This is a genomic window from Thiohalophilus sp. (genome assembly GCF_046483665.1).
In the GTDB taxonomy this organism is placed as follows: Bacteria; Pseudomonadota; Gammaproteobacteria; order UBA6429; family Thiohalophilaceae; genus Thiohalophilus.
On sequence record NZ_JAWOCR010000004.1, the window covers coordinates 1 to 57,671 of the forward strand.

The window sequence follows — 57,671 nt, forward strand, 5'->3', positions numbered from 1 at the left end:
CGATCGACAAGAGATTGCTGGTAGGCGGCATCCACTGCTTCACGCTCATCCGGATGAACAAGCTCAAGAAACGTCCCATAATCGGGAGAGTAATGTGCTTTATCAAGTTCAAAAATAGCGTATATCGTGTCTGACCAGATTAGTCGACCAGTGCGCAGGTCAAGCTCCCAGTTACCGATCTTCGCGATCTCCTGGGCCTGGGACAGGCGTTTTTCACTTTCCCGCAGTGCATTTTCTGCCTCCACACGGTCAGTAATATCCGTAATGACGGCAATCAGGCCGGTTAGCTCGCCCCGCAAGTCATACCTGTAGTCCCAATCGACACTGACCGTGATTAAACTGCCGCTCCGAGTAATGTTTTGACTTACAAACGGTTCGGGTTGCAGCCTCAACTCAATCAGCCTGTGCAGGTATTCCTGGAAACCTTGCTGTTGCGAAGGAACCAGGAACTCCCAGATCTTACGTCCCACGAGAGTCCCGGATTCGTAACCGAGCATGTTTGCATGTGCCGGGTTGGAGTAGATAATGGTTCCGGAAAGGTCCGTCTCCTGGATACCGTGCGGAATGGTTTCCAGTAAAATATTAAGATGTTCTTTTTGTTCGAATTGTTGTTGTTCGAGCAGTCTTCGCTCGGTGACGTCCTGACCAATCGCCAGCAGTGAAACAAGATCACCCTGTTCATCACGAATCGCCTGATCATACCATTCGACTTCGATCTCGGCACCGTCACGTCGCAGTATCGGATTAATATTGCCCCGTGTCGGTTCATCATGCGTTGCCGTCTGGAACAGCGAGCGAATCTGCGCACGGTTTCGCTCGGGCACAAACCGGGAAAACCACTCTTTACCTTTTATTTCATCAAGCGAGTAACCGGTAAGATTTTCGAACCACGGGTTAACATAGGTTATGTAACCTGCCTCATCCAGCATTAATATGATAATCGGCGCTGTATTGAGAACGTTATTGGAATAGTCACGCTGTTGCTGCAAGGTACGGGTCAGTTTGGCCAGATGCGCAGTCAATACACCCAGTTCATCCAGTGAATGCGGTTCAAGTTGAGCGGGCTGGTCTATATCCCGGCTTTCACCTTCAACATAATGGTTCAGTGGAGACAGGCCCTGGTGAATGCTCCGCCAGGCCAGCCAGGTGCCACCGATAGCCAGCAAAACCAGTGAAACCCACACGACCAGAGTTTCAAGCTCAAAATAACCCGTGCGGTTATAAAAGTAGCCGATCAGCAGGCTGTCAATCAGTAAGGGAGTGACAATCCCCAGCATCAACAATTTTACCCACAACGGGGTGGCGTTGACATAAATACCGCGTGGACCAAGGTACAGTCCCAGGCGGTCAATGAAATAAAAAAATATCGGGAACGAGGAAAGCAACGCCACCGGCACTACCCCGAACTGATGGATGAGGTAATCACGCAATACATAATCTGCATACCCCATTCTCTCCAGCGACCAGTCCGCGCTCAACACGCCGAACATGGAATACACCGTGACTGTCAATAGCAGGTACCAGGGCAACCGGGAAAAGATTCGTCTTGTCTCCTCAATGGCCCTGTGTGGTGGCAAATGCGGCAAACGGGTCAGCGTGCGGTAGAACCGAGGGATTAATAACAGGATGCCAGCGAGGACTGTAGCGACATAAATGCTGCTGATGTTGGTGAAGATTAAATAGAACTCCGGCAGGGGATAGAATCCGGCAAATGCCATCAGGCTGCCGCCGATGAAAGGCGGTAAAAAGACAACCAGCATCGCTGTGATATACAGTGTTCGACGCAACTGCTGCTCGCTCAAGCCCTGACATTCTCTCTGCGGCATCATTTTTTATCCTGGCCTTCAGCAGCGTCGGCCAGTATATGGTCAAGCGCATTATTGAACTGGACAATATCCAGTGGTTTGGTCAGATAATAGGCAAATCCGGCCTGTTTACCGTACTCAATGTCGCGTGGCATCGCATTGGCGGTGATCGCGATGACCGGGATATTCCGGGTTCTGGACTCGCTCTGCAGAACATTCAGCACTTCATAACCGTCCATGCCCGGCAAGTTGATATCCAGCAAGATCAGTTCAGGTTGTCGTGCCATGGCCAGTTCGATTCCCAGATCTGGGGTATGCGCGGTCAGTAAATCGACATGTTTACGCCGACGAAGTAAACGGGACACCAGCTTGAGGTTGGCGGGGTTATCCTCGATATATAAAATGGTATTCTGATTCTCCGGCTGGTCAGTGCTTGCCGGGTTTGCAATTTCATTGTTTGTATCGTCATTAACCGGGTTAAAAGTATCACCCGGCAAAGTTACAACAGGGAGTTCGATGCAGAAGGTACTGCCGACACCCTCTTTACTCTGCACATCCACCCTGCCCCCCATCATCTCGACCAGCCGGCGAGTCAGCGCCAGACCGATACCGGTTCCTTCGATGTTACTATTTTCCGCATCAAGTCGGCTGAAAGGCTGAAATAGCTGTTCCAGTTTGTTCCGGGCGATACCCCATCCCGTATCAGTAATGGCAATACGAAGATAATCCTTATCCGTTGACTGTATCTCGATCCGGACAGTTCCCGCTTCGCGATTGTATTTTATAGCATTGGATAAAAGATTGAGCAGCGCCTGTTTCAGGCGGGTACGATCTGCTCTTACGAGGATTCCGGCCAGTCCCCGGTGGGTGATATTTATTTGCTTTTGATCCGCCAGGGTACTGATCAGCGTCACACACTCCTCGACAACAGGGCAAACTTCCACGGCTTCGAGCGATAAATCGATTTTCCCGGATTCGACTTTGGCCAGATCCAGAACCTCGTTGATCAGTTCAAGCAGATGCTCGCCGGCCTTGAGAATTTCACTGACATTTTCTTTTTGATCCGCCCTCAACTCGTCGTCATAGTCGAGCAACTGGCTGAAACCGATAATGGCATTCATCGGGGTTCGCAACTCGTGGCTCATGCTGGAGAGAAAATCCGATTTGGCCTTGTTTGCCCTTTCCGCTTCCTCGGTCGCGGCGATCAGAGACTCTCTGATCTGGACTTCACTGGTAATATCCTGAACAGTGCCGGTCAGTCGTACCAGCTTGCCGTTATCATCGGTTTCAGCCTGGGCCAGTTCGTGCACATGTCGAACGGAACCGTCCTTGCGAATAATGCGGTGAACCACATCATGATGGCCGGTCTCTGTGGCCTGTTTTTCACTGGCATGAACCTTGTCGAGGTCATCGGGATGTACGAAAGAATGAAAAGCCTCAACGCTGGGGACGAAGCTGCCCGGCTCGTAACCGAAGATGCGATAGATTTCATCGGACCATATTAAATCACCCGTCACCAGATCCGCGCTCCAGTTGCCCAGCGATGCCAGAGCTTGTGCTTCCACCAGCTGGTGTTCCCGTTCGGCCAGAACCATTTCGGCGCGCTTGCGATCGTCGATGTCCTGCACCACGCCGATCATCTGCAGCGGCTTGCCCTCGGCATCGCGCACCACCGCGCCGCGTTCCAGTAGCCAGCGTTCTGTGCCGTCGGGCCAGATCACGCGGTGTTCGATGTCGTAGGGTTTGTCGTACTCAATACAGGCGCTGACCGCCCCGGTCACTGCCTGACGATCGTCCGGATGTACGGCAGCCAGGAAATTATCGTAGGACGTTTCCAGATCCCCCTCGGGGTAACCGAACAGCGGCGCGATGCGCTCGGTCCAGAACAGATCGCCGGTGACAATATTCCACTCCCAGGTGCCGATATTGGCGTAGATCTGACCACGGCGCAGGCGTTCCCTGGCCGAGTCCGCGGCCTGCTCGGCCAGCTTGCGCTCGGTGATATTGACGTGACTTATCACAACGCCACCGCCGCCCGACAATGGCATTACCGTCATTTCGAACCAGCGGGGCTTGTCCGGGGAGGGACAGGGATATTCGTGCCGGAAACTGGGGACCTGTCCGCTCATAACTGCATTGATACCGGTCGTCGCCACATCCTCAACGTCGTGGCTATCCGACGCGGCAGGCTGGCGGCAGACGGCCAGATAATTGGTGCCGATATCGGTGTTCGGGACCGGAGCGCCGGCCTGTTCGGCGTTCTGAATCGCAAAGCGTCGCCAGGGTTCATTAACCGCCACGATAATGCCGTCGCGGTTCAGTACCGCGATGTTTGCGGATACCGAATCCAGCACGTCCTGCGTGAAGCGGTGCTGTCGTTGAACTTCTCGCTCGCTCGCTGCACGCAGCAGTGCGCTGCCCATCTGGCCGGCCAGCAGACGCAGCAGATCGAGTGCCGGGGCGTCCCAGTCACGGGCCATGCTGACCTGATCGAAGCCGATAAAGCCCTGGGTTACGTCGCCCCGCCGGATGGGGAAGCCACACAGGGCGCGGATGTCCAGAGACTGGAACATTGTCTTCTCCGCCGCGGCTTCGGATGGCAGCGCGGCCACGTCGGAAACGATGACCGGCTGGTTGCCGAGAATCTGCGCCCACCACCAGGGGGCAGACTCCACGGGAATATCCTGCAAAATGTCTTTCTGCGGGGCGATGCCGGGGGCGGACCATTCGTGGCTGTTGCTCATGCGTGTGGCGTTGTCGTTGAGCAGGAACAGGTAGGCGCGGTCGACGCCCAGATGCTCGCCCGCCTGGCGCAGGGCCTGTTCGATGGCGGCGTCCATGGTTTCAGCATCCGCTGCCAGCAATCCGGCTGCAGCCTTACCCACCACGCCTCGCATGGCATTTTGCGCGCGCTGCAGGGCTTCGGCGGCCTTGACGTGAGTAATATCAGTACGTATGGAGACGTACTGATAAGGTTTGCCCCTTTCATCCAGAAAAGGGGTAATGGTCGAGGCTACCCAGTACAGCTTGCCGTCCTTGCGTCGGTTACAGATATCGCCCTGCCATACCTCGCCCCGGGCAATCGTGCGCCACAGGTCACGATAGAACTCAGGCGGATGTTCGTCGGACTTCACAACGTGATGGTTTTGCCCGAGCAGTTCCTCGGGGCGGTAGCCACTGATCGCGCAAAACTGGTCATTGACCCGAATAATCTCCCCTTTGGCGTTGGTTACACTGACGATGGCGTGGTGGTCCAGGGCACGGTGTTCGCGTTCGCGTTCATAGAGGGAAATTTCCAGGCGCCGCTGGATAGCCCGGTTTTGCCGGGCACGCCGGGCGCGGGAACTGACGGCCGAAACAAAGTGTTCGGGATCAATCGGTTTGACCAGAAAATCATCCCCGCCCAGGCTCAACGCCCGCAACTGGCGACTCAGATCCTTCTCCGAGGAGAGAAACAAAATGGGGGTCTGCAGCAGTGCATCACGTTCGCGAATGACCGCGGCCAGTTCCGGTCCCGAGGCATGGGGCATGTAGACATCCAGGACAATCACATCAGGCACAAAGTCATTCAGGACATCCAGGACCTGCAGGGGATTGGACAGTGAACGCACGTCCATTCCGGCACTGGTCAGGACCCCGGTTTCGGCCTCCAGCATGATCTCGTCATCATCGACCATTAAGACACGGAATTTTTCCGATGGCTGACGGCCTGTGACCGCATCCAGGATATCAATCAGAGCCGACATATCGTAAGGTTTGGACAGGTAACGACAGGCCCCGGCGCGAAAGGCTTCCAGCCGCGCCTCCAGATCGTCACGCACCGAGGCCACGATCACCGGTAGCCGGGATTCAGATGTCACACCCAGTTCGGCGATGAGTTCCGTGCCGCCATCCTTGTTGTCGGGAAAGATAAGATCCATCACCACCGCGGCCGGCGGTTCATCCGCATCGTCTTTGGGCCGATCGCGAAACGCCCGGGGCGAGCTGAACCGTTCAGTGCGAAAGCCTTCTTCCCGCAGTCGTTCTTCAAGCTGCCTGGCCTGTTCCGGGTCATCCTCGACAATGTGGATAAGGGGAACGGAATTATTGCGTGTCGGGTAAGTCGGGGCACGCAGAATATCGCCCCCGGATTTTTTCACGATCGCCACCAGATCCGACAGACGCTCGATTGCAGTGTCAATGCTCGTCCATTGCTGTTCAGTGGGCGTGGTGTGCTGAAAATCGGCCAGTTGCGCCTCCAGGCTCTGCGCGGCATGAGCGAGAGACATCAGACCATACGTCCCGGCAGCCCCGTGGAGGTTGTGGACGAGTATATGCAGTTCGGCGCATCCCGGGGATGCGTCCGGGTCAGTTTTCAATGTTTGTGCCAGATCGCGAATCGCCTGGATGCGCTGATCCAGTTTGGCCAAAAAAGCCAGCTGCATTTTTTCGCGTTTCTTTTTACGTTTGTCACTCAGCGCCATAATGTCAGCCTTTCAGTACAGCATTATCCTGATTTCATAATGACCTGGTTACGGCCAGTCTGTTTGGCCTCATACAGAGCCTCGTCAGCCGCGGCGATCAACGCATCGGCATCGTGGCGGGCTTCAAGTCCGGCAATGCCTCCGCTAAGGGCGACATGGAACGAGGCCTCGTCATGCGTAAACACGATCCCGGAAAATTGATCGCGGATATTGTCTATCAGGTCCCGGGCATCCGTTATGCTCGTATCAGGCAGGATCACCGCGAACTCCTCTCCGCCGTAGCGGGCGATAATATCTGTGTTGCGCAAACGCTGTTTAAGTAACCAGGCGATAGTCTTGATGACCCGGTCACCAGTGGGGTGACCGAAACGATCATTAATTTGCTTGAAGTGATCGATATCGATCATGACAACCGTCAGTTGACTGTGGCGGCGCGTGGCGAGTGAAACTTCCCGCTCCAGCGCCAGCTTGAAATTAATGTGATTCAACAGGCCGGTCATGCCGTCCCGGACCATCAGGTTCTTCAGTGTTCGAAAGCGCGCGGCACGGATGGAGACGGCCTCGACGAGGTGAGCATCACTGATCGGTTTTTGCAAAAATTCATCACCGCCCAGACGCAGAGCATCAAGCTGTTGCTTTACCCCGGTTTCGGTGGAAAGAAAAATAATAGGCAGTCCCTGGTAGATGGGCTGCTGGCGAATAATCTGGGCCGCTTCAATACCGGTGCACCCGGGCATGTACAGGTCCATCAATATAATATCCGGCTTTTCCTCGGGCAACACCTCGAGCAACTGTGCCGGATCATTGAGTTCGAATGTCTCCATATCCGCTTCCCGTAACACCGTGGCGTAATGGCCGGCAAGCAAGGGATCGTCGTCGACGATTAGAATCCGGTAAGGATCATAGTGTTGCCTTTCCAGTAACTGTTCGAGTGTTTCAACCAGCTGGGTCAGATCAAGTGGTTTGGTGAAGTAGGCGTCGGCGCCGGCACGCAGCGCGGCCAGGCGAGCCTGCCAGTCAGCGCGCCGTGAAATAAAAATCAGCGGCGCATGGACAGCCCCGGCTGACTGAAGTCGGGGTGCGATTTCGGTTCCATGCAAGTCACCCTCTGGCAGGACGATATCGATGATCAGGGCATCGGCGGGCTGATGTTGATGCGCCGCCAGAATGGCCTCGTCGCTGTCGAAGGGACAGGCCTGGTAACCGAACAAGGCAAGCTGGTTGCTCAGCTCGCTGGCCAGTTCGGTATCATCTTCCAGTATATACACCAGGGGCTGATCCCCGGCCTTCCCGGTGGACATATACCCGGGTATGCGATTCGAGGAATAGTCTGAATCGGCGCCCCGGGCGGCCAGGTTACGGAGTTCCTCCAGGGCGGTGCTAATCTGTTCGATGAAACGATCATCCGGATGGTGCCCTTCGGTAAACTCCAGCAATATCTGTTCGATCTCACGCGCGCATACCCCCAGCCCCGTATAGCCGAAAGTGCCGGCGGCGCCGGCCAGGCTGTGCACCTGGCGATAGAAGGGGTGCTCGAGGCCGAGTGAGCCGGGCCGGTGGGACACCGCCTGCCAGCTCAGGTCGATTTCCTCGACCCGCTCTGTCAGTTTCGCGGAAAATTTTTCCTGCAGGGCGCGGCGTTTGGCCTGTTTGGCGGCCTGTTTATCAGTCATTGGCGCTCTCAAGCAATTCACGAATCTGGTCGGGCAACTCCATGGCATCGAAAGGTTTTTTAATTACCCCGATAGCCCCCATTGCTTTGTATTTCTCTACTTCAGTTTGCTGGACTTTCGCTGTCATGAAAATTACCGGCACATCCGCCAGGTGCGGCATCTCACGCAGCTTTTGCGCCGTACTCACGCCGTCCATGCCCGGCATCATCACATCCAGAAGTATCAGATCAGGATGGACACCCGCCGCTTTTTCAAGCGCATCCTGACCCGAAACACACTGAATCAGCTCAAACCCTTCATCTTCGAGCGCAAACTCGGTCATTTCACGAATATCATCTTCATCTTCGACATAAAGAACGGTCACAGTATCATTCATGGGTTATGCCTTTTGAGGTGGGTTTGAATAGTCGAAAGCAGGATATCATTGCTGACCAGACTTTTGGTCAATGCAGTGTTGACTCGCTGGCTGAGCTCGCTGGAGGGCATCGAAGCGGAAAAGATCAGCACAGGACAACAGCGCTTGATTTGATCGAGCAGTTCCACTCCGGAACCATCGCCCAGCCCGAGATCAAGGATAACCAGATCATAGTCACGCTCGACCAGTCGCTGACGGGCTTCCTGGATACTGGTGGCATAGCTGTAATCGGCTATCTCCTCGGTCAACTGCTGTACCAGCGCAATGATGTCCCTGTCGTCTTCGACATGCAGGATATGCGGACGCGCCTTTTGATTTAGCATTTTATGAATAGCCCGTTTAAGACGCGTCGGATCGACCGGCTTTTGTATCCAGTCGACAATGGTCGCCACATCGCCGCTAAACGACTTCTCGCCGTCGTCGGCTCGTCCGGACACCACTAACACGGGTAATTGCTCAGTGGCCGGATCGGTGCGCAGCTCCTCAAGAAAGGCCATCCCATCCCCATCGGGCAGGGTCAGATCCAGCAGCATCAGGCGATAGCGATGACTTGCCAGCAGGGATCGGGCCTGCGCGATAGTCCCGGCAATATCGCAACTCACGTCTTCGCCACGTAACATTTCCCGGAGAATTTCGGCCACGTCGGGATTGTCTTCACAAATCAGCGCGTGTGTCGCTGTTGGTACTTCCGCGGGCAGTGTGTGAGGGGCGGCCGCCATCGGGAGGTCAAAATAGAATTGCGTGCCTTTATTCGCCTCGCTTGTATAAGCTATAAGACCGCCGTGGCGTTCGATGATGGCCTGGCTGATACTCAGACCCAGCCCGGTCCCGCCTTTTTCGCGCGTATCCGAGCTGTCTGCCTGGGCAAATCGCTGGAATATGCGGGCGCGAAATTCATCAGGTACCCCCTGTCCCTCATCCGTAACCGCCACCCGGTAGTCGTTTGCCTGCACTTCGACGGTAATTTTTACCGGTGCGCCGGTCGGTGAATATTTCACGGCATTGGAAATCAGGTTGGCGAAAACCTGCAGCAGCCGGTGTTCGTCGCCCTGAACCCGGGCATCGCTGAGCGGGGTTGCCAGTGATAAACTGACAGCATGCTCACGGGCATAACCTTCATTATCTTCGATGGCTCGCCGGGCCAGCTGAACCAGATCAATAAGTCTGAAATTGAATTCCATCCGGCCAGACTCGATCTTTTCCAGGTCGAGAATATCGTTAATCAGGAGCGTCAGGCGCTCACTGTTACGCTCGGCCATCTCCAGCATGCGTTTGGGTTTACCCTCGAGTAAGTCGGCGGACTTGCCGAGTACCAGGTTCAGGGCCCCGCGGATCGACGTGAGCGGGGTGCGCAACTCATGCGAGACCGTCGAGATAAATTCATTCTTCATCCGTTCCAGACGTTTGCGTTCGGTAATATCGCGCACGATGCCCACATACATGGGATGTCCCTGATAGGAGAGCTGCGATACGGCCAGATCCATGGGGAACAGACTGCCATCCTTGCGCCGGCCTTCGACTTCCCGTCCGATTCCGATAATGCGGGCCTGCCGTGTCTTCCTGTAATTTTGTAAATATCCATCATGCGCATCATGATAGGGATTGGGCATTAACATATTGACATTCTGGCCCACAACCTCATCAAGCGTATAACCGAAAATCGCTTCAGCGGCGGGATTAAAAGACTCGATCGCCCCGTATTCATTAATGGTGATCATTCCATCCATTATGTTTTCAAAAATGGCCGTGGTGCGTTCGGCCTGACCTCTGAGCTCGGCCTGTATTCGCCGCCGCTCAGTGATATCGCGCACGATGGCGACGAAACGCGCGGTCTCGTTTTCCGGCGCCACGTATTGCATGAATATCTCCACCGGAATTCGCTGGCCCTGCTTGTGCTGGTGGACGGTCTCGAAGGTCAGCGATGCCTGTTCGCCAGATAATAGTGGCGCGATCAGTTCACGGAATTGTAACTCGTTAATCTCCGGCTTGATGTCATAGGAATGCATGCGCAGAATTTCATCCTGCGAATAACCAACCTGTCGTAACGCACCTTCATTAACATAAGTAAAGTTCAGATCGTCGGCCTTGAATATAAAGACACAATCCAGAGTTTGATCCAGCGTGCTTTTGAATTGCTGCAACTCCATCGCGGCCTGTTTGGCCGTAGTTATATCTGTTTCGATTGCAATAAACCCCTGCAATTCTCCCTTCTCGTCATACAACGGGTTGGAATGGATATGTACCCAGTAAGATTTCCCCTGTTTGGTATAGTTAACAATGTCGACATCAAAGCCCCGCAAACGTTGCAGCTCGCCTGCAATCTTTTTAACCGTAGCCGGGTCGGTTTTCGGACCCTGGAGCAGGTCACCGGGTTTTTGACCCAGCATATCCGCCAGAGTGTACCCGCTGATACGAGTGAAGCCTTCATTAATCCACTCCACGCGTCCTGATGTATCCGTTATTATTACCCCGTTGGTCGTTTCACTCGCCACACCGGACAGTCGCGTCAGGGGCCGCGATAGCCAATTACTGAGCAATCGCGAAACCAGAATACCGAAACCGACCAGAATCGTTAAAAAGACAAACAGCGTTGCAATTTCTTTTTCCACTTTGGCGACAAGGTGGGCAGCCGGATATTCCACGACCAGTGCATCGACAGCGCCCTTATCAATTTCAGCCTCAACCCGGTAGCGCCCTGCTTTCCAGCGCTGCATAGCGGCCATGCGCCCATTCGGTGACCAGTGTATAAGCCCGTCATCAAGTCTATGCATTTCGCCCGGAGCTTCTTGTTGTTCAATCACTTTTCCCTGGCTGGCAATAACCTCATCGGCGCCCAGTAATGCCATACTGATGTTCGGGCCGGATTCAGCTTTTTCCAGAATATCCTGCCATTGTTCTGTATTTGCCCGGGTATTTCTTTCAATCACGGCCGACAGGCCAGTCATTTCCCTGTGCAGCCTTTGTGCCAGGAATGTTTCCTGGATGTCACGAAAGTGATATCCCTGATAGATAACCGGAACAGACCCGGCAAGAAGAATGACGGCCAGGACAACGTTGAACAATAGCGACCTGGCTTGAAACGGACTCATATACTGCCAGGATGGCGCGTCACGCCAGAATTTAAAGCCGATTAACAGCAAGCTGGCGACCAGGGCGTTAAAAAGTCCGTTGATCGGTTGCTTGAGCGCAATAAGAATAGAGGCATCCCAGGACATACCGATAAAGCCACGATAGAAAATCAATACCAGCGGCGCGCCCAGGACCAGCCAGTAGAGCAAATCGCCCAGGACCAGGTTGCGTAATCCTCGCTGATATAACAGGGCCACGACCAGACCTTCGAGCGTGAATATCACCATCGCATAGGGATGATTCCAGAGTACCAGCGTATATAGCCCGCCAATGAATGCCACTACAGTTGCCGGCAATGTGCCCAGCAAGGATACCGCCAGTATGACTGCAACCGATCCAAAGATAAAATCCACGCCATAGAATAAAGGCATATGGATCATGTTACCCAGTAGCGCCAGGCTAGCCAGGATTACGGTGGCAACCAGTTTGTTGCGCAGGCCGGCAATAACTATTGCCGGGCTGTCGGCAGCGGAGGACGGACTCATAACTCCGTCACCTTGCATACAGGCAACTCAAAAAAGAAAACACTTCCGTTATCCTTGATCGACTCGAAACCTATCTTCCCTTCCATGTGTTCTATCAGTTCCTTGCTGATGGCCAGCCCCAGACCACTGCCTCCCTTCTGGCGCGTATCGGACGCATCGGCCTGCATAAATTTCTGGAATACTTTTTCCTGAAATTCTTCGGACATGCCGCTACCCTGATCGCGCACTTCAACACGCACTTTACTGTCAGTTACCCGGGATGAAACTTCAACAGTACCACCAGCCGGAGAGAACTTTGCCGCATTGGAGAGCAGGTTAGCCAGCACCTGTAAAAGACGCTGCGAATCTGCCATGACATTTATATCGGTCGAATACCTGCGGGTAAAGGTAACTCCATACTTGTCCGCGTAGGCCTGGTTGTCGGCAAGCGCCTGTTCGATGATCTCCCGGATTGAACAAGCCTGCAGATCAAAATGCATTTTGCCCGCGATCAATTTGTCCATATCAAGCAAATCATTAATAATATGACTTAGTCGCTCACTGTTACGCTCGGCTATTTCAAGCATCCGTCGGGGTTTTGGCTCCAGGGTATCCGCTGACTTTCCCCGGATCAGATTCAGTGCGCCGCGTATCGAGGTTAACGGAGTACGCAGTTCGTGACTGACTGTGGAGACAAACTCGTCCTTCATGCGCTCGATGCGCTTGCGCTCTGAAATATCCTCGACGATGGACCAGATCAGTTTGCGTCCGCTGTTGTCATACACCACCATGCCATTGAGCAGCACCGGATAACGGTTGCCGTCCTTGCGGATGTATTCCTTCTCGTAGGGACCATAGCGGCCGGTTTTCTTCATGCTTTCCAGTTGTTGCGCTTCCTGTGGCTCGTACTCCCGGGGAGTCAGGTCCCAGTAGCTCAGGGCAAGAAATTCCTCGCGACGATAACCGGTCGGCTCCAGCAGAGACTGATTGAGATCGACGAAAGCGCCGGTCTCGTAGTCGTTAAGGGCAATACCGAGGGGTGACAGCTCGAACAGGCCGCGCAGGCGCGCTTCGCTGCCTTGCAGCGCAATCTCGGCCTGTTTCTGCTCGGTGATGTCGGCGTGCGTGCCGCTCATCAACAGGGGGGCACCTTCGGCGGTTCTGCTTACCAGTCGACCACGATCATGCACCCACACCCAGTGCCCCGCTTTGTGACGCATGCGGGCCATGCAATCATAGAACTCGATCTCGCCGGCGAAATGCTGCTCCAGTAATTCGCCGGATCGTTGCAGGTCTTCCGGATGAACGAGGTCCATCCAGGTCTGGATACTGATCGGCGCCAGTTCATCGAGACTGTAACCAACGATCTCGGCCCAGCGTTCGTTGAACAGCGTTTCCCCGCTCTGCACGTTCCATTCCCAGGTACCGATATTGGTGCCCTCGATAACCGAGGCCAGACGCCGTTCACTGGCACGTACCCGATCCGCGTCATCCCGTTCTTGTGTCACGTCGGACTCGATGGCCATGAATCCCTGCAGCTTACCGGTCTCGTCGTGTAACGGGCTGCACTGGATACGGACCCAGTAAGGTCTGCCATTTTGGGTGTAATTAACCAGGTCCGCCGCGAAACCTTCGCCGCGGCTCAGTGCCGAGCGTATCTGCGCCACCGTGGCCGGGTCGGTATCCGGTCCTTGTAAAAGCTCGCCGGGTTTGCGCCCCTGTATTTCATCTGCGGTATAACCTGTGATACGGGTAAAGCCTTCGTTGACCCACTCAATCCGGCCCTCTATATCCGTGATGATTACGCCATTGGTCGTCTGGCTGGCCACGCGTGACAAACGCATTAATTCCAGCTGATCTTTCTGGTGCCGCTGCTGCAATTGTGCCGCCACAATCAGTTGACCAATGGTGACCCGCAGCGGCGAGAGAAAATCAATCAACCCGGTGTCGTAGCCCGCGGGGCGATTGGCGATACCCAGCATGGCGACCAGCTCGTCGCTGTGATAGATAGGAATACCGAGAAAGGCGTTCAGAGGCGGGTGGCCCTCGGGCAGACCGGCGCGGCGCGGATCCTGGCAGGGATCATTGGCGATCACCGGCTCGCCACTGATCAGTGCCGCGCCAAACAGGCTTTTGAGATTATAGAATTCCATGCCCTGTGGGGCGTTGGTCGCGTAGAAGTCGCGAGTCTCGTCGTTCCAGGCGATATTGGTGATAGCATAGGTCTTGAGGTAGGGTGTCCCCTCGCTCGTGTGCAGCACCTCGCCGATAAACCCGTATTCACTGTCGGTCAGGCTGAGAATGTCTGACAGCAATCCATCAAAAGCCTCGCGGCGATCGGTTTTTTCGATAAATTGGGCCTGGGCCGCGGCAATAATCCTGCTCAGTTGCTGTTGAGATTTCAGGTTCTGATCCAGTTGCCAGCGTTGCAGTGTGGAGGAAACCCACTGCCCCAGTAGTTCAACAAACTCGATTTCAGCCTGATCGAAATACCGGGCGGCATGCTCGTCCGGGGAAGAGAAATTCAGGGTTCCATAGCGCTCGCCTTGCACCACAATGGAAACACCCACGTAACTCTCCAGTCCGAAAGACTGGTAACAGGGATGCCCTGAATATTGACTTTGCGCCATATGCGCAATGGATAATACCGTGTCATGTTCCAGGGCCAGGCTACAGTAGGTCTCACCCAGCGGAAAGTGCTGATGGTCATGCAAGGTATCCGGCGGCGATACCTGGAGCTGGACACAGTAATCCTCGTCCTCAATCCGGCTAATGATGCCAAATGGCATCCCCAGGTATTCGCAGCCCAGCGCCAATGCCTGTCGCAGAGCGCTTTCAGGGTCGATGTCCGACTGTGAAGTAATCTGCGTCAGGGTGCCGAGCGCATCTGCCCGACGTTGTTGATGCTGCGTTTCGATCTCGCTTTGTACCGCATCGGCAAGATCGCGTAACCGGGTTAGTTCCCGTTCATTGAGTTGTCGTGGCGTCTCATCAATCAGACACAATGTGCCGATGCGATAACCCGCTGCCGTAGCGAGTGGGGCCCCGGCGTAAAACCGGATATGGGGCGGACCGGTAACCAGGGGGTTATCGGCGAAACGCGGATCGGTGGCCGCGTCGGTCACCTGGAAAATCTCCGTATTCAAAATCGCGTGACCGCAAAAAGAAATATCCCGACCGGTTTCACAGGCCTCCAGTCCCTGGCGGGACTTGAACCACTGGCGCTCGGCATCCACCAGTGACACAAGGACGATACTGACGTCAAACAGCTCTTTTGCCAGCCGGGTCAGCCGATCGAAGCGTTCATCATCGGGAGTATCCAGAATCCGGCATTCCAGCAAAGACTGCAGACGGGCGGACTCGTTCTCGGGTATTGCAGGTGGCTGCATGATTTAACTTTTAATCCGAATAACGGGCACGAATCTCCAGAATAGCGGGCAGCTGTTCCAGGAATACATCAACAAGCTGTGGATCGAAATGTTTGCCGCGATTTTCCTTGATCAGACTGACGGCATCCTCGACGCTCCAGGCTTTTTTATACGGGCGCTCTGATGTCAGCGCATCGAACACATCCGCCAGGGCGGCAATGCGCCCGGCCTGGGGAATATCCTCTCCGGCCAGACCATTGGGGTAACCGCTGCCATCCCATTTTTCGTGATGTGACAGGGCTATCTCCCGTGCCATGCGCAGTAAATCGGAATCATCCCCATCCAGCAATTTTGCCCCGATTGCGGCATGCGTCTTCATAGTCTCCCATTCTTCCGGATCCAGCTTGCCGGGCTTGAGAAGAATCCCGTCAGGTATCCCGATTTTGCCTATATCGTGCATCGGACTGGCATTGAGTATCAGGTCGCACTGCTCTTCACTCCAGCCAACGGCTTTTGCCAGCAGCAAACATGAATGACTCATGCGTAAAATATGATTACCGGTCTCCTCATCCCGGTATTCGGCTGCCTTGCCAAGTCGTTGCACTACCTGCAATCGGGTTTCATGCAACTGCCGGGTTCGGGCCTCTACCATCTCTTCCAGTACGGACTTTTGATCGTGAACCATTTTATGCGCCTGCTGGGCATCCAGCAGGTTACGTACCCGCATCAGTAATTCGTTGCGATCGAAAGGCTTGGTGATGAAATCACGCGCACCCAGTGCCAGGGCTTTTAAAAGATGCTCCTTGCTATGTTGTGCGGTCAAAACGACGACAGGCGGCATCAGGGGATCCTGCAAGCCATTGAGCTGTTCCATGACCTGGTAGCCGTCCAGGTGCGGCATGTTGATGTCCAGCAGGATAAGATCGGGCCTTTGCGCCTGACAGGAATCGACAACCTCACGCGGATCGCTGATTTGAGTCAGCTTTGTATACCCCTGGCTTCGCAACATTTTCTCTATCAGCAAGAGATTTGCGGGCTCATCATCAACTATAAATATATTTTCTTCGTCTCTCATAATTCAGTTTCAATAAATGTCTTGTGATTTAACTGTTCAGTACAGCCCTGCCTGATCAGCGGTTTTGTTGATTATCGACAATAAAGTCGGGCTCACAATAATCAGTCGAAATTTACCCTCGATCTATTCCTTTATTCGCTCGCAAGTTTTCTAAAGATTAATGAGTTCTTTCATCCCTGCGGCATCACTTCTGTGTCTGACATTGAAATAGCCTGGCCATTATCCGTATCAGGTTCTATCAAGCAGGGATGACTTTAACAGGTCGTATTTTTCAGTCGTTTTTGACAATCACCCGCTGGCGGGCAAGATGGTACTTCTCCTGTCTGGCAACTTTCCTCATACAGGGGGCTACCCTTCTATAAGCACATATTTAGTGTGCGTTTTGTGTCAAAAATAACTTCATTATATTTCGGTTATAGAGTCGCGAACTTTAATTATGGGTTCAGTTCTCAGGCCTGTGTAAAATACAGGTTGGGATGGACAGGACGACTCTTTTATTGATCATCTATTGATCATCATTGGGATTGATGATCACCGGACTGTATAAGAATTAACCGAAGACAATTGGCGATCAGCGTGACGGTTTCCGCCGCCAGCTATCCCTGTTTAGAAACCCGGCAACCGTCACACGCAGGCCCGGGGATCTGGCGATCAGCGTCTTGTCGGGGTCCCACTCCACACGATTTGTATTAATAGATTGTGACAATGACGGGGCCAAAACGTTGGGAACGATTATTTTGTCAGAGATGGCGTTGGGACGGGATAGAAAAAGAAAATGGAGGCTGGGCCCGGAGTCGAACCGAGGTACACGGATTTGCAATCCGCTGCATAGCCACTCTGCCACCCAGCCGTATTCGCTATTTTACCGGACCTGGTCCGGGTTTACACAAAAAAACCTCGGGAGGGGCCGAGGTTTTCAGGGAATCTGGAGCGGGAAACGAGACTCGAACTCGCGACCCCAACCTTGGCAAGGTTGTGCTCTACCAACTGAGCTATTCCCGCTTGAGAGAGGCGTATTTTAGCGATACGACGCGATCTGTCAAGGTTTCGTGTCACTCCGGTTACGTCTCCCGGGTCAGACTCGGCCAGGCGGCGCGCAGGTAGAGGAACATGGACCAGAGGGTCAGGCCGGCCGAGGTATAGAGCAGCAGGTAACCGATCAGCATGGTGGGAAAACGACCTATTGGCTCCTCGAAGAGCAAAAAGACGATGGCCAGCATCTGGGCTGCGGTCTTGAACTTGCCGATGATGGAAACGGCTACTTTGGTCTGCTCGCCCACGTTGGCCATCCATTCACGCAGGGCCGAGATGGTGATTTCACGGCCAATGATCACGGCGGCCGGGATCGCCAGCAGGAACCCCGGATGCTTGCTGACCAGCAGGATCAGCGCCACGCCGACCAGCAGCTTGTCCGCGACCGGATCGAGAAAGGCGCCAAAATCCGACTCCTGTTCCCATTTGCGGGCCAGGTAACCGTCGAACCAGTCCGTGATGGCCGCCAGGATGTATATCGCGGTAAGTAAATAATGGTTGATCCCGAATAACGGCAGATAGAACACCACGATGAAAAACGGAATAATCCCGATGCGGAGGAAGGTCAGTTTGGTCGGCAGGTTCATTGCCATGGTTCAATATCCATCCTGGTGAAAGGTATCGTATATCTGCTGCGCCAGTTTGCGGCTGATGCCATTGACCGCGGCCAGGTCCTCGACCCCGGCCCGGGCGATCTCCTGCAGGCCGCCGAAGCGGTGCAGCAATTGTTGCCGGCGCCGGGGCCCCAGGCCGGGAATCTGCTCCAGCGTGGAGGTGTTACGCGTTTTCTGGCGACGTTGCCGATGGCCGGTGATCGCGAAACGGTGAGCTTCATCCCGAATCTGCTGTATGAGATGCAGCGCTTTCGAATCGGCCGGCAATATAGTTTCTTCTCCTCCGTCTGACAAGTAAAGGGTTTCAAGGCCCGGTTTGCGGCCCGGTCCCTTGGCAATCCCCATCAGTCTCACGCCGGGGATCTGCAATTCTTCCAGCACGCCACGGGCAATTTCCACCTGGCCCTTGCCACCATCGATAAACAGGATATCGGGCAGCTTGCCCTCCCCTTCACGCAGGCGTTTGTAACGCCGGGTAAGGGCCTGTTGCATGGCGGCATAATCGTCGCCCGGGGTGATGCCTTCAATATTGAAGCGCCGGTAATCCGACTTGAGCGGACCGTTGATATCAAAGACCACGCAGGAGGCCACGGTCGACTCGCCCATGGTATGGCTGATATCGAAACACTCCAGGCGCTGCGGCATTTCGTCGAGTTGCAGGGCTTCCTGCAACGCTTCGAAACGCTGCAGCTGGGTTGCCTGGCTGTTGAGCCGCAGGCTCAGGGTCTGGCGGGCATTTTGTTCGGCCATTTCAAGCCAGCGTGCCCGGGTACCGCGCACCTTGTGATGAATACTGACCCGCCGTCCGGCGGCTTCGCCCAGCGCCGTTTCGATCAGGCCCTGCTCGAGCGGGGGATGGCTGACGATCAGCTGGGCCGGAATATCGTCCTGACGGGCCAGGTAGTGCTGGGTCAGAAAGCTGCCGATCAGCGCGCTTTCGAGCTGCTCCGGTTCCAGGCCATCCAGATGCTTGGGGAAATAACTGCGGTTGCCCAGGTTGCGGCCCTGGCGAATGCTGAAAACCTGGATGCAGCCGATCCCGTCCCGGGCCGACGCGGCGATGACATCGAGGTTGCCGCTGGTGTCGCTGTCCATGTACTGCTTGTCCTGGATATGTCGCAGGCTGGCAATCTGATCGCGATAGCGGGCCGCGACCTCGTAATCCAGTTCTTCGGCCGCCCGCGCCATGCGTTCGGCCAGCGCATCGATCACCGCACTGCTTTTGCCCTCCAGGAACAACATGGCATGACGGACATCCTCGGCGTATTCTTCTTCGCTGATCAGCCCGACGCACGGCGCGGTGCAGCGCTTGATCTGGTATTGCAGGCAGGGGCGCGAGCGATTGTTATAAAAGGAGTCCCGGCACTGGCGCACGGGAAACAGTTTTTGCAGCAGGCTCAGAGTCTCGCGCACCGAGGGGGCGCTGGGGTACGGGCCGAAATAGCGCCCCTTGCCCCGCCTGGCGCCGCGATGGAACGTCAGGCGCGGGAACGGGTGTTCGGTGGACAGGTAGATATAGGGATAGCTCTTGTCATCGCGAAACAGGACGTTGTAACGCGGGCGCAGTTCCTTGATCTGGGTGTTTTCCAGAATCAGGGCCTCGCTTTCGTTCTGGGTCACGGTGACCTCGATCGCGGCAATCTGCGCCACCATCACCCGGGTCTTGGGGCTGTCCAGGTTGATCCGAAAATAACTGCTGACCCGTTTTTTCAGATCCACCGCCTTGCCGACATAGATCACCGTGCCGTTGGCATCGAGCATGCGATACACGCCAGGCCGGTTGGGCAGGCCCTTGATGAAAGCTTTGGCGTCAAAATCGGGGGTATCAGCGCTCATAAGACTATTTTAACCCCAGCGGGAACAACGGTCATCGGGGAATCCAATGCAGTCCGCCAATGAACGCAAATCAACGCCAATTATTTTATTTGCGTTCCTTAGCGTTTTTCGCAGACGGTTTTTCATATTGTCAGTTTTCATTTATGTTCGGAATAAGGGTGCGTAACACGCACCCTGCACGGCAAAATCAGGGAAAATCTGAGGGTCCCGGAGAAACCATAAAAGTCCGCCAATGAATGCGAAACACGCGAATATTGTATTTTATTTGCGTTAATTTGCGTGTTTTGCGGATAACCTGTTCACCTGAGCAACGCTATTTTTGCTCCGTCAATTTTGCGATCAGCCGGAACACGTCATGAAACATCTTTTCGGTCAGGCGGCCGGTCTGGGTGTTGTAGCGACTGCAGTGATAGGAGTCGACCAGCCAGCGCCCGTCGGGTAGCTGATAACGGGCCGCATGGCCGAATTTGTACTGCGACTGCTTCAGATCCTGCGCCTTGAGCACGGCCTTGTGGGCGATGCCACCCAGCGCCAGAATCACGCTGTTGCGCGGCAGACTCAATAGCTCCTGTTGCAGATAGCGGTTGCAGGTATTCATCTCCTCGGTGGTCGGCTTGTTCTCCGGCGGCAGGCATTTGACGGCGTTCGTAATCCGGCACTGCTTGAGTTTGAGTCCATCGTTGAGGGAAATCGACTCGGGCCGGTTGCTGTAGCCGAATTTATGCAGGGTCTGATAGAGCAAAATACCGGCGAAATCGCCGGTAAACGGTCGCCCGGTGGCATTGGCGCCATGCATCCCGGGGGCAAGACCCACGATAAGCAGTTTTGGTCTGGCACTGCCACAGGCGGCGACCGGCCGGGCATGGTAGTCGGGATAGTCGTGCCGGACCTGTTTTAAAAAATCTCTCAGGCGGGGACAACGGCGACATTCGGGATCGAATTGTTCAGAGTTCGGGCGGGAGGACATGCGTAATTCAACCTGGGACGACGGGTAACAACCGGGCTATTGTAGCGTGTTTTGCCCCACCTCGTTACTGGATCTGGCTGGATTCGATCACCCCGTGCAGCATGGCCAGTCGGGCCAGCTCGATATCACTGTGTACGTCCAGCTTGGTATAGAGCCGCTGGCGATAGGTACTGACGGTTTTGGGACTGAGACAGAGCTTGTCGGAAATGACGGAGACTTTGTGACCATTCATCAGCATCATCAGCACCTGCAGCTCGCGTTCGGAAAGATTGTCGAATGGGGAACCGGACTCGTGTTCGGGAAACTGGGAAAGCGCCAGCTGTTGCGCAATCTCGGGGGTAATATAATGTCGTCCCTCCATCGTTTCATGAATCGCGTGGCTGATTTCATCCACCCGGGCACCCTTGGTCAGATAACCCGCCGCGCCGGCTTTGAGCAAACGTTGAGCAAACATATCATCCTGATGCATGGTCACGATGATAATACGCAGGCCCGGTTTGTTGCCGAGCATTTTCCGCGTGGCTTCGAGTCCGCCGATGCCGGGCATATTAATGTCCATTAACACGACATCGGGATTGAGAGTGGCCGTCATCTGAATCGCTTCTTCGCCGTTAGTGGCCTCACCGAGAATCTCGAACTCAGCGATATCTTCAAGCAACCGGCGAACGCCGGTACGAACCAGTTCATGATCGTCCACCAGGAGGATTTTTATCATGTGATATGCCCCCACCCTGCTTCTGGAAATTATTATTATTGAACCGGAATGTAACTCAAACACCGGAAAATGAGTAGCCCTTTTCGGGCAAGTGGTGCAGCGCCGGGATAATTATCCCATGTCAAAAATATGGTCTATGGGCGTATTCCAGATACATAAGATGACAACAGCTCGAGGAACTACCGGCTCATCAGCCCGGTATCAGGACTTACTCCGCTTTGCGTTCAGCCAGAGCCCGATACAACAGGGGCTCGGGGGTCCGATCAGGTCATTCCGATTCTGGCCATCCTCCCTCGATTGTTGTTATAAAATACAGGCAACGCGAAAAACTGAAACCACACACTATAACAATGCCGAATTGCACAGGCATTACGTTATATCAATGCCCGCATTGAAAATGATGAGCTATACTGCGAGCAGTTTTACCCGAATACCAACAGGAGTGACTATCATGAATACGACCTCTGAGTTTGAGAGGGCTATCAAGGACCCCACCCTGGTTTATCGACGCCCCGCGGACGTTCTGGGCGATCCTCACCTCAGTGACGAACAGCGCCTGCAGATACTCAAACGCTGGGATCAGGACCAGCGTGAACTTCAGGTGGCCCAGGAAGAAGGTATGTCTGGTGGTGAAGAGAATATTCTCAAAGAGATTCTGGATGCCATGGAGAAACTCGACGTTCATCCCGATACACGGGAAGCTCCGACCAAGCACGGTGGTTCTATCGACTGAACCGTCACTTATCCACTCTCTTTATATATCAAAGTGATCCAGTTGCTGCAGACTAACCGATGTCCACCCCGGCGCGTATTCTAGAACCCGGGCGGAACTGCTGGCGGGTTTGTCGTGCCGAGCGCATCGCATTTTTGATCGACGGTGCGGATTATTTTCATGCCCTGCATTCGGTATTGCCGCAAGCCAGACAGCAGATACTCATCTCATCCTGGGATATTTACAGCGAGATCCGACCCGGTGCCTTGCAGGGAGACAAACGCAGCCTGGCCGAGATACTGGACAGACAACTGCATAAGCACCGGCATCTGCATGTTTACATGCTGAACTGGGATTTCTTCCGCCTGCTGAACATGCAACGCGAATGGTTGCCGAGTTATAAATTCGGCTGGAATACCCATCCGCGTCTGACATTCAAACTCGACAGCCAGCATCCACCGGGAGCCTCTCACCATCAGAAATTCGTGGTGCTGGACGAGCGTCTGACTTTCGTGGGAGGGCTGGATATTACCCGTGGTCGCTGGGATACCCCGGCCCATCATCCGCACGATGCCCGGCGCAAGCAGGTCGATGGCACGCTCGGACGTCCTTATCATGATGTGCAAATTGCTCTTGAGGGGGAAGTTGCTTCAGCGCTGGCGGACCTGTTCCGCGAACGCTGGCGCCGGGCCACCGATCAGGAATTCAAACCCCTGGATGAAGCGGCCTCATCCCTGTGGCCCCCGGCACTGAAGCCGGACATGCAACAGGTTGACGTGGCCATCAGCCGGACACAACCGGCCTATGACAATTATCCCCAAGTCCGGGAAGTCGAGCAATTGTATCTTGATGCAATCACCGCTGCGCAGGATTTTATCTATATCGAGAATCAGTTTTATACCTGCCCCCGAATTAATCAGGCCCTGATCCAGCGACTGCTGGAAGAGGATGGACCACAAATAATTCTCAACCTGCCTCTGGAGACCGAAGGCTGGATATCGCAGAACTCCCTGGATATTATACGCGTCCGGCTGCTACAGGATTTGCGCCAGGCTGATCAACATGGTCGCCTGGCGATTTACTATCCCTGGAAAAAAGAGCTGGAGACCATTCCGCTTAACCTGCATGCCAAGGTCATGGTAGTCGATGACCGCTTTGTCCGCATCGGCTCTTCCAACCTTAATAATCGCTCTATGGGACTGGACACCGAGTGCGATATCTCGGTGGAGGTCAATCATGACGATATTAAATCAGGACACGCGATACGCCGTTTTCGCCAGAGATTGCTGAGCGAGCATCTGGACACCTCTCTTGATGAGGTCGAAAAGAGTGAACAGCAACAAACCGATCTGCTCACCTCGATTGAAATATTACGTAAACAGAGTACCGATCGGTGCCTGATGCCTCTGGAGCCGGTTTTACCCGAGTACGAGCAAGGCGTATTGACAGACATCGAACTCGTCGATCCCGAACAACCCATCAATCCGGAAAGTCTGCTCTATCACTATATACAGGGCAAAAGATCCTTGTTGCCCGGCAAACGGATATTAACCTGGCTGGCAGCAATTCTACTGTTTTCCACTCTGGCTGCTGTGTGGAATTTCACTCCGATGGAACAATGGATGGAGGTGGAGCGCGCCACGAGCATCATAGAAACATTACGTAAATACCCTTTCTCTATTATTTTTATAATAGCCGGGTTTGTCATTGCATCCATGCTGATGGTGCCGGTCACACTGTTGATCGTCGCCTGTATTATTGTGTTTGGCGCTTTGTGGGGTGCCGTCTATGCGCTGACCGGAGCTTTTTTCAGTGCCGTACTGACATACCTGCTGGGCAGCCTGATGGGGAAGGACGCACTCAGGGGGCTGGCGGGTGGACGGGTCAATCGCGTCAGTCAGCGCCTGGCTCGCCACGGTGTCATAGCCATCATGTTCGTCCGTATTGTGCCGGTTGCCCCCTTCACAGTCATTAATCTGGTGGCCGGGGCATCACATATCCGTCTGCGGGAGTACATGCTTGGCACGGTATTCGGCATGGCGCCCGGGATCACGGCGATTGCCCTGCTGACCGACCGCATCCGGGCGACTATCACCGAACCGGAGATTTCGACTCTCCTGTTACTGCTACTGGTAATAGTGGCTATGCTGGGCATGGGCTACCTGTTGAACCGGCTTATGCGGCGACATCATATAGAAGAGTGAGTCCGGCTTCTTCGATGCGCAAAGCCGGTTACAACATTCCGTCCTGCATTGGTGACGATGGTTGTCATCGAGCAGAGTGTCGCCATCAGGTGCTGCAACAGCTGCTTTCTCCGGTGACTGGCTCGCGGGTGATCGAAAGCGGGGCTGCACATCACGGGCTTCTGGGGCCCCTATCGAGTACTCCAGGTCTTTTCTTTCCCGGACCCGGGACCCTGTTCCGTGTTTTTCCCGACAAGTGGTTACCATAAACCGGAAAAGGGACACGCTCACCCGGCTAAATAGGTATTCCGAATACCAGTACAGAGAGATTGCTTCGTCACGTTGTTCCTCGCAATGATCTCTCTATTTTTGGTCATTGCGAGCGAAGCGAGGCAATCTTTTGAACAAAATGATCTGGTATTCGGAACACCTATTTTGCACACAGGACATACAAATAAACAACTTGAACTCCAGGTCCCGAGGTTAACAAACGTATGATTGAAACCCTGTTAAGAGACCTGCTCTCCGATGGCCGATTGTTGTCGATCTGGCTTGTTATTGTAGTTGTATCACTGCTGTTTCTGCTCCGGGACTTCAAAAAATATAATGATCATATTGACTCATTAATGAAGGTTGTCTGGTTTTTGACCGTCACCTACTCCGGACCCATTGGATTGTGGCTCTACTTTACCACTGGCCGCAAACAGATCCGACGTGACTCGGTGTGGCGACAGGGTGTTCGCTCTCTCGCTCATTGCTATTCGGGCTGCGGTGCCGGTGAAGTTACCGGGATTGTCATCGCCGCGGGGTTGTTAACCCTGGGCAACAATGCCGTAGCCCTGATTACTTTTGCGTTCGCCTATATTTTTGGTTATGGATTGACCTTCGGCCCCCTGGTGCAGGCTGGCATACCCATCAAGCGCGCCTTGATAGACACCTTTTATTCCGACACCCTGACCATTGCCGTCATGGAAGTGACGGCGATTTCGCTGGATATCTGGCTGGCTGCTGACGCTACCATGGGGGAACCGTTGTTCTGGGGATCGTTGATATTTTCACTCAGTATCGGACTTGTTGCGGCCTACCCGGTCAACGTCTTGCTGGTTCACTTTGGTGTCAAAGGTGGCATGGGCGATCCTCGCGATACACAATCCAGCCATGCACATCATCATTGAGCCGAAGTTACTCCCGGGACAGTTGTTCCAGTGTTTCAAGATCGCAGGTGAATAGTGACTCGGAATTATTTTCGATCGGATCGAGGACCGACTCGCGCTTGAATTCGGCAATCACGCGGCTGACACTTTCAGCCGTCACCCCCAGAATCTCCGCCATTTCGTCGGTGGTCAGTAACTCGACAACATGCGGTCCTGTTTCGGATTCAAAATCCGCCAGAAAGCGCAACAGGCGAGCTACCCTTCCCTTGACGCTACCGGTGGAAAACTCGGTAATCCAGGTGTCGGCATAATTCAGATACTCATGCCAGTGCTCGAGTAACCGATTATATAAACGTGGCTCGTCTTCTTTCCATTGCTGGAAGATGTGATGCGGTATTTTATAGATAGCGACCTCATCAATGGCAATCGCCGTGTGTTCGTGCTCATCACCCATTAATCCTTCCATACCGATCAGCGAGCCGCGTTTATGCAATCGCACTATCCGACTGCGGCCATTGGGCAGATGGCTAATCAGCTTGAGTCTTCCCTGGCGCACGAGAAATAACAGATGGCTTCCCTCGCCGCCATGATAAATCACTTCCCCCGACTGATAGGTGACCTGGCTGATCGATTCCAGTAGACGGGGTTGGTCGGCCAGTATCTCGCCATCCAGAAACCCCAGCTTGCTCAATTCTGTTTGCAGCTGGCCCTGCTCATTCAGCGGTGATTCCGGATCCCTTTCTTCAGTTTTCAGCACGTTGATAAATTCCTTCAGTAATTTAAGTCTCAGATATAAGCGGATAAAAAAATCATCCTTCCCGGCGGGTTTTTCAACCATAAAAACTTTATTGAGAATTTTCAATGCAAATAAATCCTGTAAGTGTAAGTTTATAAATCAAGACAGAGCGAAAAATACCGCGGATCAAAAAGTAATACCTAAAGGAGGTTTTATGAGCTGGAAGCAAATAGAAGGTAAATGGCGTGAATTCGTCGGGTCAGCGAAACAGCGCTGGGCCAAACTGAGCGACAGCGACCTGGCCGAATGTGAAGGCAACCGTGACAAGCTGGTCGGCAAACTGCAGGAGCTCTATGGCCTCAGCGCGGACCAGGCTGGCGAGGAAATCGCCCACATCGAACAGCACCTGCGCGAAGGTCAGGAAGGCGGCAAACGCATGTATGGTGGGCAATAATAAACAGGGGCCAGGGACCAGGTGCTCGCCTGGTTACTAGCCCCTGGTACCTGGAAACTAAAAAGGCCCCAACGGGGCCTTTTTTAATATGGTGGAGAGGTAGGGATTGTCTCGTGGCCTTCCCTGGCCCCTCGCCCTTCGGGCGCCGTCGCTATCGCTCCGGCGACCAAATTTGCTGTCCTGCAAATTTGTCGAACCTCGGGGTTCTCATCAAAGCGTCCTTCATCACCAAAATAAAAAAAGGAGGCACAAGGCCTCCTTTTTTTATTTGGCGGAGAGGGAGGGATTCGAACCCCCGGACCGTCGCCGGTCAACGGTTTTCAAGACCGCCGCTTTCGACCACTCAGCCACCTCTCCAAAACACAGTTACGAGGTACGAGGTTTTACTCGTCACTCGGCCCTCCGGCCCTCGTCCCTTTATTCGAGGGGGCGAAGAATACCCTATGAAAGGCCAAGTTTCCAGAGGGGCGGGGACCTGAAATCGGGGACAATAGCTTGATATCGGGAACTAATCAGGTATCCTGTAGTCTATTAGTCAGGTTTGAATTCTACATTTAAGGATGGGTTAAAATGTATCAAGAACGCACTGCTACCCGACCGCTTGAGTCGGCGTTTGAGACCAACAAGGTATTACGCAATACCTACGCCCTGCTGTCCATGACCTTGCTCTTCAGTGCTCTGATGGCAGCGATCAGTGTGGTCTCGCAGGTTTCTTATGGTATCGGGCTGATCGCGACGATTGCCGCGATTGTGATGCTCTGGTTCGTCCTGCCACGTACCGCCAATTCGGCCACCGGGATTCCGGTCATTTTCGCCATCACGGGGCTGCTGGGCTTCGGGCTGGGGCCGGTTGTGGGCTATTACCTGGCCGCCAACCCGACGATTGTGATGACCGCGCTGGGTGGTACCGCCGTGATCTTCCTTGGCCTGTCCGCCTATGCGCTGACCACGCGCAAGGACTTCAGCTTCCTGGCGGGTTTCCTGTTTGTCGGCTTTTTCGTGGTCCTGGCCGCGGCGCTGGCGAATATCTTCCTTGAGATTCCGGCCCTGTTTCTGGCCGTGAACGCCGCCATCGTCCTGATCATGAGCGGTTTTATCCTGTTCCAGACCTCCTCCATTATTCATGGCGGTGAAACCAACTACATCATGGCCACGGCAGGGATTTTCCTGTCACTGCTGAACATGTTCCAGGCGCTTCTGCACCTGCTGGGCGCGTTCGGCGGCAACGACTGAGTCGCTTGCCCGAGCTGTGCTAAAAGCCCCGAAATATCGGGGCTTTTTTTGGTCTGAAACAGGCCCCGGACGGTGAGAAAATAACCGTTCCAGGCGGATTAACAAGGAGGCTTCAAATGGGCTGGGAAAAAATCGGCACCGCAATTTTGCTCGGTGCCATGCTGATTTTCATCTTTCCGCGCATGCGTCATGCGCTCAACAACGCCCCCAAGGGGACCGCCGAGGACTGGAAGGGCTTTCTGTTGCCCATCGCCCTGGTCGTGGGCTTCGTGGTGCTGCTGATTCTCCTGGTTAAAGGTTAATCATCATCTATCCCAGTTGCTGCAGCCCGCCCATATAGGGTTGCAGTGCTGCCGGGACGGCGACCCGGCCGCCCGCGTCCTGATAGTTTTCCAGAATCGCCACCAGCGTGCGCCCGACCGCCAGGCCGGAGCCATTAAGGGTGTGTACCAGCTCGGGCTTGTTCGTCCCGGGGTTGCGCCAGCGGGCCCTGAGCCGGCGGGCCTGGAAGTCTTCGAAGTTGCTGCAGGAGGAGATCTCGCGATATTTGCCCTGCCCCGGCAGCCAGACCTCCAGATCGTATGTCCGCGAGGCGGAAAAGCCGATATCCCCCGTACACAGATCGACCACCCGGTACGGCAGTTCCAGTCGCTGTAACACCGCTTCGGCATGGCCGGTAAGCTCCTCATGGGCGGCCAGCGACTCCGCCGGGCGCACAACCTGCACCAGCTCCACCTTCTCGAACTGATGCTGGCGAATCATGCCCCGGGTATCCTTGCCGTAGGAGCCGGCCTCACTGCGAAAACAGGGCGTATGCGCCACGTATTTGCGCGGCATGAATTCGTCTTCAATGATGACATCGCGCACGATGTTGGTCACCGGCACCTCGGCGGTGGGAATCAGGTAAAAGTCCTGCTCATGATCCAGCTTGAACAGATCTGCCTCGAATTTGGGTAACTGGCCGGTGCCGCGCAGACTTTCCGCGTTGACGATATACGGCACGTAGGTTTCGGTATAACCGTGTTCGCGGGTGTGCAAATCGAGCATGAACTGGATCAATGCCCGGTGCAGCCGGGCGATACCGCCGCTCATGACGGCAAAGCGGGAACCGGTCAACCTGGCGGCGGTATCAAAGTCGAGCCCGCCGATCTGCTCGCCCAGATCCACATGATCTTTTGGATCAAAACCGAATTCGCGCGGCTTGCCCCAGCGGCGGAGCTCCAGATTATCGTTTTCATTCCTGCCGTCGGGAACATCGGCCTGCGGGATATTCGGGATGCCGAGCAGAATCGTATCCAGTTGCTGCTGGATCTCCTGTAGCTGCGTTTCGGCCGCCTTCAGCCTGTCACCCAGATCGGCCACAGCTTCCAGGATCGGCGCGGCATCCTCGCCTTTGGCCTTGGCCTGGCCGATGGCTTTGGAGCGGGTATTACGTTCGGCCTGCAGCTCCTGGGTCTTTACCTGCAGTTGCTTGCGCTGCTCTTCCAGCGACTCGATCGTTTCGGTCTCCAGTTGATAACCACGGCGAGCCAGTTGCGTGGCACAGCCTTGCAAATCATTCCGTAAGCGTTTGGGATCCAGCATAGAAAACCTTTTGTTTATTGAGCATTGACCCGGGCATCCCAGGTGACGATATGGCCGGGTTTAATAAATTCATTGAGATGTTCCACGATCAGCCCGGCTTTCTCCGGTGTATCGAAAAACTCGACGACGATGGGCGAATTGAGTGACAAATCGAGCAAACCGGAGTGATGTATCTCGCCGGATTCCCCGAATCCGGAAATCCCGCGAAACACGGTTACGCCACTGGCTTTTTCCCAGTCATGCAGACGCCGCACCAGGGTGTCGAGCTGGGCCTCGCCTTCGGTCAGATAGATTCTGACCATGGTGACCGCTGTGTGATTCATACCTGACGTCCTCCCAACATTCCCAGCCACGCGGCAAACAGGCAGAGCGTAACACTGAGCAGGATATTCAGCCCCGCCCTGAGCAAAGCGCCGTTTTCAATCAGATTCAGTGTTTCCAGTGAAAAGGTCGAAAACGTGGTAAAGGCTCCCAGCAAACCAACCAGTAACAGCGCCCGCCATTCAGGCCCCAGGCTGGCCCGCTCAAGCAATATAATATAAACAAAGCCCATCAACAGCGAGCCCAGCACATTGACGCTCAGCGTGCCGTAGGGAAAATCGCGCCCCAACAGTTGATGGACGCCACCGGAGAGCGTAAACCGCAGCACCGAACCAATGGCACCGCCCACGGCAATGGCCAGAATCTGCAACACCCAGGAATCTCCGGAATGAAAAGGCGCATGATAATCAAAATCCGACAGCCCGGCAAAACCGCTATCGTGGTCCCAGGCCGAGGGTCACGCTTGCTGTGTCACCACAGGGCGCACCGAAGTCACTGAATACTCCGGAAACACCTGAACAGGGGTTCCGTATACAAGCCCGGAGAGATTACTTCGTCACTTTTTCCTCGCAATGACCTCTCTATTTTTAGTCATTGCCAGTGAAGCGAAGCAATCTTTCGAACAAAGTGATCAGCTATTCTCAGCCCTTGATTCAAACGCTACAGACTGGCCTTGCGATGTTGCCAGTGCCTTCGGTGTGTTCGGTGATCACTCTGGCACTGAACTATTACGTCCCACTCAATCCGATCCACGCGCTTTTTTGTCCAGCTCGCGCAAATGGGCCAGCTTCTCGGCGATCTTGATCTCCAGACCACGATCCACCGGGTAATAATAGCGCCGTTCACCGAAGCTCTCGGGGAAATAGGTCTCACCCGCCGCGTAGGCTTCGGGTTCATCATGGGCGTAACGATAGGCCTTGCCGTAGCCCAGCTCTTTCATCAAACGGGTCGGCGCATTACGCAGATGAATGGGAACCTCGTCCGAACCGCCCTGCTGGACATCTGCCCGGGCCTGATTGAAAGCGGTATAGACCGCATTGCTCTTGGGCGCGCAGGCCATAAAAATCACCGCCTGGGCGATGGTCAGCTCTCCTTCGGGGCTGCCCAGTCGATCCTGCACATCCCAGGCATGCAGCGCCATCGTCAGCGCGCGCGGATCGGCGTTGCCGATATCCTCACTCGCCATGCGCACCACCCGCCGGGCGATATACAAGGGATCGCAGCCCCCGTCGATCATGCGCACGAACCAGTACAGGGCGGCATCCGGATCAGAACCGCGCACGGATTTATGCAAGGCGGAGATTTGATCGTAAAAGGCTTCGCCCTGCTTGTCGAAACGACGCATCCCGCTGCCCAGCACTTCCGCCAGGGTCTGCTGCGTAATCCGGGCACGACCATCGACTTCCTCGGCCAGCTCGGACGCAATCTCGAGTAAATTGAGCGCACGCCGGGCATCGCCATCGGCCGCCTCGGCCAGTCGCTGCAGCAGTTCGGGGGCAATTTCCAGGTGCCACTGCGCCAGCCCGCGTTGCCCATCAGCCAGTGCCCGTTGAACCACCTGCAGAATGTCGTCACTGTCCAGTGCCTTGAGCACATAGACCCGGGCCCGCGATAACAGGGCATTGTTCAGTTCAAAGGAAGGGTTTTCGGTAGTGGCGCCGATGAAAGTGACGGTGCCGTTTTCCACATAGGGCAAAAACGCATCCTGCTGGGATTTGTTAAAACGATGTACCTCGTCGACAAACAGCACACTGGGCCGGTTCTGTTGTTGCTGTACCTCCCGGGCCCGGGCTATAGCGGCACGGATCTCCTTGACGCCGGAGAGTACCGCCGAAATGCTGAGAAACTGTGCATCGCAATAACGGGCGATCATCCGCGCCAGCGTGGTTTTACCCGTGCCGGGCGGACCCCAGAAAATCATCGAATGCAACTTGCCCGATTCGATGGCCTGACGCAGGGGTTTGTTTTGTGCCAGTAAATGGCCCTGCCCGGCGATCTCCTCCAGTGACTGCGGCCGCATGCGATCCGCCAGCGGCCGCCAGGCCAGTTCAGTGCCGGACTGATCGCTCTGGCTGTCGGAATGGAACATATCGGGGGTGTCGGGCATCGTCAATCAGATCGTTGTGGAGCCATTACGACTTATTAGCCGCGTTAAGATCATTCAATCACCGAAACAGTTAAATAAACAATTTATTTGCTGATAATCGATATCTTTAGTGCTTTCGGTGTATTCATTGTCAGCAGTGCTTATGTTAGTGAATCAGTCCCGTTGCACTAACTTATTGTTCGATGATATCCACGCCAGGCGGTGGTGTAAAACGGAAGGTCTCGGCCGAAAAGGTGGGGTTGCGGCGGATGTCATCGAATTCCAGTCGGGTAACTCGACCAAAACCGTCTTTCAGTTCCATAATACGAATTTGCTCGTCGTCGAAGCCCAGCTGGATCTCTTCGAACTGGTTTTCGGGACTTCGGGGAACCAGACGAAACCAGCTCAGTTCGCCTTCATCGGTGTACTCCTGGATCCGATACTGACGTTGCAGATCCCCGGGGCTACTGAGGATCATAGCCGGCGAATCGCGTAGCAAATCGTTTTGCTGTTTGACGATAATCTGTTCCAGATCGACATCATAAGACCACAGTTTTTCCCCATCGGCAATATAGAGCTGCTCATACGGTCGGGTATATTCAAGATAAAACCGATCCGGACGTTTAATCTTGATAATGCCGTGACTTTCCTCTTCAAGCTCCTGCTCGGGACTGAACAGTCGCTGGACAAAACTGGCTTCGAAACTGTCCAGATTGCTGAAATAATCCTCGATGGACGGCGCGGCCTGAGTCGCTGCGCTGAATATCATGCTGGCTATTACGCTGATCACAATTCGTTTTAACATAATGGACTATTTCTCTTGTTCGTTTTTCAGCACAGCGGACGCTGAGGAATAATTAAGCTATCGGGTTCGCTACACTCTGTGACCCGATCTGTCCCGGGTGGTTCAAACTGTCTTTATTCCTTGGGCGGCGGGGGCGCCAGAACGTCGCGGTTGCCATTGGACTCCAGCGGGCCGACGACGCCGGCCTGTTCCATCGCCTCGACCAGCCGTGCCGCGCGGTTGTAACCGATCCGCAATCGGCGCTGCACACCGGAGATGGAGGCGCGGCGAGTTTCAGTGACGATCTGGACTGCTTCGTCGTACAGGGGATCCGCTTCGGCGTCGCCGCCGCCCTCGCCGCGGTAACCGGACTCGGTTTCGGCCGGGCCATTGGTTACTTCATCGAGGTACTGGGGCTGACCGCTTTGTTTCAGGTTCTCGACCACGTTTTGCACTTCATGATCATCAACAAAGGCGCCGTGAATCCGCACCGGCATGCCGGTTCCCGGTGGCAGATACAACATGTCACCATGGCCCAGCAACTGCTCGGCACCCATCTGATCGAGGATCGTGCGCGAGTCGACCCGCGAGGAAACCTGGAAAGCAATTCGTGTCGGAATATTCGATTTGATCAACCCGGTAAGCACATCAACCGACGGCCGCTGAGTGGCCAGAATCAGGTGAATCCCCGAGGCGCGCGCTTTCTGGGCCAGACGGGCGATCAACTCCTCGACCTTTTTCCCGACCACCATCATCATATCCGCCAGCTCGTCGACCACCACCACGATGTAGGGCATGGGTTGCAGTTCCTGGGCTTCCAGCTCGGAGTCGGCCGGATGCAGTGGATCGAGAATCGGTTGCCCCGCCTCTTTGGCCTCGCGCACCTTGCGATTGAAGCCGGCGATGTTGCGCACCTTGAGCGACGACATCAGCCGATACCGTTGATCCATTTCCACCACGCACCAGCGCAACGCGTTGGCGGCATCTTTCATATCGGTGACCACAGGCGCCAGCAGATGGGGAATGCCGTCGTAGATCGACAGCTCCAGCATCTTCGGGTCAATCAGAATCAGTCGCACATCACGGGGGCTGGCGTTATACAGCAGGCTCAGGATCATAGCGTTGAGGGCGACCGATTTACCGGCACCGGTGGTCCCGGCCACCAGCAGATGCGGCATGCGCGCCAGATCGGCAACCGTGGGATTGCCGCTGATGTCCTTGCCCAGCACCAGTGTCAGAGGGGACCGGGAATCGGCAAACTCAGGCGCCTTGAAGGTATCGCTGAGGCGCACCACCTCGCGCTGCTGGTTGGGAATTTCCAGGCCAACGGTGGTTTTGCCCGGGATGACTTCCACGACTCGCACACTGACTGCTGACAGGGCCCGGGCCAGATCCTTGGCCAGGTTGGTGATCTGATTGACCTTGACCCCGGCCGCCGGTTGCAGTTCAAAACGCGTAATCACCGGGCCAGGATGGACGGCAACCACTTCTCCCTCAATGCCAAAATCCTGCAGCTTCAACTCGACCTGGCGGCCCATGGCCTGCAGCGCTTCTTCGGAAATTTCGTTGCGGTCGCCGGGCTGGGTGTCATCCAGCAATGACAGCGGCGGCAACGCGCCCGCCCCTTCATCGCTAAACAGGGGCACCTGCCGCTCGCGCTCGACCCGCTTGCTGGGGATCACCGGTTTTTCCTCGCGCTGGATCACCGGGGGTGAGCGTTTGGCCTCCCTGACCTTGTGCTTTTCAACTTTGGCGGTGGACTGCTGTTGATGCTGTTTGCGTGCCCGGCGTTCCCGGATCCAGTTCACAGCACGGGTCAACGAGGCGCGCAGCGCATACAACAGGCGCAGGGTCAGCGCTCCCAGGCTGTCCATCAGCCACAACCAGGAAAGGTGGGTGAACAGGGTCACTCCGCTCAAAAACAGCGCCAGCAGTAATAATGTGGCTCCCAGAAAACTGAAAGCCGAGGCCATATTGGTGGCCACATAATCGCCCAGGATGCCCCCCGCATTGACCGGCAGCGGACTGACTCCGCCGACATCGTGCAGACTGGCGAGCCCGCAGCCGGCCAGCAGGGTCAGAATAAAGCCGCTGATCCGCAGCCCGAAGCCGCGTATATCGAAGGGCTGCATATTGCGCCGGTCGCGATACAGCCGCCAGCCGACATAGGCGACCATGATCGGAAACAGGTAGGCCAGATAACCGAACAGACTCAAAAAGACGTCAGCCAGCCAGGCGCCGGTCGGCCCCCCCAGATTGGCGATGCGCGGTTGCGCTCCGCCGCTGTGAGACCAGCCCGGATCCGCCGGATGATAGCTGGAGAGCGCCAGCAGAAAATACAGGGCGGTAAAACCGAATACATACAGCGCCCCTTCTTTGAGCGCCCGTTGCAGGTGGCTGGCCAAAGGCGGGGTCTTGGCGTCGGTGGCTGTCTTCTTGGCCTGGGGCAAAGTTTATCTTCTTTATGAGAAAAGTAACATAACTTACTAAATTACAAGAATAATCGCAATATATTTACATTGATTGCAAGGCTGCCAGGAGTACCCTGCCGGCCCGGAGATTGAGCCCCGCGGCGAGGTCCGGCTGGTTCTCCCAACCCGGTTCGGCCAGACGCAGGATATAGGGAACCAGAGCGGCAGACAACGCCTGGGAGGCCGTTCTGGGCACCGCGCCGGGCATGTTGGTAACCCCGTAATGGAGCACCCCTTCCCAGAGGAAGGTCGGCTCCTCGTAGCTGGTCGCCCGGGTGGTTTCAATACAGCCCCCCTGGTCGACCGAAATATCGATGATCACGCTGCCGGCCGGCATCTGCCGGACCGTCTCGGCCGAAACCAGATGCGGGGCTTTTGCGCCGGGGATCAGTACCGCACCGATCAGCAGGTCGGCTGATGGAACAGCCGCTTCGATAGCGCGGGTATAGGCATGGCGGCCGGTCACGTTGGGACCGATCAGGCGGGCCTGCTGCAGTTTATCCCGATCGTGATCGAACACCGTGACCTGGGCGCCCATGCCGGCGGCCATCCGCGCCGCGCTGGTACCGGCCACACCGGCGCCGAGAATCACCACCTGGCCCCGCTCGGTGGCCGGCACCCCGCCCAGCAAGACTCCCCGTCCACCGCGATGATGATAGAGCAGATTGCTGCCGGTCTGACTGGCGATGCGTCCGGCAATATCACTCATTGGCGCCAGTAACGGCAGCCGGTGATGGGCATCGATGACCGTTTCAAAGGCTACCGCCGTCAGGCCGATGTCCCGGAGCGCCCGGGTCAGTTGCGGCGCGGCCGCCAGATGCAGATAGGAAAACAACACGTGATCAGCACGCAGGTGTTCCAGTTCCCCGGGCTGGGGTTCCTTGACCTTGACGATCAATTCAGCCGCCTCGAACAGTTCCTCCGCCGTGGCGACAATCTGCGCACCGTGGGCGCGATAAGCCTCGTCGTCATAACCACTATACTCACCGGCGCCACTTTGAATAAACACCTGATGATCATGGCGGATCAATTCATCGACGGCGTCGGGAATCAGTGCAACTCGCCCTTCCTGAATCTTGATCTCGCCGGGAACTCCGATTCTCATGTTACGGCTTTACCCTCCTGTCGGCATTCCGTAGACTACAGGCACTCCCCTTTACTACAGGCTGAACCTGTTCCGGTTTTGGCGGTCTGTTTAAGGAAATCGAACAACAAATCAATTACATGCATCCGGAGTCTAACACATGAGTGAAGCCAAACACTGTCGCCTGCTTATTCTGGGATCCGGTCCCGCCGGTTATACCGCGGCCATTTATGCCGCGCGCGCCAACCTCAATCCGGTACTGATCACCGGCCTGGAACAGGGTGGCCAATTGATGACTACCACTGAAGTGGATAACTGGCCCGGCGATGTCGAAGGTTTGCAGGGACCGGGGTTGATGGACCGGATGCGCCAGCATGCCGAGCGTTTCGAGACCGAGATCGTCTTTGACCATATTAATCAGGTTGATCTCAAACAAAAGCCCTATACCCTCACCGGCGACAGCGGTGTCTATACCTGTGATGCATTGATTATTGCCACCGGCGCCTCGGCCATGTATCTCGGCCTGCCCTCGGAAGAAACGTTTCGTGGCAAGGGAGTCTCCGCCTGCGCCACCTGCGACGGGTTTTTCTATCGCGGCCAGAAAGTGGCCGTGGTCGGTGGCGGCAATACCGCCGTGGAAGAAGCGCTGTTTCTCTCCAACATTGCCGAGCATGTGACCGTGATTCATCGCCGCGACAAATTCCGTTCGGAAAAAATCCTCTCCGACAAGCTGATGGAAAAGGCCAAAAACGGCAACGTCAGTATCGAATGGAACCACGAGCTGGATGAGGTCCTGGGGGATAACACCGGCGTCACCGGCCTGCGCCTGAAAAGCACGGAGGACGGCAGCACCAGGGAAATTGATGTGATGGGTGTATTCATCGCTATCGGCCATAAACCCAACACCGATATATTCGAAGGTCAGCTGGAAATGGAAGGCGGTTACATCAGCGTCAAAAGCGGCACCAAAGGCGACGCCACCGCTACCAGCGTCCCGGGCGTGTTCGCCGCCGGCGATGTGTCCGATCACATCTACCGCCAGGCTATCACCTCCGCCGGCACCGGCTGCATGGCCGCGCTCGACGCCGAACGTTACCTCGAAAAAGAGGAAAACGCATAGCAAATTTCATAGCTGACTCTCTGGGAAATAACGCGGAGGGCGCGGAGGCGTAGAGACGCAGAGACGCAGAGACGCAGAGACGCAGAGAAACATTCTGTTTAGATCTATTCAGAAAATGTCCTGCAAAACAAGTAACTCAGTCATGTCAACTGACAGCGATGATTTGTTTAGATTAATAATACTCCGCGACTCCGCGTCCTCTGCGTTAATTTAATAGCACCTGGAAAAATGAGCGCCATGACAACCCGGATACTGGAAAGTCTCGCCGAGGTTTCCGCCGAACACTGGAACGCCCTGTCTGACGGGCGTTTTCCATTTGTGCGGTATGAGTTTTTGCGTGCGCTGGAAAGACATAACGCGGTCGGTGAGTTGTATGGCTGGTATCCGCAATATCTGCTCATCGAGGAAAACGGCGTACCGGTGGCCGCGACGCCGATGTATATCAAGGATAATTCCTATGGCGAATTTGTCTTTGACTGGGCCTGGGCTGATGCCTGGCATCGTGCCGGCCTGCACTATTATCCCAAACTGGTGGTCGCCATGCCCTACACTCCTGCAACCGGGCCGCGCCTGCTGGTGCATCCCGATAAAGATTTTGACACTTATGCCGCGCTCTTGATCGAGGCGGCAACCGCCCATGCACAGCAGGCCGGTATGTCATCTCTGCACTGGTTGTTTACTGATGAGCGGGATACACAACGGTTCCGGAACGATCCCCGTTATTTAATGCGTCTGGGTTGTCAGTTTCACTGGCAAAACCACGCTTACCGTGACTTCGATGATTACCTGTCGCACTTTACCCAGCAAAAGCGTAAAAAAATAAAACGGGAACGGCGCATGGTGCAGGAGCAAGGCATCGAAATCGAAATCCGTCATGGTGACGAGATGGAGCCGGAACACTGGGATATTTATCACCGTTTTTATCGCAACACGTTCGAGCGTAAAAGCGGCATCCCGACGCTCTCTCAGAGCTTTTTCATGGAGATCGGCCAGACTATGCCACGCAACGTGGTGGTGGTAATGGCCAGATACCAGGGTGAATACGTGGCGGCGGCGTTTAATGTCTGTGGCCATGATACGTTGTATGGCCGGCACTGGGGTTGCAATCGCGATTTTCACAGCCTGCATTTCGAGGCCTGTTATTATCAGGGACTCGATTACTGCATCGAACATGGGCTGCAACGCTTTGAACCCGGCGCCCAGGGCGAACACAAGATCAGCCGTGGATTTTTACCGGCACCGACGTGGTCGGCGCACTGGATAGCTCATGAAGGTTTTCGCGAAGGGCTGACGCGTTATCTGGATCATGAACGTGAAGCCGTGGAAGATTACATGCAGGAACTGGATACTCACTCGCCTTTCAAGCGATCGGCCTGACCGGTATGAGTGCCCCCTACTGGCTGTCCCCCCGCTATCCTGACTGGTTTCCCGATGTGGAAGAGGCGTTGCGCGATCCCGACGGGTTGCTGGCCCTGGGTGGCGATCTGTCAATCTCCCGTTTGCTGGCAGCCTATCGACACGGTATTTTTCCCTGGTACAGCGACGAACAACCAATTCTCTGGTGGTCGCCGGATCCTCGCTCGGTCCTGTTTCCCGAAGCGCTGAAAATCTCCCGCAGCCTGCGCCAGAGTCTGAAAAAGGGACAATTGAGGATTACCTTTGATACGACCTTTGCCGCGGTGATGCAGCAATGCGCCCGGCCGCGCCGTGATGAACCCGGTACCTGGATCACCGCAGAGATGCAAGACGCCTATCAGCAATTTCATGAAGCGGGCTACGCCCACTCGGTGGAAGCCTGGTATGATGATCAACTGGTCGGCGGCCTGTATGGTGTGGCACTGGGCAAGGTCTTTTTTGGCGAGTCGATGTTTGCCCGCATGAACGACGCCTCGAAAATTGCCTTTGTCACCCTGGTTGCCCATTTGCATGCCTGGGACTTCCGGCTGATCGACTGCCAGGTGGAAACGGAACATCTCAATAGTCTCGGTGCGCAAAACATTCCCCGGCGGGAATTCACCTGCTACCTGGACACCCATTGCGAACCATTCAACCCCGGCCTCTGGTCAGTCGATCCCGAACGGATCCGTCAGTTACAGAAGACCGGACGAATCACTACAGACGCGGGTCGAGACGCCATGTCGACAGGTAATAACGAACTACTGAAAATACCGACACCCCCTGACTCACTGAAATAGCTTTCCGTATTTCGAGATCGATACCGGTTCAGGTCTGAGATGCGACAGATGGAAAAAGCTTGTCTCTCGCAGAGACGCCACGACGCAAAGAAAGCATATAGGGCTCATACTCAGCGCCGCCTGCGTCTTTGAGAGATTATTACGGTCGCACGGCATGGTTTCTGATGCGACTGATACCATTTCGATTTCTCGGTGTACTGGCTATTTTCCCGGACCGCTACAGCTTGCTATTCTAAAGTTCAAGAGAGACACCTGATGACACAACGCCATGACCGATCAGAATAGTTTTCACCCGGTGCTCAGCGAGCTGCAGTTTTTTGCCAGCCCGGAACATCCCTGCAGTTATCTGGAGGATCGTCAGGCGACCTCGATCTTTGTTGACCCGTCACTGGTGCTCCGACCTGCCCATTATTCGGCTCTGGCGAGTATGGGTTTTCGGCGCAGTGGCAATTACCTCTATCGACCCCATTGCCGTCACTGCCGGGCCTGTGTGCCGGTGCGTATTCCTGTCGACCGTTTTGAACCCAACCGCAGTCAACGCCGAACACTCAAGGCCAACCAGGATATACAATTAACAATCCGGCCAGTCGAGTTTGTTGACGAGCATTACGACCTCTATCGACGCTACATGCAGCACCGTCATCCCGGTGGCGGCATGGATAACGATGATCCCGATACCTACATGCGGGTGCTCGACTCCTACTGGGCAGAGACGATCCTGATCGAATTTCGCGCCCATAGGCAATTGCTGGCGATTGCGGTTACCGATGTGCTGGAGGATGGCTTGTCGGCGGTGTATACCTTTTTTGAACCGCAATTGCGTCAACGGAGTCCTGGTACACTGGCAATCCTGCAACAGATTGAACTGGCTCGACAGTGGCAACTGCCCTATCTCTACCTGGGATACTGGATCGAAGCGTCGGACAAGATGAACTACAAACGCCGGTTTCAGCCTCTGCAGGGCTATGATGGTCGACAATGGATCGAGCTGAAAGCGAGCGGTTAAGACGGTATTGGCGATAGCGTCTTGAACAATAGAAACTGGGACATAACCCGGTACTTTAGTCTTCCCAGACACCCTGAATCAGAATTGTAACATTCGTTTACAATTTGTTGTTTCAGTGAATTAAAGAAAGCTGACCGACGGGACGATATAATCTACAAGGCTACCCGAACTCCGCTGTCATGGGAGTGTCATACTGAACAGGCACGCTGGGTTCCCAACATAGGAGGTGCCTTATGTTGAGCTTCATCTACCGTCTCGCCAATGAGTTCGAGCATGAGCAGGGGTTTCGCCCCAATGTGCTGTACATGAACCACCAGCACTTTGGCCGACTGAGAGACGATCTCGCCGAAATTCCCGATCTGGACATCATCAACCAGTTGCTGGGGATGGAAATCGTCCTGGACGATGAGCTCGTCCATCCGCACGTCTACTGGACACCGGTGGACTGGCGCCGCGCCGTAGCCGTCTGAGGACCCCGGATTTCCCTTATCCGGCCTTGAAACGGCCGGATCCGTCGCTATATCGCTATTTACTTTGAAAATCGGCCCCGGATCAGGCATTATTCGCGCTGTTTCGGGGAAGTGAGATAGCGACTGAATGGCTAAAGAAGAACATATTGAAATGGAAGGCACGGTAGTTGAAACCCTGCCCAACACCATGTTTCGGGTTGAACTCGAAAACGGTCACGTTGTGACCGCGCATATTTCCGGAAAAATGCGCAAACACTATATCCGCATCCTGACCGGTGACAAGGTCACCGTCCAGCTGACCCCCTACGACCTCAGCAAGGGACGCATTACCTTCCGAAATCGTTAACCAGCCCTGCGGGCTGGCAGGTTCCAGGGGCTAGTTACTAGTCGCTAGTAAAACAACACCCCCTTGAAATCGAGCCCCTGGAGGCTAGCCCCTGTTCATAAGGCGCGCAGCACTACCTGGCGCCCTGCCTCTGTTCAGGGTTGTGTCACGTAGGCTATCGCCAACGTGACCTACAGGGCTTTCCTAGGACCTGGCCCTAGAACCCAGCCCCTGTTATTGCGTGGCCAGCTCGTCCTTGCTCTCCATCTCAAAGCTCAGTTCGTCATTGTTCACACTGATGCGGATATGACCGCCATTGGCGAGTTTCCCGAACAGCAGCTCTTCGGCCAGCGGCTTTTTGATATTTTCCTGAATGATCCGCGCCATCGGCCGCGCACCCATGCTGGGATCGTAACCGCGCATAGCCAGCCAGGTCCGCGCCTCGGCATCCACTTCCAGCGCCACGCCCTTCTCTTCCAGCTGGGCCTCGAATTCGAACATGAACTTGTCGACCACCTGACTGATGATATCCGGGCTCAGTTGTTTGAACTGAATCACCGCGTCCAGCCGGTTGCGGAATTCCGGGCTGAAGGTCTTCTTGATCGCTTCCATCGCATCGCTGGAATGGTCCTGCCGGGTGAAACCGATGGAGCTGCGCGAGAGACGGTCAGCCCCGGCATTGGTGGTCATGACGATGATCACGTTACGAAAATCGGCCTTGCGGCCGTTATTATCAGTCAGGGTACCGTGGTCCATCACCTGTAGCAGCAGGTTGAACACGTCCGGATGGGCCTTTTCGATCTCATCGAGCAGCAAGACAGAGTGCGGATGCTTGTTGATCTCCTCGGTCAGCAGTCCGCCCTGGTCATAACCGACATAGCCCGGCGGTGCACCAATCAAGCGGGAGACAGTATGCCGCTCCATGTATTCGGACATGTCAAAACGGATCAGTTCGATACCGAGAATCCGGGACAACTGTTTGGTTACTTCGGTCTTGCCCACACCGGTCGGGCCGGCGAACAGGAAGGAACCGATGGGCCGGGTTTCGTTGCCCAGTCCGGCACGGGAAAGCTTGATCGCCGCCGAGAGACTGTCGACTGCCTCGTCCTGCCCGTAGATGACCAGCTTGAGATCCCGTTCCATGTTGCGCAGGGTTTCCATGTCGCTGGAGGAAACCGTCTTGGGCGGAATGCGGGCGATCCTGGCGACAATGGCCTCGATTTCCTTCACCCCGATGGTCTTTTTGCGTTTGGAAGGTGGTTGCATGCGCTGGTTGGCACCGGCCTCGTCGATCACGTCAATCGCCTTGTCGGGCAGATGCCGGTCGTTGATATAGCGCTCCGACAGCTCCGCGGCCAGGCGCAATGCCTGGTGGGTATAGCGTACATTATGATGTTCCTCGAAACGCGATTTGAGCCCCTCGAGGATCTGGATGCACTCGTCCACGGTCGGTTCGGGGACATCGATCTTCTGGAAACGGCGTGACAGGGCCCGGTCTTTTTCAAAAATACCGCGGTACTCCTGGTAGGTAGTCGAACCGATGCATTTGAGCTCTCCGGAGGCCAGCACCGGCTTGATCAGGTTCGAGGCATCCATCGCCCCGCCCGAGGCTGCGCCGGCACCGATGATAGTATGGATTTCATCCACGAACAGCACCCCGCCCTCCTGTTTGCGCAGCTCGGCGAGCACCGCTTTCAGGCGCTTCTCGAAATCACCGCGATACTTGGTGCCCGCCAGCAGGGTGCCCAGATCGAGCGAGTAGATCACGCTGTCGGCCAGAATTTCCGGCACTTCGCCATCCACAATCTTCTTGGCCAACCCCTCGGCCAGAGCGGTTTTGCCGACCCCGGCCTCGCCGACAAACAGCGGGTTGTTCTTGCGCCGGCGGCACAAAACCTGGATGGTGCGCTCCAGTTCGTTCTTGCGGCCAATCAGCGGATCGATACGGCCCTGGCGCGCCATCTCGTTGAGATTGGTGGTGAATTGCTTGAGCGGATTGGCGGCCTCGTCACCCCCCTCATCGTCCGCCAGACTGTCGGCATCCACCTGCTCCTCGTCCTGCACCTTGCTGATGCCGTGCGAGAGGAAATTGACCACCTCGAGGCGACTGACATCCTGCTTTTTCAGGAAGTAGACCGCCTGGGATTCCTGTTCGCTGAAGATGGCCACCAGCACATTGGCGCCGCTGACCTCCTGTTTGCCGGAGGACTGGACATGAAATACCGCCCGTTGCAGCACGCGCTGAAATCCCAGCGTGGGCTGGGTTTCCCGGTCGTCGTGGGGCGGCAGCAGGGGCGTAGTTTCACTGAGAAACTTGTCCAGGTCCTGGCGCAGGGCCTCGATATTGGCATCGCAGGCCTTGAGGACGTCTATCGCGGACGGGTTGTCCAGCAGGGCCAGCAGCAGATGCTCGACGGTCATGAATTCATGCTGTTGCTCGCGCGCCTGCTTGAAGGCTTCGTTCAGGGTTTTTTCCAGGTCTTTATTCAACATGACGACCTCCTCGCCTACTGCTCATCGGCATCCGGCTCCAGGGTACAGAGTAGCGGATGTTCGTTCTGCCTCGAATAATCGTTGACCTGTGCCACCTTGGTTTCGGCAACATCGCGGGGATAGATACCGCAAATGCCTTTGCCTTTGGTATGAACATTCAACATGATATGGGTCGCCTTTTCACGATCCATGCCAAAAAAAGCCTGTAATACATGAACGACAAACTCCATCGGCGTGTAGTCGTCATTTATCAGCACAACTTTATACATGGGCGGGCGCTTGAGTTTCGGTTTTGCTTCCTCAAGCGCCAGCCCGTCATCCTGGCTTTCTCGGGTATGTTTCGGATCACTCATAGGGCCGATTCTAGCTGATGCATGCGGGGAATGCCCATCCCCGTTTTTATCCATCGGTGCGGATGAAATTCAGTTAATTTTGACTATAGTCTGGAAACAAAGTTGCATCGGGCTACGATCCGCTGCAGTGTAATTCCATACCAACATGAGGGGTAAGTGGCTTGCCCCGTCGATGGACAAGGAGGCTGAAAGATTATGTCGACAGGTATAGTGAAATGGTTCAGTAACGCCAAGGGATACGGGTTTATCGCCCCGGAAAGCGGCGGAGATGACATTTTTACCCATTTCTCCGCGATCAGCATGGACGGCTACAAAACCCTGAAGAAAGGCCAGCAGGTCGAATACGAGTATCAGCAGGGCCCCAAGGGGATGCACGCCACGACCGTCACCCCCCGCGACTCCGGCACTCACTAGCCGGCGCGGCGGTCAATCCTGGCCGCAGGCGGCGATACATTCACCCATTCACCCACAAAAAAACCGCCCCGGGGGCGGTTTTTTTGTGGGTGGCAAGGCGCCTTTTTCAGTCCATTTGCTCGATCATCGTCTCCCCGAATGCCGAACAGCTGAGCAAGGTCGCCCCTTCCATCAGGCGTTCAAAGTCATAGGTTACGGTCTTGTTGGCAATGGCGCGGGACATGGCCTGAACGACCCGATCCGCCGCCTCGGTCCAGCCCAGATGGCGTAGCATCATTTCCGCCGAAAGGATCAGTGAGCCGGGGTTGACCTTGTCCTGGCCGGCATACCTGGGGGCGGTGCCGTGCGTGGCCTCGAACAGCGCCACGGTATCGGACATATTGGCGCCCGGGGCTATACCGATGCCGCCCACCTGGGCCGCCAGCGCATCGGAAACATAGTCGCCGTTCAGATTCAGCGTGGCCACCACGTCATAATCTTCCGGGCGTAACAGGATCTGCTGCAGGAAGGCGTCGGCAATCACGTCCTTGACAACGATTTCTGTGCCGGTGTCGGGATTTTTAAAACTGCACCAGGGACCGCCGTCGATGTCCTGCGCGCCGAATTCACGCCGGGCCAGCTCATAACCCCATTGTTTGAAGGCCCCTTCGGTGAATTTCATGATATTACCCTTGTGCACCAGGGTTACCGAAGGCCGGTCATTATCGATGGCATACTGAATGGCCTTGCGCACCAGCCGTTCGGTGCCTTCGCGGGAGACCGGTTTAATGCCGATGCCGGAGCTGTCCGGGAAACGGATCTTGTTAACGCCCATCTCCTGCTGCAGGAACTGAATGACTTTTTTGACTTCCGGGCCGCCCGCTTCCCATTCAATGCCGGCGTAGATGTCCTCGGAGTTCTCCCGGAAGATCACCATGTCGGTTTTGTCCGGCTCTTTTAACGGACTCGGTGTGCCGTTGTAATAGCGTACCGGGCGCAGACAGACGAACAGATCCAGATCCTGACGCAGGGCTACATTCAAAGAACGAATACCGCCACCGACCGGGGTAGTCAGCGGACCCTTGATAGCCACGCTGAACTCGCGAATGGCGGCCAGAGTTTCCTCCGGTAACCAGACGTCCGAACCGTAAAGCCGGGTGGATTTTTCCCCCGCGTAGATTTCCATCCAGTGCAGCTTGCGCTTGCCCGCATAGGCTTTTTCCACTGCCGCATCGATGACTTTCTGCATAACCGGCGTAATATCGATACCAATCCCATCACCCTCAATGAAAGGAATGATCGGATTATCGGGAACCGCCAGTGAATTATCCGGATTGACCGCGATGGCCTGACCATCAGCGGGGACGGCAATCTTGTCGTAAGCCATACCTCTGTCCTGTAAATCGCAAATGAAAGGTCTATTATATCAGGATTGAGGCGCCAGACAGAATGCCCGATGTTCCCCGCGGAATTCAGGGTCAATGAGTCATGCGCTGTTTCTCAAAATCAGGGATTTCGGGTCGACCGATATAATAGCCCTGCAGGCAGTCGATCCCCATCTGTTCGAGAATGTGCATTGTGGCCCCGGTTTCAACGAACTCGGCCACGGTCAGCTTATCCATGGCCCGGCAGATGTCGTTCATTGATTTGACAATCGCCTGGTGGAGTTCGTTATTTTCAAGGTCCCGCACAAACGAGCCGTCGATCTTGACATAATCCACCGGCAATTCCTTGAGATAGGCAAACGAGGAATAACCGACCCCAAAATCATCCAGCGCCGTACGACAGCCCAGATTTCGAAGTTTTTCCAGGAATGTGACGGTCAGTTCCAGATTGGCCATGGCGACTGTCTCGGTTATTTCAAAGGTCAGTCGAGTCGCTTCAATCCCGGTCTGCCTGATTTTATCGGTAATAAAATTAATCATTCCTTCATCGTCAAATGATAAAGCAGACAGATTGATAGACAAATTGAAAGTCTCACTGTCTCCACTGGCCAGATAATCAATAGCATGGTTGACCACCCATCTGTCGATATCCGGCATCAGCCCGAATCGCTCCGCCGGGGGAATAAAACCGCTGGGCATAATAAATCGTCCCTCGTCATCCAGCATACGCAGGAGAACTTCGCAGCGGTTTATTTCGTGCGTACCGGCCTGCATGATTGGCTGAACTACAAACATGAAGCGGTTATTGCGTAAGGCCTGCTTGATGCGGCGTACCCAGCCCATATCATCGGAAATATTTTCGAGATTCTGTTTGTCGGCCTCAGTGTAAATATGTACCTTGTTACGCCCCGAGCGCTTGGCAGCATTACAGGAGAGATCAGCCCGCGCCATCAATTCATCTTTACTGATACCCTGCTCGACCATGGCCACGCCGATCGAGCACCCCACGTCAGCCAGCCTGCCTTCGAATGAGAAGTGATACTGTTCCAGCTTCTTGCGAAAGGCATCGGCGGTTTTTAACGCAGTATCGCGCTCCACGTCATAGAGTATGACCGAGAATTCATCACCGCCGACACGGGCAACCAGATCGGTTTCCCGGCTGCGGGTTTTAAGCATGGCGGCAACTTCAATCAATAATTTGTCACCAGCCATGTGTCCCATTGTATCATTGACGTATTTGAAGTTATCCATATCGATGTACAGCAGAGCGACATCCTCATGTTTCCCCCGGGTCGCGCGTTGCGCGATCCTTTCCACTTCCTGCAGGAAGAAATAGCGGTTATGCAGCCCGGTAAGGGAATCATGTTCCGCCAGATGACGCAGATTGCTGATCATGGTAATACGTTCACTGACATCATCGACCAGTGCGGTATAGAGTAACTGGCCCCCGATATTCATTTCACTGATCTTGAGTGACACAGGAAATGTCATCCCGTTTTTGTGACGCCCGGTCGTATCGATCTCCGAATCCGTGGGCCGAATATCGCCCTGACAAAAGCGGCTTATATACGAATCAGGAGGTCTTCGGGCATCCCGGGGAAACAGTATGTTGACATTTCGACCAATTATCTCTACAGCGCTATAACCAAACAGGCCTTCCGCTGCCTGATTGAAATTTTCGATAATGCCATTCCTGTCCATGGTGATGACGCCCTCGGCGGCATTATCCAGTATCGTTTCCAGCCGCGCCTGGCGTGAATGCACCTGCTCCTGCATATTGTGAAAAGCATCCACCAGTAGCCGGGTTTCCTCGATGTCAGCGGACATGACAGGGTAAAACGACTCGCCACGAGCCTCGGCGTTCATCGCATCGGCCATGATACGCACTGGTCGTCGAATCAAGTGCTCGAACATCAGATAACCGGCCAGCACCAAAATGAGGAAAATCGCTCCGGACAGCCAGATCATCAGATTAATCCGATCCGCCACTGCATGAGTTTTGTCGATAATCTTTGTGGAATGATTCTTTATTTTTTCACTTATCCTGCTGACGACCTGTGTGGTCGTGGAAAACTCCGGTTGTAACTTTTCATTCAGAAACAGATGATCGATGCGCCATTCGTCTGACATCAAGGTCGGCTTGATTTCGGAGAAGTGGTTATCATATTCTATGTAAATCTCACGCATCCGCTCGATAGCAAAGCCTGTCTCAAACGGCAGTTCTCCTTCCTGATCCAGCTCGTATAGTTGTTCGAGCAAATCGCCAATATTGTCCCAGAACATACTGCGGTCATTGAGTGTGACCTCCATGGCCGAACGGGGCGTATCGAACATGCCGCTGCGTGACAGTACGAACATGCGAAAAATACTGATTTGCTGAACCCAGTTATATCGCAGATCAGTAAAAAGCCTGTTCAGCGATTTATTGTTCGATGTCTCGCCTGCCGAATTAATCTCCTGAAGGGCGGTATTGACGGCGACAACAAAATCATTACTCAACGGCAACAATCGCTCATTGAGCGTCCGGCTAAAAGGAAATCGCAAGCGGGTGTCAGATGCGATCATGTTGTAGTAATCGATATAACGTTTAAGTTTTCGAACCTGCTGCTTTAACTCGAAAGCCAGCGCCGCGAAGGAGTCAGGATCGTGCTTTGCCGCTTCCTCCCAGTTATTATCGCGGCTGGATATCGTAAACAGGGTATTGATTTGCTGATTCAGCTGCTCAAGGTAATGGTGAATTTGCTGCTCGACCGATTCATTATCTGAATAGGAGACCACGGTACGCTGATAGACACGTTGTTCGAGCGCTTGCAGGCTGTCGCGAAGTTCGTTGACCTGCCTTTCCAGCTGACGGACTTCCGCAACACTTTGAATGGCTTCCCGGGTTATTTTGCCGGCCTGGTTCTGGCTGTAGACAATCATCCCGCCGAGTACCACCAGGACCAGCAGGGCAAGAACAGCAAAACGTCTCTGTAGAGAAGACAGCAACATAGAAGATATGCAACATGAATTATTATATTAAGTGCCTCTATCGGCAGACCGTGGCACGACTTTAATACCCACAAGTCAAGCTTTTGAATTTAAAGACAAATCTGAAGATGCTGATTCTGCTCAACAAGCCGTATAACGTGGTAAGCCAGTTCAGCGGTGACAGCCTTGAACAGACTCTCGCCCATTACCTGACAATTCCCGGTGTTTATCCGGCCGGGCGTCTGGACAAGGACAGCGAAGGCCTGTTGCTGCTGAGCGATGACGGTAAATTGCAAAACCGGATCAGCGACCCGGTTTTCAAGCTTCCCAAGACTTACCGGGTGCAGGTTGAGGGGGTTCCCGACGAAGCGGCACTGAAACAATTACGTCAGGGTATTGAACTAAAAGAGGGTTTGACCGCTCCGGTCGAAGTCGCGGTCGAGCCGGAACCGCCCGACCTGTGGCCCCGCCAGCCGCCGGTTCGCTATCGGGCGACGATTCCCACTACCTGGCTTTCGCTGGTCCTGCGCGAGGGCCGCAACCGCCAGGTGCGGCGCATGACCGCCGCCGTCGGCTACCCGACCCTGCGCCTGATCCGGTATGCTATCGGTCCCTGGTCGCTGGACGGGCTGCAACCCGGACAGTGGCGGGAAATTGAGCAACCCTGGCCCACCCTGCAACAGTATTGCGAATCCCATGACATTTCAGCCCCACCTGACCGTCGCCGCGGTCATCGAACAAAACAGCCGCTTTCTCATGGTCGAGGAAAACGTCGAGGGCCAGATCGTCCTTAACCAGCCGGCCGGCCATGTGGAAGCCGGGGAAAGCTTCATCGAGGCGGTCATCCGCGAGACCCTGGAAGAGACCGCGCATCCGTTTACACCGCAGGCGGTCACCGGAATCTATCGCTGGCAGCATCCGGACAACGGCATCACCTTTGTGCGCCACACTTTTTGCGGGGCCGTGGGTGAACCGGATACCGGTCTTGAGCTCGACGAAGGTATTCTGCGCGCGCTCTGGCTCAGTCCCGACGAATTACGGGCACAGCGAAATAAACTGCGCAGCCCGCTGGTCATGCAAAGTATCGAGGATTATCTGAGCGGACAGCGCTACCCTCTCAAGCTGTATCGAGATATTCCATAGAGCAAATATTTACTTTGCGTGCTTTGCGCCTCTACGAGAGTTATTGCCTTGATTCATTTGTCTCTCGCAAAGACGCCAAGACGCAGAAAAAGATTAACGATTTAACATTGTATAAAATGGATGTACACGCAAGTATGTCCAGCTTCAAACTCTGTTGAGATATTCAATAGTGCAAATATTAACTTTGCGTTCTTTGCGCCTCTGCGAGAGTTATTGCTTTGATTTATTTGTCTCTCGCAAAGACGCCAAGACGCAGAAAAAGATTACAGATGAACAAAACAACCTGATATGACGAAACTGAATATCATCGTGGGCATGTCCGGCGGGGTCGACTCGTCGGTGGCGGCCCTGTTGTTAAAGCAGCAGGGTCATGCCGTGCGCGGGGTGTTCATGAAAAACTGGGAAGGCGATGATCTTGATGATCACTGCGCCGCCGAGGAAGATCTCAAGGACGCCCGACAGGTCTGCGAGACCCTGGGCATTCCTCTGCAAGGGGTCAATTTCGCCGATCAGTACTGGGATCGGGTCTTCAGCTATTTTCTGCAGGAATACCGTGCCGGGCGCACCCCCAACCCGGATATTCTCTGTAACCGGGAGATCAAGTTCCGCGCCTTTCTCGATTACGCCCTCGCCCGGGGGGCAGAAAAAATTGCCACCGGTCACTATGCCCGTATCCGGGAACAGGACGGCGACTATCAACTGTTGCGGGGCAAGGATCACAACAAGGATCAGAGTTACTTTTTATACACCCTGACCCAGGAACAACTCGGCCGAAGCCTGTTTCCCGTGGGCGAACTGGACAAGCCACAAGTCCGCCGACTGGCCGAACAACAACAGCTGGTAACGTTTAACAAGAAAGACAGTACCGGCATCTGTTTTATTGGCGAACGGGATTTTCGGGCTTTTCTCAAACACTACCTGCCCGCCCAACCTGGTGAGATTCAGACGCCTGAAGGCGAACGCCTCGGTACACATGAAGGACTGATGTATTACACCCTGGGACAACGCCAGGGCCTGGGTATCGGCGGGGTTCGGGGACATGAGGGAGCAACCTGGTATGTTGCCGATAAAGATTTAAATAACAACGTTCTGCTCGTCGTCGACAGCCACGATCATCCCCTGCTGCATAGCCGCCAGTTGACTGCCGGCGATCTTCACTGGATCAGCGGTGAATCGCCCAGCGTCCCGTTTCATTGCACCGCCCGTATCCGCTATCGCCAGGCCGATACAGCCTGTACTATCGACGCGCGGGCCGATGGCAGCTGCGAGGTCACATTCGATGATCCGCAATGGGCCATAACCCCGGGACAGTCGATCGTGTTTTATCAGAATGAGATCTGCCTGGGGGGCGGAATTATCCAGAACTACCTGCGGAGTACCTCATGAACCGGACAGAAGAACAGGTCCTGGCCCTGGCGGCCGTATTTCAGGTCGCCCAGCTGGTGCATAACATCGCTTCCAGCGGACGTTACGAGGAAGACGATCTGCGTCTTTGCCTGCAGGGTATCCTGAATACCGATCCCGACTCGGTTCAGGATGTATTTGGCCCGCCCGGCAGCCTGCGCACGGGTTTGCAGGCGCTGGTAAATCAACTGGGGACGACGGCCAACCAGCGTCAGGTCGAGATTGCCCGCTACGTCATTGTACTTTTGCACCTGCAAGGCAAGCTGAACAAAAACCCGGCCATGCTGGAGCAGATCGCCAACGGCATCGAACGGGTGCGTGCCCAGCTGGAACATTATGATCTGACCCATACCAACGTGCTGGCCAACCTGGCCAGCATTTACAGCGATACTATCAGTACCCTCTCGCCGAAGATTATGGTCAATGGCGAACAGCAACACCTCTCCAACCCGGACAATGTCAGCCGTATCCGTGCCCTGCTGCTGGCCGGCATTCGCGCCGGGGTCCTCTGGCGCCAGCTCGGCGGCCGCCGCTGGCATATCCTGCTCAAACGCAAACGCCTGATCGATACCGCCCAGCAGTTGCTTGCCAAATAGTTAAGCCCTGGAAGTTAACGCGGAGGACGCGGAGTCGCAGAGGCGCGGAGAAAATAAAATCAATTCTTTAAAACAGATATATTTTTTGCTGAACTTGATTAACGCACCAATTTCAAGCAAACAATACTAAACCTCTGCGTCTCTGCGGACTCCGCGTTTTCTTTCCCGCCCCTGAAAAGAGCCCGGTTTATTCCAGATCGACACTGCCCGGCAGTTGCTTCATCAGTAGAGAGTCTCTGGGAATTAACGCAGAGAACGCGGAGGCGCGGAGAAAGTAAGTTTACTTCATCGGACAGACCTACTTCACTGAGCCTGATTGATGACATTCACCCGGAACAGGGTTAGGTGAGCTATTATTAAGGAAATCCCTCCATTACTCCGGTTTCGACAACGAATAACTTACATATAATAATTGACACAATTAAACCTCTGCGCCTCCGCGTCTCCGCGAACCCCGCGTTTTCTTTCCCGCCCCTGAAAAGAGCCCCGTTTGTTTCAGTGCCGGAGGCTTTAGCGTATAATCGGGATAGAACAAATCACCGGCAAAATCATCGCTTTCTCCGAAGGAGCCTGTTTCATGAGCAACAGTTTCAACGCCCGCGCCACGCTCTCCGTCAATGGCCAGGATCATGAAATCTACCGTCTGGATGCGATCGAAGGCGCACAACGGCTGCCCTATTCCCTGAAGATTTTGCTGGAGAACCTGTTGCGCCATGAAGATGGCAAAGTGGTCAGTGCCGATGATATCCGGGCGATGGCCAGCTGGGATCCGCAGGCCGAGCCGTGCCAGGAAATCGCCTATACCCCGGCGCGGGTGTTGATGCAGGATTTCACCGGTGTACCGGCGGTGGTCGATCTGGCCGCGATGCGTGATGCCATGCAGAAGCTGGGCGGGGATCCGGAGCGGATCAATCCGTTGCAGCCCGCCGAGCTGGTCATCGACCACTCGGTGCAGATCGACAGTTTCGGAAACAAGGATTCCATGCGTCTCAATGCCGAGCTGGAGTATCGTCGCAACGAGGAGCGTTACAGCTTTCTCAAGTGGGGGCAGAAAGCCTTTTCCAACTTCAAGGTGGTGCCGCCGGACACCGGCATCGTGCACCAGGTCAATCTTGAATACCTGGCCCGGGGCGTTTTCTCGCGCGAGAACAACGGGGTATTGCAGGCCTATCCCGATACCCTGGTCGGCACCGATTCCCATACCACCATGATCAACGGGCTGGGCGTGCTGGGCTGGGGCGTGGGCGGCATCGAGGCCGAGGCGGCCATGCTCGGCCAGCCGGTTTCCATGCTGATTCCGCAGGTGGTCGGCTTCAAACTGACCGGCGCCCTGCCCGAAGGCGCCACCGCGACCGATCTGGTGCTGACCGTGGTCGAGATGCTGCGCCAGCACGGCGTGGTAGGCAAGTTTGTTGAGTTCTTCGGTGAGGGGCTCGAGCACCTGTCACTGGCCGATCGCGCCACGATCGCCAATATGGCGCCCGAATACGGCGCCACCTGCGGGATTTTCCCGATTGATGCCGAAACCCTGACCTATCTGCGCCTGACCGGCCGTGATGCCGGGCAGATCGATCTGGTGGAAGCCTATGCCCGCGAACAGGGCCTGTTCCATGAGCCGGGACAACCGGACGCCGCCTACAGCAGCGTCATGGAACTGGACATCTCCTCGGTCGTTCCCAGCCTGGCCGGCCCCAAACGGCCGCAGGATCGGGTTGCACTTTCCGCCAGCAAGCGCGAATTCGAAACCGCGCTCAAATCCCTCAAGGATGAGCGCCAGATCCAGAGCAAGCCGGTCACTGCGCACATCGATGGCGAGGCGGTGCCCATGCAGGATGGCAATGTGGTCATCGCCTCGATCACCTCCTGCACCAATACCTCCAACCCCTCGGTAATGATTGCCGCCGGACTGGTGGCACGCAAAGCTCACGAACGGGGGCTCAAGGTCAAACCCTGGGTCAAGACCTCACTGGCGCCGGGCTCGCGTGTGGTGACCGAATACCTGCAGCAGGCCGAGCTGATGGACGACCTCGAATCGCTCGGTTTTCATGTGGTCGGCTACGGCTGCGCCACCTGCATCGGTAACTCCGGTCCCCTGCCCGAGCCGGTCTCCAAAGCCATCGCCGAGGGCGATCTGTCGGTCTGCTCGGTGCTCTCCGGCAACCGCAACTTCGAGGGCCGGGTGCATGCCGAGGTGCGCATGAACTACCTGGCCTCGCCGCCGCTGGTCGTGGTCTACGCCCTGGCCGGGCGCATGGATATCGACGTGTATAACGAGCCGCTGGGCCAGGACGCCGACGGCAATGATGTTTTCCTCAAGGATGTCTGGCCCGGCCAGCAGGAAATCCAGGAACTAATCCTCAAAAGCGTCAATCGCGAGGAGTTCTCCAGCTCCTACAAGGATGTGTATAACGGGGAACAGGCCTGGCGCGAACTCAGCTCACCCGAAGGCCAGCTGTTCGACTGGCAGGATGACTCCACCTACATTCAGAACCCGCCCTACTTCGAGGGTATGAGCCGCGAACTGACCCCCATCGGGGATATCGAGGGCGCCCGGGTGCTGGCTCTGCTGGGCGACTCGGTCACCACCGATCACATTTCGCCGGCCGGGGCCATCAAGGCCGACAGTCCGGCCGGCCAGTACCTGCAGGGCAAAGGTGTCGCGCCCGGCGACTTCAACTCGCTCGGCTCGCGGCGCGGCAATCACGAGGTAATGATGCGTGGCACCTTCGCCAATATTCGCCTGCGTAACCAGCTGGCCCCGGGCACCGAAGGCGGCGTGACCCGCCACCTGCCCGATGGCGAGAGCATGAGCATTTATGAGGCGGCGATGAAATATCACGCCGAGCAGGTACCGCTGATTGTCATCGCCGGCAAGGAATACGGCTCCGGCTCCTCCCGTGACTGGGCGGCCAAGGGCCCGCGCCTGCTGGGCGTGCGCGCGGTCATTGCCGAAAGCTACGAACGCATTCATCGCTCTAACCTGGTCGGCATGGGTATTTTGCCGCTGCAATTCAATGACGGCGACAGCGCCGAATCCCTGGGACTGAACGGTGAGGAACAGTTCAGCATCCGGGGGCTGGGGGACGGTGCCGCCAAGCAGGTGGAAGTCACCGCCACCGGCGCCGACGGTCAGGCCAGAAGCTTTAGCGCCCGGGTCCGCATCGACACCCCGCAGGAGATCGAATACTACCGCCACGGCGGGATCCTGCATTACGTGCTGCGCCAGCTGGCCAGCTGAAGCAACACTTTGTCACTCACGTTGTTACCCGCGGCCGGTTGAAACCGGGCCGCGGCGTCCACAGGTCAATATTAAAGCCCCGGCCAGACAGGCCGCCAGATCAGTACCGGGCTTGTAATATTAAACCCCTCACCAATGTGGAGAGAGTGTCGTGAAACACGTGCAATACGGACCCCGTATCGGTTCCCATCTGGGCAAACCGATATATAAAACCCTCGAACATAACGGCTATCATTACGAATATGATCGTCTGGCCTGGTGCGACGAGGAAGGTTGCCCGCTGCACCAGCTGGCCGCCAACGAAGTGCTGTTCAAACCAGGTCTGATTTACCGCCTCGCGGGTTAAGGAAACCTTAACCACTGAGGGCTCAATCGAATCCACCGGCTAGTCAATCCCGTGTTTTTCGGTGCCGGTCGGTGGGGGTGGTGATACCTGTTCGGGTTCGGTATGCAACAGGATAAGGTAAAAGCGTGTCTCTCGCAGAGACGCTACGCCGCAAAGAAATCCGATTTCACTGCCTTCTCCGCGCTTTGCGTCTCTGCGTCTCTGCGAGAGTGTTATAGCCGGGCATTATCTCGATCCGTATAACAAGACGTAGAACGCCCCTCTCACTGAGACATAGGCCCGCCAGGGCTTTCATCACACTACCTGCTCGGTGGATAGTCGTTGATTCTCCGGGATCGGCGGGACCTCTGTGTTGAACCATACTGACAGCGGACAGTTGCCGCCAAATCGTGTAAAATAACGCTCTGTTTCAAGAGCCTCACAGGAACCCGAATGGAGCTGACCAGCCTGACTGCCGTTTCCCCGATCGACGGTCGATATTCCGGCAAAACACGTGACTTGCAGCCGATCTTCAGTGAATACGGACTGATCCGCCATCGGGTGCTGGTGGAAGTGCGCTGGTTACAACAACTGGCGGCCAGCGAGGCAATTGCCGAGGTTCCCGCGTTCTCCGGCCACGCCCGCAAGCTGCTCGAGGGCATCATCGATGACTTTGGCGTCGAGGATGCGCAACGGGTCAAGAATATCGAGAAGACCACCAACCACGACGTCAAGGCGGTGGAATATTTTCTCAAGGAGAAAATCGCCGGTAATGCGGAGCTGGAGGCGGTCAGTGAATTTATTCATTTCGCCTGTACTTCGGAAGACATTAATAATCTCGCCTATGCCCTGATGCTGCGCGAGGCGCGCAATCAGGTGCTGTTGCCACAACTGGATGAACTGATTGAGACCTGTCGCGAACTGGCACACCGCTTTGCCGCGATCCCTATGCTCTCACACACCCACGGCCAGCCGGCTTCACCGACGACGGTGGGCAAGGAACTGGCCAACGTGGTTGCCCGGCTCCGGCGCCAGCGCCAGCAAATCGCAGCCGTTCCCATGCTGGGCAAGATCAATGGCGCGGTGGGTAACTACAACGCGCATCTGGCGGCCTATCCGGAAGTCGACTGGCCGGCCTTTGCCGAAGCGTTCGTGACCTCGCTGGATCTCGACTGGAATCCCTACACCATCCAGATTGAGCCGCACGACTATATCGCCGAATTCTTCGATGCCGTCGCCCGCTTCAATACTATTCTGCTCGATCTGGATCGCGATATCTGGGCCTATATCTCCATGGGCTTTTTCAAGCAAAAGACGGTCGCCGGTGAAGTCGGCTCGTCCACCATGCCGCATAAAGTGAACCCGATCGATTTTGAAAACTCCGAAGGCAATCTCGGCATTGCCAATGCCCTGTTCAATCACCTCGCGGCCAAACTGCCGGTCTCCCGCCTGCAACGGGATTTGACCGACTCCACCGTTCTGCGCAACCTGGGAGTCGGTATTGCCCATTCGTTAATCGCCTATCAATCCAGTCTGCGGGGACTGGCCAAACTGGAAGTCAATGACACCCGCCTGCAGCAGGTTCTGGATGACAACTGGGAAGTGCTGGCCGAGGCGATTCAAACCGTCATGCGTCGCTACGGGATCGAAAAGCCCTATGAAAAACTCAAGGAACTGACCCGCGGTCAGCGCATTACGGCCGAGGGGATGCGTGAGTTTATCCAGCGACTGGATATCCCCGAACACGCCAGACAGCCATTGCTCGAAATGACTCCGGCCAGCTATATCGGCAACGCGCTCGACCAGGCCAACGGCATCTGATCGCGATGGCCGCACGCGCTCCGCTCGGCCAACTCTCCGTTGCCGGTTTTTTACAGGATTACTGGCAACAACAACC

43 protein-coding genes, 3 tRNA genes and 1 pseudogene (1 of these 47 running past the window's edge) are annotated in these 57,671 nt (G+C 55.3%); 21 read left to right on the top strand and 26 right to left on the bottom strand.

The features are described from left to right. The 13 genes from R6U90_RS00265 to R6U90_RS00325 all read right to left on the bottom strand — a co-directional run. Positions 1 to 1,829, bottom strand: a 1,829-nt coding sequence (locus R6U90_RS00265) for a PAS domain-containing protein (protein ID WP_410350653.1), incomplete at its 3' end; no start/stop codon positions are given. Beyond that, complete coding sequence (locus R6U90_RS00270) at positions 1,826 to 6,268, bottom strand: PAS domain-containing protein (RefSeq protein WP_410350654.1); 4,443 nt, start codon at positions 6,266 to 6,268, stop codon at positions 1,826 to 1,828. The genes R6U90_RS00270 and R6U90_RS00265, both read right to left, overlap by 4 nt. Positions 6,269 to 6,291: 23 nt before the next feature. Then, positions 6,292 to 7,941, bottom strand: a complete 1,650-nt coding sequence (locus R6U90_RS00275; RefSeq protein ID WP_410350655.1) for a diguanylate cyclase — start codon at positions 7,939 to 7,941, stop codon at positions 6,292 to 6,294. After that, entirely contained in the window at positions 7,934 to 8,317 is a 384-nt protein-coding gene (locus R6U90_RS00280; protein WP_410350656.1) for a response regulator, read from the bottom strand. Before R6U90_RS00280 ends, R6U90_RS00275 begins: the two co-directional genes overlap by 8 nt. Further along, positions 8,314 to 11,970 carry a PAS domain S-box protein gene (locus R6U90_RS00285; protein WP_410350657.1) on the bottom strand — a complete coding sequence of 1,219 codons (3,657 nt, stop codon included), beginning with the start codon at positions 11,968 to 11,970 and terminating at the stop codon, positions 8,314 to 8,316. Before R6U90_RS00285 ends, R6U90_RS00280 begins: the two co-directional genes overlap by 4 nt. Beyond that, complete coding sequence (locus tag R6U90_RS00290) at positions 11,967 to 15,338, bottom strand: PAS domain S-box protein (RefSeq protein WP_410350659.1); 3,372 nt, start codon at positions 15,336 to 15,338, stop codon at positions 11,967 to 11,969. The genes R6U90_RS00285 and R6U90_RS00290 overlap by 4 nt, the downstream gene beginning before the upstream one ends. Before the next feature lie 10 nt (positions 15,339 to 15,348). Beyond that, positions 15,349 to 16,392 carry an HD domain-containing phosphohydrolase gene (locus R6U90_RS00295; RefSeq protein WP_410350660.1) on the bottom strand — a complete coding sequence of 348 codons (1,044 nt, stop codon included), beginning with the start codon at positions 16,390 to 16,392 and terminating at the stop codon, positions 15,349 to 15,351. A 776-nt stretch (positions 16,393 to 17,168) separates the two neighbouring features. Beyond that, positions 17,169 to 17,242 (bottom strand) — tRNA-Cys (locus tag R6U90_RS00300). Positions 17,243 to 17,318: 76 nt separating this feature from the next. Continuing rightward, positions 17,319 to 17,394, bottom strand: a tRNA-Gly gene (locus R6U90_RS00305). Between the two features lie 59 nt (positions 17,395 to 17,453). Beyond that, positions 17,454 to 18,011 (bottom strand): CDP-diacylglycerol--glycerol-3-phosphate 3-phosphatidyltransferase, encoded by a 558-nt coding sequence (gene pgsA / locus R6U90_RS00310; protein ID WP_410350753.1) that lies wholly within the window; start codon positions 18,009 to 18,011, stop codon positions 17,454 to 17,456. A gap of 9 nt (positions 18,012 to 18,020) precedes the next feature. Next, positions 18,021 to 19,874 (bottom strand): excinuclease ABC subunit UvrC, encoded by a 1,854-nt coding sequence (gene uvrC / locus R6U90_RS00315; RefSeq protein ID WP_410350661.1) that lies wholly within the window; start codon positions 19,872 to 19,874, stop codon positions 18,021 to 18,023. A 313-nt stretch (positions 19,875 to 20,187) separates the two neighbouring features. Then, the gene (locus R6U90_RS00320; protein ID WP_410350662.1) at positions 20,188 to 20,841 is read right to left on the bottom strand and encodes a uracil-DNA glycosylase; all 654 of its coding nucleotides are present in this window, start codon (positions 20,839 to 20,841) and stop codon (positions 20,188 to 20,190) included. A gap of 64 nt (positions 20,842 to 20,905) precedes the next feature. After that, complete coding sequence (locus tag R6U90_RS00325) at positions 20,906 to 21,556, bottom strand: response regulator (protein WP_410350663.1); 651 nt, start codon at positions 21,554 to 21,556, stop codon at positions 20,906 to 20,908. A gap of 451 nt (positions 21,557 to 22,007) precedes the next feature. Between R6U90_RS00325 and R6U90_RS00330 the strand changes: the two genes are divergently transcribed. From R6U90_RS00330 to R6U90_RS00340, 3 genes are all read left to right on the top strand, one after another. Beyond that, on the top strand, positions 22,008 to 22,289 hold the full coding sequence (locus R6U90_RS00330) for a hypothetical protein (protein WP_410350664.1): 282 nt from the start codon (positions 22,008 to 22,010) through the stop codon (positions 22,287 to 22,289). Between the two features lie 59 nt (positions 22,290 to 22,348). Next, on the top strand, positions 22,349 to 24,472 hold the full coding sequence (locus tag R6U90_RS00335; RefSeq protein ID WP_410350665.1) for a VTT domain-containing protein: 2,124 nt from the start codon (positions 22,349 to 22,351) through the stop codon (positions 24,470 to 24,472). Between the two features lie 473 nt (positions 24,473 to 24,945). After that, positions 24,946 to 25,626: a DUF4396 domain-containing protein gene (locus R6U90_RS00340; RefSeq protein WP_410350666.1), complete on the top strand. Its 681-nt coding sequence runs from the start codon at positions 24,946 to 24,948 to the stop codon at positions 25,624 to 25,626. Positions 25,627 to 25,633: 7 nt separating this feature from the next. Here the strand turns inward: R6U90_RS00340 and R6U90_RS00345 are convergent, their stop codons facing one another. Continuing rightward, positions 25,634 to 26,362: a Crp/Fnr family transcriptional regulator gene (locus tag R6U90_RS00345; protein ID WP_410350667.1), complete on the bottom strand. Its 729-nt coding sequence runs from the start codon at positions 26,360 to 26,362 to the stop codon at positions 25,634 to 25,636. Between the two features lie 193 nt (positions 26,363 to 26,555). Here R6U90_RS00345 and R6U90_RS00350 point away from each other — a divergent pair, with 193 nt between their 5' ends. Next, the gene (locus R6U90_RS00350; RefSeq protein ID WP_410350668.1) at positions 26,556 to 26,795 is read left to right on the top strand and encodes a CsbD family protein; all 240 of its coding nucleotides are present in this window, start codon (positions 26,556 to 26,558) and stop codon (positions 26,793 to 26,795) included. A 269-nt stretch (positions 26,796 to 27,064) separates the two neighbouring features. Here R6U90_RS00350 and R6U90_RS00355 read toward each other — a convergent pair. After that, positions 27,065 to 27,152, bottom strand: a tRNA-Ser gene (locus R6U90_RS00355). A gap of 213 nt (positions 27,153 to 27,365) precedes the next feature. Here R6U90_RS00355 and R6U90_RS00360 point away from each other — a divergent pair. Then, positions 27,366 to 28,028 (top strand): Bax inhibitor-1/YccA family protein, encoded by a 663-nt coding sequence (locus R6U90_RS00360; protein ID WP_410350669.1) that lies wholly within the window; start codon positions 27,366 to 27,368, stop codon positions 28,026 to 28,028. A 116-nt stretch (positions 28,029 to 28,144) separates the two neighbouring features. After that, the gene (locus R6U90_RS00365) at positions 28,145 to 28,330 is read left to right on the top strand and encodes a hypothetical protein (protein ID WP_410350670.1); all 186 of its coding nucleotides are present in this window, start codon (positions 28,145 to 28,147) and stop codon (positions 28,328 to 28,330) included. Between the two features lie 7 nt (positions 28,331 to 28,337). On the opposite strand, the gene serS is transcribed toward R6U90_RS00365, so the two are convergent. From serS to ald, 7 genes are all read right to left on the bottom strand, one after another. Then, positions 28,338 to 29,612 carry a serine--tRNA ligase gene (gene serS / locus R6U90_RS00370; RefSeq protein ID WP_410350671.1) on the bottom strand — a complete coding sequence of 425 codons (1,275 nt, stop codon included), beginning with the start codon at positions 29,610 to 29,612 and terminating at the stop codon, positions 28,338 to 28,340. Between the two features lie 14 nt (positions 29,613 to 29,626). Beyond that, the gene (locus tag R6U90_RS00375; RefSeq protein WP_410350672.1) at positions 29,627 to 29,935 is read right to left on the bottom strand and encodes a DUF190 domain-containing protein; all 309 of its coding nucleotides are present in this window, start codon (positions 29,933 to 29,935) and stop codon (positions 29,627 to 29,629) included. Then, positions 29,932 to 30,306 carry a fluoride efflux transporter CrcB gene (gene crcB, locus R6U90_RS00380; RefSeq protein ID WP_410350673.1) on the bottom strand — a complete coding sequence of 125 codons (375 nt, stop codon included), beginning with the start codon at positions 30,304 to 30,306 and terminating at the stop codon, positions 29,932 to 29,934. Before crcB ends, R6U90_RS00375 begins: the two co-directional genes overlap by 4 nt. A 366-nt stretch (positions 30,307 to 30,672) precedes the next feature. Further along, a complete protein-coding gene (locus tag R6U90_RS00385; protein ID WP_410350754.1) occupies positions 30,673 to 32,022 on the bottom strand; it encodes a replication-associated recombination protein A in 1,350 nt (449 codons plus the stop codon). Between the two features lie 190 nt (positions 32,023 to 32,212). Continuing rightward, positions 32,213 to 32,824 (bottom strand): outer membrane lipoprotein chaperone LolA, encoded by a 612-nt coding sequence (gene lolA, locus R6U90_RS00390; RefSeq protein WP_410350674.1) that lies wholly within the window; start codon positions 32,822 to 32,824, stop codon positions 32,213 to 32,215. A 113-nt stretch (positions 32,825 to 32,937) separates the two neighbouring features. After that, positions 32,938 to 35,253: a DNA translocase FtsK gene (locus R6U90_RS00395; protein ID WP_410350675.1), complete on the bottom strand. Its 2,316-nt coding sequence runs from the start codon at positions 35,251 to 35,253 to the stop codon at positions 32,938 to 32,940. Positions 35,254 to 35,317: 64 nt separating this feature from the next. Continuing rightward, on the bottom strand, positions 35,318 to 36,379 hold the full coding sequence (ald, locus tag R6U90_RS00400; protein ID WP_410350676.1) for an alanine dehydrogenase: 1,062 nt from the start codon (positions 36,377 to 36,379) through the stop codon (positions 35,318 to 35,320). Between the two features lie 139 nt (positions 36,380 to 36,518). On the opposite strand from ald, the gene trxB reads away from it, so the two are divergent. From trxB to infA, 6 genes and pseudogenes are all read left to right on the top strand, one after another. Further along, entirely contained in the window at positions 36,519 to 37,478 is a 960-nt protein-coding gene (trxB, locus tag R6U90_RS00405; protein ID WP_410350677.1) for a thioredoxin-disulfide reductase, read from the top strand. A gap of 237 nt (positions 37,479 to 37,715) precedes the next feature. Further along, on the top strand, positions 37,716 to 38,855 hold the full coding sequence (locus tag R6U90_RS00410) for a GNAT family N-acetyltransferase (RefSeq protein ID WP_410350678.1): 1,140 nt from the start codon (positions 37,716 to 37,718) through the stop codon (positions 38,853 to 38,855). Between the two features lie 5 nt (positions 38,856 to 38,860). Further along, positions 38,861 to 39,541 (top strand): annotated as a pseudogene (gene aat, locus R6U90_RS00415) (leucyl/phenylalanyl-tRNA--protein transferase); the annotation flags it as partial. 400 nt (positions 39,542 to 39,941) lie between these two features. After that, positions 39,942 to 40,679, top strand: coding sequence for an arginyltransferase (locus tag R6U90_RS00420; RefSeq protein WP_410350679.1), 738 nt, complete (start codon positions 39,942 to 39,944; stop codon positions 40,677 to 40,679). A 233-nt stretch (positions 40,680 to 40,912) separates the two neighbouring features. After that, positions 40,913 to 41,149 (top strand): hypothetical protein, encoded by a 237-nt coding sequence (locus tag R6U90_RS00425; protein WP_410350680.1) that lies wholly within the window; start codon positions 40,913 to 40,915, stop codon positions 41,147 to 41,149. A 127-nt stretch (positions 41,150 to 41,276) separates the two neighbouring features. Next, a complete protein-coding gene (gene infA, locus R6U90_RS00430; RefSeq protein ID WP_310694145.1) occupies positions 41,277 to 41,495 on the top strand; it encodes a translation initiation factor IF-1 in 219 nt (72 codons plus the stop codon). 213 nt (positions 41,496 to 41,708) lie between these two features. Here the strand turns inward: infA and clpA are convergent, their stop codons facing one another. Together clpA and clpS are read right to left on the bottom strand one after the other, a co-directional pair. Further along, positions 41,709 to 43,967 carry an ATP-dependent Clp protease ATP-binding subunit ClpA gene (clpA, locus tag R6U90_RS00435; protein ID WP_410350681.1) on the bottom strand — a complete coding sequence of 753 codons (2,259 nt, stop codon included), beginning with the start codon at positions 43,965 to 43,967 and terminating at the stop codon, positions 41,709 to 41,711. 14 nt (positions 43,968 to 43,981) lie between these two features. After that, positions 43,982 to 44,320: an ATP-dependent Clp protease adapter ClpS gene (gene clpS / locus R6U90_RS00440; RefSeq protein WP_410350682.1), complete on the bottom strand. Its 339-nt coding sequence runs from the start codon at positions 44,318 to 44,320 to the stop codon at positions 43,982 to 43,984. A 195-nt stretch (positions 44,321 to 44,515) separates the two neighbouring features. Here clpS and R6U90_RS00445 point away from each other — a divergent pair, with 195 nt between their 5' ends. Then, the gene (locus tag R6U90_RS00445) at positions 44,516 to 44,734 is read left to right on the top strand and encodes a cold shock domain-containing protein (protein ID WP_410350683.1); all 219 of its coding nucleotides are present in this window, start codon (positions 44,516 to 44,518) and stop codon (positions 44,732 to 44,734) included. Between the two features lie 106 nt (positions 44,735 to 44,840). On the opposite strand, the gene icd is transcribed toward R6U90_RS00445, so the two are convergent. Both icd and R6U90_RS00455 read right to left on the bottom strand, forming a co-directional pair. Next, positions 44,841 to 46,100: an NADP-dependent isocitrate dehydrogenase gene (icd, locus tag R6U90_RS00450; RefSeq protein ID WP_410350684.1), complete on the bottom strand. Its 1,260-nt coding sequence runs from the start codon at positions 46,098 to 46,100 to the stop codon at positions 44,841 to 44,843. 91 nt (positions 46,101 to 46,191) lie between these two features. After that, positions 46,192 to 49,089, bottom strand: a complete 2,898-nt coding sequence (locus R6U90_RS00455) for an EAL domain-containing protein (RefSeq protein ID WP_410350686.1) — start codon at positions 49,087 to 49,089, stop codon at positions 46,192 to 46,194. A 107-nt stretch (positions 49,090 to 49,196) separates the two neighbouring features. On the opposite strand from R6U90_RS00455, the gene R6U90_RS00460 reads away from it, so the two are divergent. From R6U90_RS00460 to R6U90_RS00495, 8 genes are all read left to right on the top strand, one after another. After that, positions 49,197 to 49,862 (top strand): pseudouridine synthase, encoded by a 666-nt coding sequence (locus R6U90_RS00460; RefSeq protein WP_410350687.1) that lies wholly within the window; start codon positions 49,197 to 49,199, stop codon positions 49,860 to 49,862. Beyond that, a complete protein-coding gene (locus R6U90_RS00465; RefSeq protein ID WP_410350688.1) occupies positions 49,765 to 50,211 on the top strand; it encodes an NUDIX hydrolase in 447 nt (148 codons plus the stop codon). The genes R6U90_RS00460 and R6U90_RS00465 overlap by 98 nt, the downstream gene beginning before the upstream one ends. Before the next feature lie 288 nt (positions 50,212 to 50,499). After that, the gene (gene mnmA, locus R6U90_RS00470) at positions 50,500 to 51,597 is read left to right on the top strand and encodes a tRNA 2-thiouridine(34) synthase MnmA (RefSeq protein WP_410350689.1); all 1,098 of its coding nucleotides are present in this window, start codon (positions 50,500 to 50,502) and stop codon (positions 51,595 to 51,597) included. After that, entirely contained in the window at positions 51,594 to 52,211 is a 618-nt protein-coding gene (gene hflD, locus R6U90_RS00475) for a high frequency lysogenization protein HflD (protein ID WP_410350690.1), read from the top strand. The genes mnmA and hflD overlap by 4 nt, the downstream gene beginning before the upstream one ends. Positions 52,212 to 52,788: 577 nt before the next feature. After that, a complete protein-coding gene (acnA, locus tag R6U90_RS00480) occupies positions 52,789 to 55,449 on the top strand; it encodes an aconitate hydratase AcnA (protein ID WP_410350691.1) in 2,661 nt (886 codons plus the stop codon). Between the two features lie 151 nt (positions 55,450 to 55,600). After that, entirely contained in the window at positions 55,601 to 55,795 is a 195-nt protein-coding gene (locus R6U90_RS00485; protein ID WP_410350692.1) for a hypothetical protein, read from the top strand. Between the two features lie 432 nt (positions 55,796 to 56,227). After that, positions 56,228 to 57,595 carry an adenylosuccinate lyase gene (gene purB, locus R6U90_RS00490; RefSeq protein WP_410350693.1) on the top strand — a complete coding sequence of 456 codons (1,368 nt, stop codon included), beginning with the start codon at positions 56,228 to 56,230 and terminating at the stop codon, positions 57,593 to 57,595. Positions 57,596 to 57,600: 5 nt separating this feature from the next. Next, positions 57,601 to 57,671, top strand: the 5' end (the start) of a protein-coding gene (locus R6U90_RS00495) for a JmjC domain-containing protein (RefSeq protein ID WP_410350694.1). Its footprint extends 1,099 nt past the window's final position; only the first 71 of its 1,170 coding nucleotides appear in the window; its start codon is at positions 57,601 to 57,603; the stop codon falls past the right edge of the window.

Excerpts from the sequence above, each read along its gene's own strand:
- R6U90_RS00280 (WP_410350656.1), bottom strand. The coding sequence starts at position 8,317 with ATGAATGATACTGTGACCGTTCTTTATGTCGAAGATGAAGATGATATT.
- trxB (WP_410350677.1), top strand. The coding sequence starts at position 36,519 with ATGAGTGAAGCCAAACACTGTCGCCTGCTTATTCTGGGATCCGGTCCC.
- R6U90_RS00385 (WP_410350754.1), bottom strand. The coding sequence starts at position 32,022 with ATGTTCCATTCCGACAGCCAGAGCGATCAGTCCGGCACTGAACTGGCC.
- R6U90_RS00375 (WP_410350672.1), bottom strand. The coding sequence starts at position 29,935 with ATGAATCACACAGCGGTCACCATGGTCAGAATCTATCTGACCGAAGGC.
- uvrC (WP_410350661.1), bottom strand. The coding sequence starts at position 19,874 with ATGAGCGCTGATACCCCCGATTTTGACGCCAAAGCTTTCATCAAGGGC.
- mnmA (WP_410350689.1), top strand. The coding sequence starts at position 50,500 with ATGACGAAACTGAATATCATCGTGGGCATGTCCGGCGGGGTCGACTCG.
- R6U90_RS00270 (WP_410350654.1), bottom strand. The coding sequence starts at position 6,268 with ATGGCGCTGAGTGACAAACGTAAAAAGAAACGCGAAAAAATGCAGCTG.
- acnA (WP_410350691.1), top strand. The coding sequence starts at position 52,789 with ATGAGCAACAGTTTCAACGCCCGCGCCACGCTCTCCGTCAATGGCCAG.
- R6U90_RS00455 (WP_410350686.1), bottom strand. The coding sequence starts at position 49,089 with ATGTTGCTGTCTTCTCTACAGAGACGTTTTGCTGTTCTTGCCCTGCTG.
- icd (WP_410350684.1), bottom strand. The coding sequence starts at position 46,100 with ATGGCTTACGACAAGATTGCCGTCCCCGCTGATGGTCAGGCCATCGCG.
- R6U90_RS00285 (WP_410350657.1), bottom strand. The coding sequence starts at position 11,970 with ATGAGTCCGTCCTCCGCTGCCGACAGCCCGGCAATAGTTATTGCCGGC.
- R6U90_RS00290 (WP_410350659.1), bottom strand. The coding sequence starts at position 15,338 with ATGCAGCCACCTGCAATACCCGAGAACGAGTCCGCCCGTCTGCAGTCT.
- R6U90_RS00320 (WP_410350662.1), bottom strand. The coding sequence starts at position 20,841 with ATGTCCTCCCGCCCGAACTCTGAACAATTCGATCCCGAATGTCGCCGT.
- R6U90_RS00410 (WP_410350678.1), top strand. The coding sequence starts at position 37,716 with ATGACAACCCGGATACTGGAAAGTCTCGCCGAGGTTTCCGCCGAACAC.
- R6U90_RS00275 (WP_410350655.1), bottom strand. The coding sequence starts at position 7,941 with ATGACTGATAAACAGGCCGCCAAACAGGCCAAACGCCGCGCCCTGCAG.
- R6U90_RS00335 (WP_410350665.1), top strand. The coding sequence starts at position 22,349 with ATGTCCACCCCGGCGCGTATTCTAGAACCCGGGCGGAACTGCTGGCGG.
- R6U90_RS00295 (WP_410350660.1), bottom strand. The coding sequence starts at position 16,392 with ATGAGAGACGAAGAAAATATATTTATAGTTGATGATGAGCCCGCAAAT.
- R6U90_RS00350 (WP_410350668.1), top strand. The coding sequence starts at position 26,556 with ATGAGCTGGAAGCAAATAGAAGGTAAATGGCGTGAATTCGTCGGGTCA.
- clpA (WP_410350681.1), bottom strand. The coding sequence starts at position 43,967 with ATGTTGAATAAAGACCTGGAAAAAACCCTGAACGAAGCCTTCAAGCAG.
- serS (WP_410350671.1), bottom strand. The coding sequence starts at position 29,612 with ATGCTGGATCCCAAACGCTTACGGAATGATTTGCAAGGCTGTGCCACG.
- infA (WP_310694145.1), top strand. The coding sequence starts at position 41,277 with ATGGCTAAAGAAGAACATATTGAAATGGAAGGCACGGTAGTTGAAACC.
- R6U90_RS00365 (WP_410350670.1), top strand. The coding sequence starts at position 28,145 with ATGGGCTGGGAAAAAATCGGCACCGCAATTTTGCTCGGTGCCATGCTG.
- R6U90_RS00445 (WP_410350683.1), top strand. The coding sequence starts at position 44,516 with ATGTCGACAGGTATAGTGAAATGGTTCAGTAACGCCAAGGGATACGGG.
- ald (WP_410350676.1), bottom strand. The coding sequence starts at position 36,379 with ATGAGAATCGGAGTTCCCGGCGAGATCAAGATTCAGGAAGGGCGAGTT.
- R6U90_RS00465 (WP_410350688.1), top strand. The coding sequence starts at position 49,765 with ATGACATTTCAGCCCCACCTGACCGTCGCCGCGGTCATCGAACAAAAC.
- pgsA (WP_410350753.1), bottom strand. The coding sequence starts at position 18,011 with ATGAACCTGCCGACCAAACTGACCTTCCTCCGCATCGGGATTATTCCG.
- R6U90_RS00420 (WP_410350679.1), top strand. The coding sequence starts at position 39,942 with ATGACCGATCAGAATAGTTTTCACCCGGTGCTCAGCGAGCTGCAGTTT.
- lolA (WP_410350674.1), bottom strand. The coding sequence starts at position 32,824 with ATGTTAAAACGAATTGTGATCAGCGTAATAGCCAGCATGATATTCAGC.
- R6U90_RS00360 (WP_410350669.1), top strand. The coding sequence starts at position 27,366 with ATGTATCAAGAACGCACTGCTACCCGACCGCTTGAGTCGGCGTTTGAG.
- R6U90_RS00330 (WP_410350664.1), top strand. The coding sequence starts at position 22,008 with ATGAATACGACCTCTGAGTTTGAGAGGGCTATCAAGGACCCCACCCTG.
- R6U90_RS00325 (WP_410350663.1), bottom strand. The coding sequence starts at position 21,556 with ATGATAAAAATCCTCCTGGTGGACGATCATGAACTGGTTCGTACCGGC.
- R6U90_RS00460 (WP_410350687.1), top strand. The coding sequence starts at position 49,197 with ATGCTGATTCTGCTCAACAAGCCGTATAACGTGGTAAGCCAGTTCAGC.
- hflD (WP_410350690.1), top strand. The coding sequence starts at position 51,594 with ATGAACCGGACAGAAGAACAGGTCCTGGCCCTGGCGGCCGTATTTCAG.
- R6U90_RS00340 (WP_410350666.1), top strand. The coding sequence starts at position 24,946 with ATGATTGAAACCCTGTTAAGAGACCTGCTCTCCGATGGCCGATTGTTG.
- R6U90_RS00425 (WP_410350680.1), top strand. The coding sequence starts at position 40,913 with ATGTTGAGCTTCATCTACCGTCTCGCCAATGAGTTCGAGCATGAGCAG.
- purB (WP_410350693.1), top strand. The coding sequence starts at position 56,228 with ATGGAGCTGACCAGCCTGACTGCCGTTTCCCCGATCGACGGTCGATAT.
- clpS (WP_410350682.1), bottom strand. The coding sequence starts at position 44,320 with ATGAGTGATCCGAAACATACCCGAGAAAGCCAGGATGACGGGCTGGCG.